The organism is Desulfonatronospira thiodismutans ASO3-1, from assembly GCF_000174435.1.
Lineage (GTDB): Bacteria > Desulfobacterota > Desulfovibrionia > Desulfovibrionales > Desulfonatronovibrionaceae > Desulfonatronospira > Desulfonatronospira thiodismutans.
Map to the genome: position 1 here is coordinate 411,086 of NZ_ACJN02000001.1, position 57,671 is coordinate 468,756.

The following is a 57,671-nucleotide window of genomic DNA, read 5'->3' on the forward strand; positions in this document are numbered from 1 at the left end:
GGGATTCCCCCTTTAACGGTCATCTTGTTTCCGGCCATATCCATTGTACCAGTAAAACCATGCCCTACATTCCTGATTTTCAGATCATCATGCAGTGTCCACCCCCTTAAAACAGAATCGAAATGGACATGATCATTTGAGATCTCCAAAAGAGCAAATCCGGAATTGCCTGGACTTTCGAATGATACATCCTGTTTCTCCTTTCCGGAAAGAATTACTTTATGAGAACCTGATGCATTGAAATTATGATTGCTGCCCGCTTTCTGCTGGAAATTTCCCCGGACTTCCAGGATTCCACTGGTCAGCCTGTTGGAGTGACTGTGACTGCTCTGAGTGACGAAATCACCTTGAACCAATACGGAATCGTTTTCTCCGGTCATAACCAGGTACCCGCTGCTGTCTTTCTTTTTACCCTCATCATCTTTTTCCATGCTTTGCAGGCGGTAGTCATGAGCGACAATCAGTTTACCTTCATTAACATTAATGGTTCCACCCACATGATATATAGATCCGGAAGAAGTAAAGGTATGTCCATTCAGATTAACATTACCACTCAGTATTAAAATATCTTTTTCATAGTTTACACTCTGAGTTAAAGACATATTAGTATCTATTATCTTAAATTCAGAATGTTCATTGGATGCTATTGATCTTGTAAAAAAAGACCCTGACAGAATTAAGATCATCATGCAGGAAAAAATATACACTATCTGGTATATTCTATGTTTGATTTTCATTTTTATTGTCTCCTTAATATAGATACATATCCCTATAAATCATCACGATACACCTGCAGCCTGCATAACTTTATTCATTTGTTCGTGCAGTTTTTTTAAGGTCTTTTGATGTTCTGCTGACATACGCAGGCTGTCAGCGCTGTTGATCCATTTTTCTAATTGATCTATATCTGCGCCCAGCAGATCTTTGCCCTGCCCCCTAAGATGCATGGCCAGGGAGTTAAATCCCGGGGGCACATCTTCAAAAGCCCTGAAGGCCCGTACTGTAAGCCCTTCCTGGCTGACCAGGGCCAAAAGTTCCCGGCTGAATCCTTCCTGAACTTCCACCTCTTCAGCAGTGTCGTCACCCATGACTGTTTCGCTGCTTTCCACTTCTTCAGGCTCCTGAGGTGCAGGTGCCGGCATTTCAATTGCCCTGACTTCAGCAGGCTCTATGTTTTTATACATGAACACTGCAGGACCGGAAGTCATAGGTCCCGGCCTCCTGCCGGTATTTACCAGCATAACATGGCCTTCCGGTCCCACAGCCATTTCGTTGCGGTTGCCCGCCTGATTGCTGGTGGGTACTACCTGGAGTAAACGCCCGCTTCGGTCATAAATCCATATGGAATATCTTTCCTGGGCATAGATATTGCCGGCATTATCAACTTCCAGGTGCTCAAAATCCGGCATATTGAACTCATCTACATATACAGGCGGTGTACCTGAACCATACAGGCCCCAGGCCTCCATACGCCGGCCTTCATGGTCCAAATTTACAAAAAATCCTTCTGCATCATCTTCATAAACTGCAAATATGCTCCCGTCAGGAAAAATAGCAAAAGGATATGTACCGTCCATATTCAACTTTGTCTGAACTTGCATATCCCTTGAAAATTTGACTAAAAAAGGGCCATTTGCATCACCCGATCTGGATTCTGCACCCATTAAAAGACCTTTCTGATTTGAGCTGATTATGTAACGAGCATATAAACGTTCATCTTTACCAGACACCGATAGATCCAGGGAAAAGCTGTCATCAAGCTCTCCTGCGGGACTGAATCTCAAAAGCTCATCCGGGTTCTCATTATTTCTGCCTATCAGGATCAGCAGGTGACCATCGCTTTCCGCCCTTGCATCTATGCGTCTTACGGCAAGATTATCTCTTGTGGCCTCTTCTTCAAAGCTCCATTCATGCTGGACCTCTCCCCCATGGTCATAGATGCGCACCACGTACCGGGAACGGTCCACCAGAGCTGCATACCTGCCCGGCAGCATCACCGGCTGGAAATCGTTGAACTCCCGTTCTCCAATTTCCTTGTATGTAAAATAGGAATCCAGCTCCAGTGGAGGCGGGCTGTCAGCATCTGCGGATTTCAGGATACTTTCAATTAAACCCGGATGCTGGTTCAAAAGATGGTCATTGGCCATAAGAAATAACATCCGGTAGTTGCCCTCTGCATCAGGTATCTTATTCACCGCCACAGCCCATGTTTGATGTGAGTCAAAAGTTCCATCCGGAGCATTTTCCTGCATTGTGAACATGGCTTTGACCAGGAATGCCTCCTCTCCGGCCAGGGTAATGTACGATGTTTCAAATTCTGGTTCATCAGTACTCATCTCAGGCAGCATTTCCTGAAAATCCTTATAAAAACCCCGGTAACCGGCTTCGGCATGACCGCGCGGAGGAGGTTCGTGTCCCAGCCCAACACCTCCCCTGGCCATTTTCTTGAGCTCTTCAACTGAAATATCCTGCGGAATTCCCATGGGGCCAATACCCAGAATATACAGCAACTCATCTCTTTCCATCAGAGGCAGGGCATTTGCAGGAAGATCAAGATAAAATCCACCCATCCAGCGCGTAACAGTTTCGTTCTTTTCTGCTGCAGCATTTACTGAAAAAAGCAATAACATTAAGGACATCATAAAAATCACAGGGACAAAGCTGTTTTTTAGCTCTTTAATCATTTTGGACTCCTTTTATCCCCCGGCCTTTACCGGAAGAATCTCTTTACTTGATGCACCTGCAAAAAGTCGGGAAATGAATAATTCAGAAACCAACAATCTACATAAGTCTTTGATTTTACTGAACTCTGACGTCTGATCTCTGACGTCTGTGACTGCAAAAATGACTTTTTGCAGTCACATCTTACTTGCACCCAGATAACTTCAAAGCAGATACCTCTGCAGTATTCATTACGCTTTTCTCAAAAAAACACGCCTGCATTTACTGCTGCAGCTCGATATAAGAGCGAAGCCGCCTGATTCTGTCTGCCAGTTCAGGAGTGGGCTCCATTTCCTGGCTTTGTTCAAAATACTCCAGTGCACGGGAATATTCTCCCCGGCCCATGAAATCCATACCCTTACTGAACATCCCGGCAGCAGCGGAATCTTCAGTCTGGCCCAGCTGTTCATGTACTTTGCCCGCAGGATCTTCGCCCGGGTGAACAGTCGAGACTCGAAGAAGTTCTTCCAGTTCCTGCGTAAGGGCTTCTTCATCAAAAACAGAATCCACGGATACAACTGACTCAAGTTCCTGAGCCTGAAGACCAAAGTCCTGCATTCGCACCCTGTTCAGGGTCCAGCTCTGATCAGCCAGGCCCCGGTCCAGAGAAATATAAATGTTTTCTCCCGGGTGAACCCTGATCAGCCTCCGGGTTCCCAGTTTGTTCCCCTGGGGTACAAACTGGACGAAAAAGGCCTGGTCCTCAGCGTGATCCGGGTCCTGAAAAACCTGGAAAAAGACAACCGGGGAACTGGACTCATCACCTGCCACCGGTCTTTTTGCCGAATCCAGAAGCTGCAGATGTCCTGAAGCACTTGTTCTGACCCAGATTTGGGTGACCACCGCTTCCTGCTCTTCATCCGGGTCAGGCAGATAAGCCCCGAACTCCATCACCTGTGGCAGACCCTGCAACGGATCATTCCAGTCCCCGTGGATTTTCTGCGGGAAGACAAGGCAGGAGAATACAAGCACCAAGAGCACTACATTACTCTTGCCCGGCCATATCTTGTTGTAAAACAATAAATAATCGTGCATGATGAACTACTTCCCCAAAAAGGTTGGAGCCTGGAAATGCTGGCGTTGCCTGCACTGCCTGCTCTTATCAGCCCGGGGTACAGACTTCTCTTGGATTGCGGAAAGTCCGGGCCTGAACCATTTTGCTAATCAGTCTCCAGCGTCCCGGGGGGTTCTTTTAACGGCAAAAAGAAAAATCCCAGGGTAAAATATGTGGTCATGGGGTCATATCTCAAGGGTATACCGTCCTCCACCAAGGGTTCATCTGTCCCGGCCTTGAAAAAATCAATGCTGTAATTGGTAATAAGCTCCAGTGAAAAGGATTCGGTGTGCTCATCAGGTTCCGGAACCCAGGAAATAGAGGTTGCGGCATTGTTGCCCCTTACCCTGGGGCTGTACATAAACCCTGTGGAAAGCATCCAGTGTTTGACACGCACCTCGGCATCCAGGGACGCTGCTCCTTGCGGAGAAGGAAACATAACCCTGAACCGCGGGGGCATGGGCACGGAAACTGTAAGGTCCAGCTCTACCGGCTCTCCTGGATAAACATATCCGCTGCCCAGAAGGTCCGGCGGCTCAATCCCCTGCTCTCCTGCAAGACCTGTAAGACCGCCGGCCATTTGCAGAGCCTGAGCCATTTGTGCTTCACTCAGTTCCATACCCATTTTTTCCAGTTCCGCCTGCATGTGCTGCTTCATAATATCCTCCACAGACTCCTTGGGGTGAAGCATTTCCTGCAGCCTCTCCCAGTCGGAACTGTATTCGGATATCTCTTCCTGTATTCCTGAAATCCCGGGGGTGGCTATAATTGTGGCTTCTGGAAACCTGACCGTGGGATCGTTGGCAAAAGGTGTTGCAGTGGTCCAGTAGGTACGGTTCTCAAACAGATCCATAGTGATGGTTTCTTCTAGAATTTCCACGGGATGCACATGCACCATGGCCTGGTCTTCATCCAGAAGAAGACCTGTCCTTATGTCTGCAAGGCTGACAGTAGCCGTAAAACTCTGGGGCTCTTCGCTGTCCTCGAGGATGGCGTGCAGCTTCCAGGCGGGGATCTCGGTGATGCCGTCCTGCTCCATAAAGGTCCAGTAATAATAGTAAGTGCTGTCCGGGTTCAGATTCGAGACAACAGCATGCACTGGCTCATAGTCCCCATCGGTGAAACTGTACTGGCTTTCTTGGAACTCGATTTTTTCCTCTGCTGCCAGAAGAAGCAGGACGTCTCCCGTCTGACGCCGAACCGTGCGCTGCATGAAGGAAAAGTGTCCGTCCAGACCGGATATATTCACCTCAATATCCACTAAAAAAGGGTACGCCTCGGGTACTGCAGGGATCTCAGCCAGCCACTGGCCCGGCTCCGTCTCCTGGGCGCCGGGAAGGGATATCTCATAAGTCACGCTGACATCAGGGTCCTGCCCTGCGGCGTCACGGATTCCATGCCGGATGCGATTGACTGTGTTCTGAAAACCTCCCCCCAGGCTTATTTCCACCTCAAAAACCATATCCTCATCTGCATCCGGATCATAAGGAATGTTCATGGGGGATGGAGGTGTGGTGTGCACGGTAATATCCATCCAGCGCAGCCTGTTGATTTCCGAAAGGATTCGGTTTATGCGCTGCTCCAGATCAAGGATTTCAGCTTCCAGCCTCTCCTGCTCCAGCCGGGCCTGCTCCTGCAGCTCTCTGGCCTCCTGAAAAACACTTCTCATGAAGCTGCCGCCTTCATTAACCGCCTGCAGGGCCTTATCTCTTTCAATGCCGGCATTACGCAGAGCTCTGAACATCTGTACGCGCATATCCGCTTCAGCGGTGCGGCTGTCGTATTCCAGGACCGCCTCGGCCAGTTCCCCTTCTGCCCAGGATTCCACGATCCGCCCGGGGGCTCTGATGGTATAAGCAGCTCCGCTGTAGACAGACTCCCCCATCCCGTACACTACATCCCCGAGGTTATAGAGCATGTACAGCTTGCCGCCGTCAGGTCCTATCCCGTCCTCTATCACCAGTTCCGGCGATTCTATCTCTGCACCGGCGGCACGCAGGGCCTCGGCCCTGGCTTCCAGGACGTCCAGGTTTCCCGCCTCTACCGAAGCAGCTACGTATGCCCTGGCCTCTCCCGGGTCCATGCCCGCCCTCCTGAAACGGATTTCCCACTGGGTCAGGTAGGCAGCCAGATTGTTCTCATTGGCCTGCCTGATTGTCAGGTGGGCGTCCCTGGCATCCACTATGCTCTGTCCCATTCTCTTGCTTGTTCCAACTATGGTTTCCGCTCCACCTGCGACCATGCCCACAGGGGTAGCAGACAAGGGCGGTACCCTCAGGCCCTGACGGGCCACATCAAAAAGGCTGGCATCCCCCTCCATATAGTCTTCCAGGGTCTGTCCCAGATGACCTATATCCGTAAAATCAGTAACAGTACCGTAAACCTGGGCTGCTCTGCGTGCCCCACTGCCCAGCTGCTGCATCCTTGTGGGCCCGGCCGGGGTCTCCGGGCCTGTCAGTTCAATTACCGGTTTTCTGCCGTTGGCAGCGGCAGTGGCCTGCATTCTGGCCCTGGAATCTGTTATTTCCTGACGCAGTGCACTCTGTCGCTGCTGGTAGGATTGCTGCAGCCTTTCCTTTCTGAGCCTTGTGGCCTCTGTGTCACTTACGTTATCGAGTCGGCGCATGTTTTCATCTATACGGCGCAGGGCATCTTCCCTGGCCCTGAGTTCCTGATTGGCCCGCTGCAGTGTTCTGGATTCAGCAGAGTCAAAAATTTCTGCTGCAGCCTGACGCATACGTCCGGCCTCAGAGGGATCACTGACCACGGTACGGGCTTCCTTTATATTGTTCAGTTTCCTGCGAAACTCTTGCGGACTCTCTCGTATACCGTGACGTTCTAAGATTGAACCCAGTTCTTCATCAGGCAGTTCACTGACTCTCAAGGTTTTATCCACACTTTTAGCCATGGGCTGCATGAGTTCAGGGTTTCCTGCCAGATCTCCTGAACTGGAATTAAGTCCTCCGGAAGCCTTTTTCAGGTGATCCTGGACCTCAACGTATCCTGCCCCGGCCCGGGTTTTGCCGGTAACCGGATCACGCATGGAGGCGGAGACAAAAACTTCATGGTTCCGGGCATGGTTTTCAATCTGGATCCGGTGGTATTCGCTGCCTACCTGGGCCGGCAGGCCTTGTTTATGCACTGTAAGATCAAAAGGGTCGTCCCCCCAGGGAGTCGGAGCACCGACTTCTAATGTTGCCGGACTGTCGGTAACCGTTAAATGGTCCAGCCCCATATCCTGCAGAACGGATTCCACATTATCCACTGCAACGGCTCCTCCTGCTGCATCCAGATCCCCCATCAGTCCGCGATGGGCCCGGTCGTCTATACTTGTTCCCAGGGAGGCGTCTATGCGCTGTCGAAGAATGCTCCGGGAATTACCGGCCCTGGCACTGGATTCGTTTAACACTGCCTGATGCACCTGATGCCTCTTGCGACCAAGCTCCTGAGACACTGCTCTGTGCCGGCTGACTTCGCGCTGCATAAAATACTTCTTCCGGGTCTCGGACATGGGTGAATTTTCAATCTGTGCAAGGTTATCCCGGTAGGCCTGCATCTCGGCATCCCAGGCCACTTCAGTCTGTTTCCAGAGGTTGCCGATGGCCCAGAGTTCTTTGTCGGTGTAAAGAACAGGGTCCACCGCACTCATTGCCCGGCAAGGCGAAAGCAGCGCTAAAAAGACTATCAATCCTATACAGATCAAGTGCTGCAAAAAAAATTTCAGGCATAAATCATTATTCACACTGTTCACTCCTTAAACAGGGTAAGCATACCCAACCGGGTTTACCTCCAGGAACTTTTTTCCATATATTCCGCCAGGGACTCGAGTTCTCCTGCATGCCGGGCCAGGTCCGGATCATCCGAATTCCGGGCTTTATCTGACCAGATCCGTACCTGAACCTGGTTGGCCCCCAGAAGGTCCATATCGTGCTCAACAAGATTCAGCACCAGACTTACATAACCCGACGGCAGCCTGTCCCAGGCCCGCAGCGCCCGCACCGTGAGCAGGTCTTCTTCAGCCAGCTGTTGCAGTGTATACTGCTGCCTGGTTTCCGGCAGGGCGTCCTGGGCTTCTAAAGCGGCCAGACCCTCCCGGACCAGATAAGCTGTGTCGTAAAGCCTGCTGCCGGCTACTTTAATGTCCGGCTGCAGTCCCTCAGGAGAACAGGGGGTTTCTTCAGGGCCCAGGACATATCCGTTGGTCATCTGCAGAACTGAACCATCGGACAGAGAAATCCGGGTCTGGGTGCTGCACTTGCCATAGGACGGCTCTCCTGCCAGGAGTGCTTTGCCGTGAAATTTAAGTGCTGCGGCGAAAGCCTCTGCCGCGCTGGCTGTATCCGGCCCTGTAAAAACAACTATCCGCCCTGAGAGCTTCTCCCCGGGAGGCGAGTTGACCAGTGTCTTGCCGGATTTTTTCGTCCAAAGGCCCCCCAGGGACTTGCCGGGCTCAATAAACAAAGCGGCGCAGTCCAGGGCCTCGAAAAGGTCTCCTCCCGTGGATTCGCGCAGGTCAATAAAAACCGGGCTGCTGCCTGCCCCCAGATAATCGATACTCACCCTGAGAGAGGCCCTGGTTCTCCCGGCTGCAAAATCCCGGATTCTCAGCACGGCCTGATCCTGGGGCTGCAAAAGCTCCACATGCAGAGGCCGGACAGCCTCTCTTTTCACCCGGAGCTCTACCATGTCCTCCCCGGATAAAGGCCTGAGCTTCAGGTCAACCATCTTTCCCGGAGGCCCCTGAAGCATGGCTGCTGCTTTTTCAAGCTCTTCTCCGGCTACCCTGATTCCGTTAACTTCAAGAAGTACCGATCTCTCTGTCACTCCTGCTCTGGCCAGAGGACCATCCTGATAGGGTGAAACCAGGATCTCTTCGTCCCTGGAAAAAATCTCGGCCCCTATGCCTGTATATTGCGCTTCCAGGGCAGTCTGATGTACTGACTCGCCTTTTGCAAAATACCTGGCGTAGGCATCCAGAGACTGGAGATCATCCTGCAGAGTGTCTTTGCTCAGACTCTGCAGCAAAGCCTCATCCGGCGGGTCCGGCAGGTGCTGACGCAAAACCTGGCGTATTTCCTCCAGCAAAGGCTTCGCAGCAAGATCTGCCGGAAAAAAAAACAGCAGCAGAAAAAGCCAGGGTAGATGTTTTTTCATATAAGCACTTCCAGTTTCCAGGCAGTTAACACAAACTTCCAACAAACATGTTGATAACTTTTTCTGACATCCTGCCCCTCTGGATTAGATTACGAGCACGGCGTAAACTCCCCTCCTTAGCCAAGGAGGGGCCGGGGGTGGTTGTAACCGATCCCTTCATTGTCTCTCCCCTACTTTAAGAAGAAAGTATGGCTGTAGATGGGTATCCATGTGCGGGTGTAAAGATATTTTGACTCCCATACCCCCATACGCCCTTACTCCCATACTTCTTAAGGCCGGAGGGTGGTTGTAACCGATCCCTTCCTTATTTCGGATGTTGCCCCGAAGAGGCCTCTTTTTCCGCGCAGGGTCGAGGAAAAAGCCTATAAATTTACCAGACTATTGCTGAACATTTGATAAAGCCCACCCAGGAGCAGACGGACAACAGGATCATTTGACCTGTCGCCTCCTTGCAACCTAACCGCTTAGTTCCAAGGCCAGCTCCAGCAAAAGCTCGTATTCCTCCTGCAGGTAGCGCCTCTGCTCTTCCAGCTGCCTGCGGCGCAGGTCCACCTCTTCCCCGGCATCGCCGTGGCCATGTGTGCCTTCCAACTGATCCAGGGCGCTTAGCTCCTGCTCCTGTTTTTGCAGGCCACTTTGCAGGTCATTCAGCCTGGATCTGAGTTCATTGACCTTTTTTTCCCCTGCAGCATCGCCGGCACTCATCCGGGACACCTCCTGTTCCAGGCGGGCGGTGGAATTTTGCATCTCCTCCAGGTGTGCCCTTTCAAGCTCAATCTGTTCGCGCAAATCGGTCTTCTGGGCGTCGATTTCCCGGCTTTCAGCATCCAAATCCTTTTGTATCTGCTGTAAACGACTGAGCCTTTGTTCGCGCTCCTCCACCCTTTCTTCATAAGCCCCCGAGCCCAGGCCGCTTATGCCTCCGAAAAATCCTCCCTCGCGCGGATCCTGGGAAGCGCCGCACCCGGCAAAAAGCAAAACGCAGATTAAAACCGGTAAGTATAAGTATCTCATATGGACAGCCTCTCATCTATGCTGGCCAGCTGGGCGCTGCCCTCGCCAAGGGCGGCGATATTGGCCTGCAGTTCCTGCACTTCCTTTTCCAGGGCGGCAATGCGGGGGTCATCCTCGGGCAGGCTCTGCCTTTCCTCTTCTATGATGGCCGTCTGGATGGCCAGCTCGCTTTTCAGTTCTTCTTCGAGTTCTTCATTTTCCTGGATACGTTTTTGAACCTCTGCCTGTCTGGCCAGCAGAGTGTCTTTCTCCTCTGCACCTTCTTCATAGGCCTGTCGCAGGGATTCCACCTCTTCTTCCAGGGCCGCCAGTTCCTGCCTGCTTCTATCGTTGTACTCGCGCATGGTTTCATTGTATTCCGCTGTCCGGGCGGCTTCAGCCTCCAGAAACTCTTCCTGAGTGGCGTACTCAGCCTTACGCTTGGCCACCTCCCGGCCCACAAGATACCCCAGGCCTGCTCCGGCCGCGGCCCCGATCAATGCCCCCCTGCCGTCTCCGATTAGATATCCGGCCAGACCTCCGGCTGCAGCACCCACGGCTGTACCCTCGGCCTTGGTCCGCCTTTGATCAGAACCGGTTATACATCCGGACAGAATCACGGCCATAAAAACCAGCAATATAATCGCCCTGGACCCTTTCATGCTTTCCTCCTTTGGTAAAATCCCTGAAGTAAAAATTATTGATCAAATTCCTTAAAGACCTCTTCATACTCTTTAAACCAGCCTTCTCTGTCTGCACGGCGGTGCTGGCTGAAATCCTCGACATGAGTGGTCAAAAGCTGCAGCACGGCCTTCTCCCGGGGCAGAGGTTCCTGCTCGCGCATGCTTTCCAGGGCCTGGTCTATGTAGTCCTGTTCGTAGTCCCCAAGCTCGCCCACCTTGTCCGTATAAGCCTGAAACTGCTCTTTTTGGGCTGAACTCAGTTCTTTTATCCTCTGCTCCACAGCACTGACCTGCTCCAGGTATCTGCTGGACATTTCCGCCAGCCGCCTGGCGGCCTCAAGGCTGTTTTCCAGGCTTACCAGGCGGGAAATGTAGACACTCAGATTAACCCCGTTGCGGGCCGCATCCTGGGCCAGGCTGCGTGCACTTTCCCGCTGGGCCATGTCCAGGCGCTGCCTGGCCTGGTCCATGAACTCCTGCACTGTATGCAGATCATCGCTCAAATGGGGGTGCTCCTCCATGAGCCTGCCCAGGATGGGCTCCACGTCCCCCAGCTGCCCCGCGGCCTGGGCCACCAGGTTGTCCATGGTCCGGCCAACGGGCATGGCCTTGCGCACCATGTCCTTGTATTCCTGGTATTCGTCTTCCATGGCCGCTCTGACCCTGGTATTGACCACCACATTGGAACCAATGGCCAGGCGCGCCCCGGTGTTAAAGGAACGCCTTTCCTGAACCCGCTCCTGGTCCTGGTTCCAGGCGTAGACATCCAGCTCCTGACGCAGGGAGGAGCGCATATCCGACACCGGCGTGGACACGCTGCCGCCGCGAACGCTCACCCCGCCGGGCTTGCCCTGCCACACCTCGGGCCTGAAGAAACCGGCGGTCATTTCCTGGACATTGCCCAGCATGTCAAAAAAACCCAGGCGGCATGGCTGGCGCAGGCCTATGGGCCGCACCCTGTGGCTGGCATTGCCCAGATGCCAGGCATACTCATTGATCCTCTGCATGGCGAAAGGCAGGCGATCATTGAAGGTACCGTCCTCAATGGCCGGCAGCCCCCCGCGCACAGTGAACTCCCACTCCTCCTCGGAGGGAAGCCGGATAAATCCTGGTATACCGTCTATCTCCGGTATATTTTCCAGGCGCTCGGGGTGCTCTGCATCAAAAAGCCACTGGTTGTAGCTGCGGATAAACTCCTGGATATCCTGGTAGCTGACAAAAGACAGCGGCACCATCATGGCCTCCTGCAGGGCGCGGCCTTCCAGTTCAGCCAGCTGGGACGCATCCGGATCGGCACTGGCCTCAATCAAGGTATCCAGGCCCATGACCGAAGCAAACTGCCCCCTGGTCAATTCATATTTGGCCAGATAAATTGCCTGTCCCCGGCCATCATCAGCAGGAAATGATCCGCTGATCTGGGTGCGCTGCAGGCCTTCGAAAATCCCGCCGGATGCATCGCCCATCTGGATGATCTGCTCCTCATCCCCCCAGTAGCCCTGACCAGGCACCTGAACCTTGCGAAAAACCATTACAGAATCGCCGGGCATGGGCAGGACTATATCCGCCTCATCCGGTCTGGGGTTGTCCGGTCCGGCCGGGGGTGCGGCCATGCCGGCCTCGGCCCGGAATAAAAGCAGGATGAAAAAAACAGACACAAACAGGCAAAAGTGCATTGCCCTTAGTCTTTTTGTCCAACAGCGAAGGCATGTGATTATTTGCGGGTATTGAACATCCACGGTTGTATCCTTACAAGTAACTATAATTTCATTTTTTTATGCTTTCAGCATACCGCTGTCACACAGGTGTTTCATTTTGTACGTAAAGCACGATCTACTCCCCTCCTTGGTTAAGGAGGGGCAGGGGTGGTTCGTTATGTAATGAACACTTCCTTATTCATATCCATTTACTCACAGATTTGATTCCCGGCGTGCCCGGGTGAGACGCTTATCTGCATCAGTTATCCCGGATTACTTCGGCCGGATCTATGCGCGTTGCCCTCCAGGCAGCCACCAGCGAGCCGGCCAGGGCCAGGCAGGTGGTCAGAAAAACTATTCCGCCCTTATAACTCAGGGGCAGGGAGCAGAACCTCTCCCCCGGGGCCAGCTCCGAGGCAAAGGTATGATTGATCATTGCCGCCAGGGTGTAGTAGCAGGCAAAACCAAGCATCAGCCCGGCAGCAGCTATCATCAGTCCCTGGACCATGGGCAGAAAAAACACATGCCTGCGTCCCAGGCCCACTAAGCGCAGTACCCCCAGGTCCCTGCGCAGCCGTTCCACCGCAGCATAAAGGCTGGAAAGCAAAACCGCTGTTCCACCGCTTATTCCCAGCAGGGCCAACAGGGAATAAAGCCTGGTAAGACCGGCATCCAGCACCTGAATGCGCTGAATGGTTTCCACCTGGGCCAGAACCTCCATGTCCTCTTCCTGCAGCTTCCTGTACACGCCGGGAACATCGTCAATACTTTCGGTATACAGGCGAAAACCCCTGAAGCCGCCCCTGACCATGGCAAACTCCCCTGACTCGGATTCCAGCTTCACTCCGCGCTGGCTGGCTGTTCTAAGCACACCCATGAGCTCCGCCGGGACCAGGAGCCTTTGAAGATCTGTGGTTCCAGCCTTTTGAAGCTCTATATCCAGCTGCAGCACTCCATGAAAAACCATCTCCAGCCCGGAATCAAAATCTTCAGGCAAAAGAACCCGGGTCAGTCTGTCCGCCGGTGCTGCACTGCCGGTAAAACCTCCCCAGGGAGGATAATCCACTCCCAGCAGAAGAGCCTCCCTGCGGCTTATGGACAGCCCTGCCGGAGATATTTCCCTGCCTGCAGCATCCTGGAGCACAACTCCGCTGACATAGGGCAGCAGGATATGTTCCTTGCCCCGCAGCTTTTGGCGCAGAGCCCGGATCCAGGACATGGTGGCCGGACTGCCTGGAGTGCTCAGGCTGTAAGCAGTCCATTCCTCAGGCAGTGGCACAGCGGTTTTTTCTGTTACTTGAGAATGTTCAGCCTTGTTTATGCCGGCGAAACCGGTGTTTATAATCAGCCCGGTGCGCTCAATGGGGTCCATGGGATCAGGCATCAATAGCAGCACCCCGTCATAGCTGAGGTAAGGCTCTGGAGTATCACCTTCCCAACCCCTCGTTGGTACACCGTAACCCTCTTTATAGGCTTCGATATCCACTACAAAGGATAATGGAGCATAAATCCGGGGCAGGGATCCGGCCCTGGGAGGCAATACTCCAGCCACCTCCAGGCCCGTTGCCGCCATCTCCCTGCGGCCTCCCCGGCTCCGGGTGACCCTGGCCTCCAGGACATCTCCCTGCTCAAGACCGAGAACCCGGGCGGCCTCATGGGTAATCACGCACTGCCCGTCTTCTGGTGCCGGGGCACCGTTTTCCAGGAGCAGAGGATCTCCCGGACCGCTGGATATAAGATCAAACATTTCCAGCCTGCCGGTGTGTGGATGTTCCACATGCACTATGGAAGACAGGGGCAGCACCGAGGGAACGATGAACTCCACCCCGGGCCAGCTGCCCACCTGCTCAAACCATTCCGGGGAAAACTCATATATCTGGGCCGGCCGGACTTCCCGGTACACAGGGTCTTCCACCAGTCTGTCCCGCAGGGTTTCAATGGTGCCGTGCTTTAGCCCCAGAAGAATAAGCAGCGGTGCAATGACCGCGGCCAGGGCTATAATCAGGCACAGGGTCAGAATACGGTCGTGCACCAGGCTGGATGCGGCCAGCCGTGGTACGACCTTGAGAGGGTAATTTTTGTCAGACGACATCATTTGCTCCGCCTGCACTCAGCCCGGACCAGGCCTTCACTGCTCTGGCCCAGGACAAAGCTGTAAGTGACGTCCGCATCCGTCACCAGTTCGGTATCGTGGGTGACCACCACCACAGCCGTGCCCGACTCCCGGGTGACGCTTTGCAGATCCTGCATGATGATCCTGGCCCTGGCCTTGTCCACTGCTGCTGTGGGCTCGTCAGCCAGGACCAGAGCCGGACCGTGGGCCATGGCCCGCAAGATGGCCGCACGCTGGCGCTGGCCTATGGACAGGTAATCCGGTTTGCGTTTCAGGCAGTGCTCAATGCCCAGTCTTGCAGCCAGAGCTGTCACCTGCGTCAGATAATCCTTGCTGCCCTTTATTCTGGCCGGCAGGCACACGTTGTCCATAACGCTTAAAAAGGACAGCAGACCGCCTGTCTGCAGAATATAGCCCATGAAGTTGCGTCGGAGCCGGGCCAGGTGGGACTCCAGACCGTTTTCCCACAGGGACTGCACATCAATGGCAGCATCCTGCTCCCGGCCGGGATTGAGGATGAACCTCCCTACCCGGGTGGGCTGCATGACCAGGGCCAGCATGTCCAGAAGCGTACTCTTGCCGCAGCCGCTGTCTCCCACCAGAGCCACCATCCGCCCCGGGGCGATTTTCAGCTCCGGCACAAACAGCTCAAATACGCTGCCGGCCTGCTCCCGCCGCTTATACAGGTTATCCAGATGTATCACTGACAAAGTCCCCGGTTATCACTCCCATAAATTCTTCCCCATGCCTGCCCCGTGAAACAGCCCAAAGGGCTCCCTGTCGTAGACATGGGTTTCACCGGGGCCCTATGCCCCATGCCCAGTGCCCTATGCTCCATGCCCCATGCGCTTTGCCCCATGCCGTCCGTCCTCTTCTTCTTTCTTACACTTCCATACACCCACACTTACATACACGCATACGTCCCTGATCATGGCAGATAATCCAGATGCAGGGGATAAACCATTTCCCGGTCCGGATCGGTTTCATTAAGCCTGAACCATACATCCACCTGCTCATTAATGGCCCTGTACTGCTCCAGCTTGGCCAGGATATTCCACTCCAGCTGGGATCTCTGCTCAGCGGTCATGCTGGCGAACATCTCGTCATTTAAAGACAGGATATCGCTTTTATACGGCAGGGCCTGGATAAAGGACGGCAGCAGGCCGGTATCAGCCAGCCTGCCGGCACCGGATATATCCTCAGGACTCTGCATGGTCTGACTGGAAACGCTCTGCAGGGCCTCGAAAAACTGCATCTGGGTCACTTCTGCGCGCATGAGGGCCTGAATGACATTGTCCAGGGCCTGGGCCAGGGAGCTCAGCTGATCCCTGTTCACAAGCACCCGCACCTCCAGGGAACGGTCCGCAGTGTAGACCAGATCCCGGTCCATGGCCCAGGCCACAATATCCTTGGGAGGGCTTGCGGACTGTCCGATGTACTCCACTAGGGCCGCTTCCCAGAGCTTGCCCACAGCCTCCTGTCCCTGGCCCACCTCCTGGGGTTCGTCCTGGACCTGGGCTGTGGCAGCTGCGGCATCATCGTCTGTGCCCAGCGCCTTTTGCAGCAGATCGTTAATCTCCATGACTATATCATCCACCAGTGCCTGATATTCTTCCTGCTCAAAAGCATCCACGGAGGTGTAGGCCGATTCGCTGCTGCCCCTTACCTGGGAGAGCTTCATATACTGCGGGGTGGCTATGGGATGATCCTCCGTTGCCCTGGGGTCCAGAAGGTGAATGGCCAGAATATGTACCTGGGCATCGTCTGCTTCCCGGCGCAGGTCATGCTCATCCTTGCCGGTGGTGTTCTGTGGGTCACCTTTGGGGTTGGAGCTGGCGTCGGTGATGAAAACCATGAAACGAAGAGAATTATCCCTCCAGTCGGAGCGCAGGGCCTCGTCCACGCCGGCGAAGCCTTCCTCTGCATAGTCCCCACTGCCTACTTCGGTCTCTTCAAGCTCATGTTCCAGCAGGTGGATGAGCCTATCACCGTCCACCAGTTCCGGAGTGAAGTTTAGCACATCGTATTCCAGCCAGGGGACGGTGTCGATGCAGTCCCTGAAACCCACCAGCCCGAAACGGAAACGTGCTGCTGTATCATCTGTAAAGTCCTGGACCATTTTCACCACAGCTTCCCTGGTCATATCGATAAAGGGCTGCATGCTCCGGGTGGTGTCAATGGTAAAGACTATGTCTACATTCAGATCCTCCATGGCGGCCCCGGCCTGATCACCGCGCTGAATCCGTGCCTGGGAGCTGTATTCCTCGTCATCCAGGGTGTCGGCCCCGCGCTGCTCGGGCACGGCTGCTGCCAACTGCAGAAGGCGCACGTCATCGCCCATGATGCTGGTCTCTTCCCAGTCCAGGATGGGCAGGATGTAGAACTGCTTGGTGATATCCACGAAACGCTGGGGCTCCATGCTCACTATTTCCCCGGGCACATCGCCCGTCTCAATGCCCTGGTAGATCTCGCGGGCCCTGTCCTGACGCCCGAAATCGTCAACAAGTTCTTTCAGACTGTCCAGGTCCCGGAACATGAGCACAGGATTTCGCCCCTCAATCTGTCCTCCCGGGTGGGTATAGGAAACCAGCAGGGCCTGACGCCATTCCATAACGTCTGCGGCCTGCATCCATCCCTGGTGATCATCTCTGGACTGCCCCACCCGGTACCAGCCGCCGGGACTGGCCGGATCACTCATGTCGATGTCTCTTCGTTCAAATACAAACAAAGGATGAAAGGCCGGAATATTGGCAATGACAATATTATCCGAATCCGCTGCAGGTTCACTGTATACATGGGAAAAAGGACGCGGCAGCAGCCTCAGGGGGAGCTGGGTTTCAGCTTCCAGGCAGACCGAGTCTTCCGGGCAGATTACACCGTCATCCTGGACAGCCATCTCATCGTGGCCGTGTGTGCCCTCCAGGGCATCAAGCCCGGATGGGCCGTGACCATGATCTCCCTCCAGGTCATCCAGGCTGGATGGTCCGTGGCCGTGTGTTCCCTCCAGCTCTGAAAGACCTGCCAGCATCAGTCCATGGTTATCTGAGGACGGATCCTCGGAGCCTGCCGCAGGCGAGGACAGACAAAAAAACACAAAAATCGCAGTCAGGGCCGCAAGAAAGCACCTCGACTGGTTTAAAAAACTGACTTCCGGTTTCAAGATACACCTCCTTTCTGTTGTGGGCGTAAGTCTGAAAAATTAGTAAACACAAAAATAAATAACTCTAAATACCCTGCCCTTGCTCTGGCAGTCGAAGGGCCGAAGCAGCATGGAAATCCAAATCATGCCAGGTGATGCCCGATATTTTCGATGCCGAGATATAAGGATCTCTGTCGCCAGAAAGAGATTTCCATTTTTTTCGAACAATCCCTTTTTCTATAGTTGTACGACTATGCTAACCAGTTCACCCCGTAAAGTCGTCCTGCATGTCAACCCTGGCTTTTTTTGTAGTCTTTCATGTAGACTTTGATTTTTTTTCTGACTAATATTAAAACAACAGACAGGACATGACCCCATGAATATTCCAGCCTTTATTATGTTTGCCGGATTCATTTTCTGGCTCCTGGCCTTCCCCATGGACGGAATCCTCCTGACGGAAGAAGGGGGAAGACCGCTGATTCTTTATTTTCTCTTCCCTCACATAGCTGCACTTTACCTTCTGTCCTTTTTTTTAAGAAAAAGACTGAGATTTCTGGCTGATGCCGGGGTGATTCTGGCTGGGATCACAACTCTTGCCTTTCCCTTCCATCCGGAATATGCGCACGTCCTGCTCTTTCTTTGCGGGCCTGCTGCAGCCCCGGTCATGATAAGGATGGGGGTTCTGCTTAAGGCAGAGCCCAATTTTCTGAAACACATCTTCCTGGGTCTGATACTTGGCAATCTGCTGACCATAGGAGTCACCATAGCCCCTGCTGGATACTGGGCCTATGTGCTGACAGCCATCTGCCTGGGGCTTTCCCTGGGCAGACCTACCATCATCCTGGATGCCCCCCTGAAAAAGATATTGTTGCATCAGCCCCTGATCTTTGTCCTGTATACCCTGGCCGGGCTCATGTACGGATTTCTGGCTCCCGGGTATTTTGCGGGGGATCCCCTGCCGGGCATGGAAATCTTTTTTTATATGGCTGCGATCTTTCTGGCCTGGTATTTTTTTTCCAGGGAGCTAAACAGTCTTATCTATATCGCCGTGGCCCTGGCCATCCTTTCCCAGCCCGCCCTGTATGATCTTAATCCTTTGTTTTTCACCTCAGGTATATTCTCCATGCAGGCATCCATGGGTTTTGCGGATTTCTTTGTTTTGGCCCTGGCCATCAGCCACTGCGATCCTGCCAGAGGAATAGGCATCAACTCTGCAACGTTATGTCTGGGAATAGCTGCCGGAGTAATGGTCAGCATGACCCACCTGGAAATGGTCACCATGGTGGCGGTCATGGGCAATGTGGCCCTGGCTCTTAGCATTGTCCTGCTTATGGTGATCAGAAGGAAAAAATCTGCCCAGGAGCATGAAACCAGCTCAGTACAGGTATTTCAGGATCCCCTCTACACGCCGGAATCAACTGAAACGGCCGAGGAAATTCCTGAGTTAGAGACAAGGAAAGAGGTTCAGCTTCCGGCAAAGGTCACGGGCATGCTTTCCCAGCGGGAAAAAGAGGTTCTGGAGAAAGTACTGGTCAATGGCAGGCTTTACAGGGATGCCGCCCAGGAGATGGGTATCTCGGAATCAACAGTGAAGACGTACATGAAAAGAATATACATAAAGACCGGGGTCAAATCCAGAAAAGACCTGGACGAGTTGTGCGGGGGGCGGTAAATGTCAGCATTCCAACACCCTGGCATACTTTCGCCTCTTTTTCCGATTTAATTCACACACTTGACTATCCGCTTTCCATCCTTTTGCACAAAAAACCTTGCCCTGAATCCGCATATAATCCCGGTAGTTATCAATCAAGCCTTCCTTGAGAAGCAGCTCACTGCTGCTGAGTCTACAAGAAGTTTACAATTTTTTTGAAAGTTGACAGTCAAGACGACTTGTTTTTTAAAATATTTTGTTTAAAGTTTAAATCAAAACTTCATAAGTGCTGAGGACAACCTTTTTGCTATTTCTAAGGAGGGTGAATTATGTTTAACAAAACCTTATTTCAATGGGTTACAATTATTTTTTTGGTAGTTGCTCTTGCTATTCCTACACAGGTCTTGGCTTGTGGAGGAGGAGGTGGTGGAGGTGGTGGAGGAAACGGTGGGAATGGTATTAGTGAATCAGAACTAAGAGATGCATTAAGTGATTTTCCACCAGAAGAAATTGAAGAAATTATTAGAAGTGTAAATGAGTGGAATGAAAAATATGATTTTGGAGATATGCAAACAATGCAGGAAAATGAAGCAAGGCAACGTGAATTTGAACAGATGATGCGTGATCAAGAACAAGCTCAAAGAGATTTGCGTATTGCTGAAGGACATTATACTTTAATCAATATTGGTAACGGAATTAGAACTGTTGGAGGTTGGGTTGTTGGTGGATTAGTTACTTACAAAACTGCTGGCGCACCCCTTTGGGCTCCAGTATTAATTGGTGCAACTACTGGAGCAGCAGGTGAGCTTGGAAATCAAATGGCAGGATATGAAACTGAATATATTAATTCAACACTTACTGGTGCTGGGAGAGGATTACTTACAGGATCATTGCCAGATGGTGTTGGCGATGCTACTGGTATTGCTATGGATGTGTATGACATGGTTCCTGAGGTTGAAAATAATTCACTTTCAAATACTGCACCTGTAAGCCGTGGTTATTCAGTGGAACATTTTAACCCTATACATCATTAATACAAAAATGCGTATATATAAAATTTTAATTTTTCACCATTATACCACTTAAAGGAAGATAATGATGCGTTATTTTAAAATAATTTCTATTTACTTACTTGTGTTTTTTATTTGTGGATGTGCGGTACAAGACAGAGTCCAACAACAAAGAGCACAATATACAGAACCACCATTTCAAATAGAAACTTTTGACACACAAATAATACATCATGAAGAAGTTTCTGGTGATATACGATTAGTTGTGGCGGCTATAGTAGAGCAAATGAGAAATGAAGATAATACCTCACAATATGTCAGCTTTAATAATAGAGGAAGTCATAGATTAACATATCCGGCATTTCATTTTAATGGATTTTCACTCACATCCACATTGATTCAAAATTATAACTGTGAGACAGTCAACAATGTTAATGAATGTTATTTAGATGGATTTTTTACATTTGCTGATGATTTTCAAAGAACAAGCATAGATTATTTTAATGTTGAATATGCAGTACACGACAACAGTATAGTAATACATGATTCATTTGCTGTAAATGCACCACCTACTATTCCGAGGCTACAAGCATACATTGTGCCCAGAGAAGATTTTTCCAAAGTAGTTGATAGAGCAGACAGTTATTATTCTTTTTATGCTGGGATAGTATCATCTGCACATAATATAGTTCCAACAGATGAAGAGCAAAGACAACATGAAAAATTAGAGCAAATGAGTTTTTTTGAACGGTTAAGAAGTGGCGTTACCAGAGAGAGAGAGGATAATGTTGTTATTATATTCGCTATGGATCGTCTTACTCCCAACGCAGAATTTGAAGTCCAAGTTACTGAAAGTTTGTATAGTAGCAATTCACTTGTAACACCCGAATATATAAATTATCAAGGTTGGAGAGCAGCTATATTTGGAGGAAATTTTGCTATTGATAGAGATAACTTTTATATCAAAGCATATTACGAACCTGCCATAGACATTTATCCTGATGGTACTGAAAGAATTTTAGCAGGGCTATTTACACCGGAAAAAGATTATGAGGGGCAAAAGAAGGTTCAAAGGGAAAGGATGTCTCAACAAAGAGAGCATACTCCAAGAGAAGGTCCGTTAAGTAGAGGTGAAAGTGTTTTAGATACTTCAGATCGTAGTGATGCAAGAATAATCCAGACCAGACTGGCTGAACTGGGATACTACAATATGATCATTGACGGTTTGTGGGGGCCAGGTTCAAGAGGTGCACTTGAGCAGTTTCAGAGATCCAGCGGACTCGAAGCAAGCGGCTGGAATCTGCAGACCCAGAGGAGTCTTTTTGAGGGAACAGGCAGGTAAAACACATAACTCTGCACTGGACAAACTGGGGAGAAGAGATTTTCTAAGCCTGGCAGCTGCATCAGGTCTGGTTGTCTTAGCCGGGTGTGCTACCCGGCAGAAAGACATTGAAACCGTAAATAATGCAGACTCTTCTCCCCTGTGGCAACAGGACAAAAAAACAATTGTCCTGAGCAGCAACGAAAACCCCTTTGGTGCTTCACCTGCAGCAATGGAAGCTGGCATGAAAGCCCTGCGTGACAATGCCAGCCTGTATGCCAGAGAAAATAAAGACCGATTTCTGAATGATCTGGCTGACTTTTATGGTCTTGACCCCGGTCAGATACTTCTTGGCTGCGGAGCTATTGAACTTTTAAAAATAGCCACCGATGTTTTTTGTTCCTCAAAAAGTCCCCCGGTTATCAGTGATCCTGTTTACGAGGCCATAAGTTATTATGCTCCTCTCAGGCGTATCTGGCCAAAAAGGGTACCGGTAAAGACCCGGGATGCCGGCCATGATTTAGGGACCATGCTAGAGGCAGCTAAAAGCTACAAGGGGATGCTTTATGTATGCAATCCCTGCAACCCCACAGGGACATTGATTGGCGAGAAAGACCTGTCACAGCTCATTAAGGAGGTTCCAAGAGAAACCGTGGTGGTTGTGGACGAGGCCTATGCTGAATACGTGGGCTCCGGCTTTTTCAGCTGCATGGACCTGGTCCGGGCTGGAACGCCCAACCTGCTGGTGATTAGAACTTTTTCCAAAATATACGGTCTGGCTGGTTTAAGGGTTGGTTATTGTGCTGGAGCAAAAAATATCATCCAGGCCATGTCCGGACACGCCTTATGGAACAATATAAACCAGGCCGGGCTGGCTGCTGCACACGCAGCTCTCTATGAACAGTCCTGGGTAGATAAAATGTGCAGAGAAAATAAGCGTACCAGAAGAAACTTCTGCGCCGGGCTGGAGGATCTGGGCATCGAGTATATTCCGTCCAGAACAAGTTTTGTCCTCTTGTCCACCGGACGTTCCTGGGAAGAAACACATAACTACCTGCTTCTGAAGGGAGGGGTTGTAGCCGGCAGGAAAATCCCCTCCCTGCCCCGATACATCAGAGTCAGCCTGGGCTCAGACAAGGACATGGAACATGTCCTATCCCTGCTCAAAAACCTTCAATCTTCCCCGCCAACTCAAAAAAAGACAACACTATGAACAAAGCAAGCTCCCTTCTGTTTATAATCACCTTGTTGTTTTACTGCGTCATGCAGACAGATTGTCACGCTTCTTTTCACCTGGAAAAGGATGAATCTTTCAGGCTCACCAGCACCGCACAATGGTACTTGCTGGATTGCTCAGAAAAATTGTCCTGTTGGCCAGCCCTGATTGACAAAGAGCAAGTTTCTTCGGCTAAGCTTTTTTATCAACAAGACAGAAGTGACAGACTGCAGAAAGCTAAAAGAGAGCTAAAAGAAAAAGTTGAGGATAAGTCTATGCCCAATAAGGCAGAACAACCAATATTCCAGGCTTACTGAACCAGCGAAGTGGTTTACATGGGGAAAGCCGTGACTTTTTTTAACCGACAGCCCTGAATGACTCAGATGGAACATGCCCTGTACCAGCTTCTTAAGAGGTTTACCGGCTGAAGAACTCTCGGCCTGGGTCAAACGGACGCGGCTGACTCTTACAAGCTCGCCTTGTAATTTTTTGAGGATATCTTTCACTGGAGTCCCCAATAATGCATAAATTTGTTTTTGTATTTATTTCTTTGCTCATTGCATTATGTATTTTTAGCGGTTGCAGAGATAACAAACCAGCCATATACTTCTCAGATGTTCCTTCCCGGGACTTTTCAACTGCTCCTGAAATCAATATTCCTCCCAAGGATGCTGTAAATCCAAACAAACTGCCTCTTCATGTCACAAGCGCTGCAGAAGCCCTGGCAAGAAAGATTATTGGATGCACCAGTTCTTTTTCACAAGCTGAATTTTCCACTGATGGAGCTCATTCATGGCTTTTTGAATCTCTGAACGAGCAAGATTTTCAAGTAAGCAGCATCAAAATAATGCGGTACTCTAAAGACAGCAAAGACATGACAGTTAGCCTGGAGATGTATATGCATTTTCAGGATAGGATGGGCAGGACAGCTTCTTTTCTGGTACAGGCTGACTATAAAAGGCTTGCTGACAAGATAGTAATCGAGCGCTCAGATATTCAGGAAAAATCTCCCTTGTTCCCCAGAGTACAGGCTTTTATATTATACGAGGAAGAACTCCGTAGTAAGGATTTATCTGATATGACCTTCAAGCAGTTTTATTACTGGACACTCGACCGGGCACTATCACTTACACCGGATGACGAGCATAGAAGAACAAAGCTGAACATAGACAGAATGTCGGTTTACCAACGCATGAGCATGATGCCGGAAGCCCAGACTGAAAAATACTCCATTGTCGTTCTCACCATGGATAGACTGGCCAGTAATTCAGGCTTTAAAATCGAAGTGTCCGGAACTCCGCATGGTACTAACTGGATTGAAGAAGTTACATACCATGATTTCCAGGGCTGGCGCGCAGGCATATTTTCGCTATCCTTTATCCTGGACTGGGAAATATATTATGTTCGGGCACTTTACGGTGCTAAACAAGAGAATTGGACTGCAAAAAATAAGTTAAAGCTGGTGGGACTGTTCTCCACAGAAAGAGATTATACACACTGGCCGGCTTTTGACGGCAGGACTGCACTGCAGGGTCCTATAGCCAGGCTTGGAATAATGCTGGAGCCAGAAAATGCAGATGATGCCGGCATGATTGCATCCAGGCTGCATGAACTGGGTTTTTTAAAAAACGCGGATAATAAGTGCGAAGAAAAGCTTGAAGAAGCTTTAAAAATATTTCAGCATACCAGGGGGCTGAATCCAAGCGGCCAATGGTCCGCTGAGACCCAGAAAAAACTTTTCCATGATACAGGCCTCTGAGGCTTGTGAGGAAGTGACCTCAATACATTTTCAATGAATGACACCTCCCTGACCTGTTGCTTGCAGAAATGGTCCCTGGTGTGCCCGGATGCAGCGCTTACAATGTGCTTACAAACAAAAAAGGGGTTACGGCTTTTTACCGTAACCCATTGAAATCTTTGGTGGGCCACCAAGGAATCGAACCTTGAACCTCCGGATTAAGAGTCCGCTGCTCTGCCAATTGAGCTAGTGGCCCATAAAAAATACTTATTAAATTTAATATCCGGGAATGTCAAGATTAAAAAAAGCCTGGACAGCCCTGACAGCAAAGATGTATCAGAGCGCAGCAATGAGCTGAACCGTAACGACCATGAAAAGATTTTACACACAAACAGCACTGGCCTTTCTTGTAGTCCTGCTTTTTTTAAGCTCGGGCTTCAGCCAGGATGACCGCGACTTTCCCATGCAGTCAAAGTGGGAAGTCTTCGCGGTGGACCAGGAGAAAACGCCTGGCTATCAGGCCATGCTCCTGTTGTGGATTATTCCCGACGAAGGCCTGTACACTTACGCCCACGATCCCGGACCGGCAGGTTTTCCCACGGTACTGACCATCACAGACGACCCCACCGAAAGCCTGGAAGTCTTTTACCCCCCCGGAGAGGAGCAGCCGGACCCCTTTGATCCATCCCAGACATCTGAAGTCTTTCCGGAAGAGCGCACCCCCATTTTCATTCCCCTGCCTGCGGATATCCCCCTGGAAGGCATCCTGACCGCTGAGCTGAGCCTCCTGCTCTGCTCTGACCGCAACTGCTGGCCCGTGCACAAGGAAATCGAGTTCGACCTGGACAGAGTAGACCCGGCCGCACTGGACACGGCACAAGAGCAGGACTGGTGGTCCATGTGGCAGAATGCCGGCCCGGCCACGCAGGAGCCCATGATGGAAATGGCTCCTCCGGCCCCTGCGGACCCGGACGCTGACGAAACCAGGTGGGACTTTGAGGTGCGCTCCCAGACCCCGGGCCTTGAAGTGGACACCCTGGCCAAGGCCGCTCTGCTGGCTATGATCGCCGGATTTATTCTCAATTTTACCCCGTGCGTTCTGCCCGTCATCAGCCTGAAGCTAAGAGGCATGCTCACCCTGGAGGAGGATTCCGGCATTGATGCCCAGAAAAGGGCTTTTCGCAAGCACAATATATTCTTCGCCCTGGGCATGCTTATTTTCTTTTCCGTACTGGCCGTGGTCTTATCCCTTACCGGCATGGCCTGGGGCCAGCTCTTTCAAAGCCCCGGGGCCATACTTGTCCTGGGCTGCATAATCTTTGCCCTTAGCCTGAGCCTCTTCGGCCTGTACGACCTGCCGGTGATAGATCTCAAGTCCAGGACCCGGGACCCCTGGAAGAACCCCAATGCCGAGGCCCTGAGCACCGGCATGCTGGCCACCTTCCTGGCCACCCCGTGCAGCGGACCGTTTTTGGGGGGTGTACTGGCCTGGACCCTGACTCAGCCGCCTGCAATCATCGGCATAGTCCTCTGGAGCATGGGCCTGGGCATGGCCCTTCCCTACCTGCTCATGGCCGTATTTCCGTTCATGCTTCGCTTTCTGCCCAGGCCCGGTCCCTGGACCATGTACCTGGAAAAAATCCTGGGCTTTTTCCTGCTGGCCACCTGCGTCTATCTCATGTCCCTTATACCTGAGGACATGTTCGTAAAGGCTCTGATCATGTTTCTGGTCATCGCCTTTGCCGCCTGGATGTGGGGGCACTGGACCGACCTTAAACAATCCAACCTGAGAAGACGCTCCATTCGCCTCTCGGCCCTGGTGCTTGTCGCCCTGGCCGCCTTTTTGCTGTTTCGCCCCGCCCCGGAACATCCAGTTGCCTGGACACCTTTTGAAGAACAGCAGTTTGAGGAAATGCTGGGCCGGGAAAACATCCTTCTGGAATTCACAGCGGACTGGTGCCCCAACTGCAAATTCCTTGAACAGACCGTACTCACCCCGGGCTTCATGGCTGAAAACGCCGAGAGATACGGCCTGCAGTTTGTCCGCATAGACCTGACCCAGCCCAATCCTCCCGGCGAAGAAATGCTCCGGGCTCTGGACAGCCAAAGCATCCCCCTGGTGGCCATCTTCTCCAGAGACAACCCGGACAGCCCCCTGATCCTGCGGGACATGTTCACCAGAAGCCAGATAGACCAGGCCCTGGAGCAGGAACTGGATTGACCAGAAACTACTGCCCTGGAAATAATTTGACCATGTAGGATGCATCCGCAAAAAGTCGAGAAATCAATCACGCGTCCTGCCACGCGTCCTGCCACGCGCTTCGCGTGGTTCGCGTGGTTCGCGTGGTTCGCGTAACAAAAATGACTTTTTGCAGTCACATCTATTCAGGGCTGGTGCAATATTCAAAATTCAAACAGCATACTTGATGCGCCATGTCAGATCATGGCTGTCCTTCAATTTGCCCTTCTTTGTGTGGCCAGCTTCAGGACCCGAAGCCGAATCCGGCTTCGGGCTTGTCTCTGATTATGCCTTCCTCAGATCCTCGATAATCTTTTGCAGTTCGCCGGCCTGTTTTGCCAGGTCAGACACCGCCTGGGCCGACTGGTTCATGGCATCAGCCGTTTCCCTGGCAATGCGGTTCACATCCTCCATGCTCTTGTTCACTTCCTCGCTGGCAGAGGACTGCTCCTCGCTGGCCGTGGCTATGGAGCGAACCTGATCCGCCGCCTCCTGGGCCAGGCTTACGATTTCCTGCAGGGCCTGACCGGAGCTGTTGGCCAGCTGTGTAGCTTTTTCCACGGCTTGAACAGACTGATCCATACTGTCCATATTGGACTTTGTGCTCTCCTGAATGGATGTTACTGTTTTCTCCACTTCCTTGGTGGCGTTCATGGTTTTTTCCGCCAGCTTGCGCACTTCGTCGGCCACCACGGCAAAGCCCCGACCGGCATCCCCGGCCCTGGCCGCCTCAATGGCAGCGTTGAGGGCCAGGAGGTTGGTCTGGTCGGCTATATCGTCAATCACGGTCATTACTTTGCCGATTTCTTCGGACTGTTTGCCTAAGGAGGCCAGGTTGTCCTTCATGGCCTTAGACTGTTCCTGCACCTCATTGATGGCCTCTACGGACTGTTTGACCACCCCTGCCCCTTCTTGAGCCTTGGCCCTGGCCATGTCCGTCTGCTCCGCCGCCCCGGAAGCGTTCCTGGCCACTTCGAGCACCGTGGCGTTCATTTCTTCCATGGAGGTAGCAGTCTCCCCGATCCTGTTTGTCTGTTCCTCGGTTCCCCGGCTGGCCTGCTCCACCTGGGCGGAGAGTTCATCACTGGCCGAAGATACAGAGTCCGAAACAGACGCCGCTCTTTGGGCGACCTCCTGCATCTTGCGCTGGGAAGCCTTGACCTGTGTAAGGTCGGTTACAAATTCTATGGCTCCGACAACCCTTCCCTGATTGTCTTTTATCGGCCTGCCGGTATAAGATATGTCCAGTTGCATGTCCCCGGGGTAAGCACGAGTTTCATTGGTACGCTCGCTGCCTGTTTTCATGGCCTGAGTACAGGCGCATGCTTCTGTCTGGCAGTCCTGCGTCCGGAACATATCATAGCACTTTTCACCCTCGACATCTGATCTGTTGCCACCGAACAGATCAACTCCGGTCTTGTTCATCCACAGGATATTGAAATCCTTGTCCATGGTGACAATGGGGGAAGGAACCACCTCAAGATATCCAGCAACAATTTCAGAGGCATTATTTATATCTTTAGCAAGCTTGGAATAAGCCCCCTCGTATTGTTCAACCGGAAGAACCGCTCTTATATCCCCGTGTCGTATACTTTCCGCCATATGTTCCGTATCTTTTATCAACCTGGTTACGTTATCGCGTACTTCATTGAGCGATTCAGCAAGCTGTCCAGTCTCATCCCGGCTTTTGATCTCCAAGGGCTTGTCCATATCGCCCCTGGCAATCATGGAGGCAAAACCGGCGGCACGGCTTACTGACCCACCAAGCCTGCGTGCAAAGAAGGCTCCTACAGCAAGCATCAAGGCACCGACAACAGCCGTTACAGCAAGAATAGAGTTCAAAACACTGGCCTGTATGCCCTCAATAACGTCCCTTGGCTGCCCCAGGAAATACATGCCCACGATTTCTCCCTGCACATCCTCAATAGGCCAGTAGATGGTATCGTACATGACCCCCTGAACCGGGTTGGTGGCCCAGAAGATTTCATTATCCTGGATTACTGTCCGGATCACTTCCGGGTCTTCCATCTGCGTGCCCACCAGCCTGTCGCCGGCTTCATCGCGTATGGAGGTAGAAATGCGGGTGTCGTCCTCAAAAATGGTGGCATCCACTCCCAGCTTCTGTTCAATCCGGTCAACAAAGGCATGAGTCTCAAAGCTTTCCCCCATAACAACAGCTCCAACAACCTCTCCGTCTTTTTTCACGGGCTCCCCGGACCTGATGCTCAGGGAGATGTGCTCGCCATGCTCAATTCCGGTTATAGAGTCGCCACGCAAAACCTGCTGGACAATATAATGATGTTGAATATTGTCGCCTTTCTCCTCTATATGACCCCTTGCCACAACATCACCCTCGGCATTTGTAAAGGCAATGAATCCGATATGCTGCGCCTGGGTCAGCTCATTGCCATAATCATGCAGAAATTCCGAATCACCCTGTTTTATTGCCTCCGCAACATCCGGGTTTTCAACGACTACAGAATTGACAAAAGCTGCATTGGACGAAATTTCTTCAATTTCCATGTCCACTGCCTGCCTGTAATTGTCCAGGGTATCTAAGGCCTGTTCGTCCAGGCTCTGAGTGACAAAGTGGTTGGTAGTGAGAAAAATGGCAGCACTTACGAGAACTATTGTACTACCAAGAATTGCAAGTATCTTCCAGAAAATCGTGAAACGCATATTAACCTCTTTGAGTATCTGTTTAGCGCCTTGGATGTGGCATGGGGATTGGCTCTTCAGTCACGCCTGAGATGTAACTGTCCCAAAAAAACAGTCATGTTGAGCCGATAGCAATCATCAGAACAGAGCGAAGCTTCATATTTTCAGCTTGTTCGGGTGTATCTTCAATGGCATCCCAAACACTTTCAAAATGATTATTGTTCATTGTTTCCTCTCCTGCAGCAATTCACGGTAGCGGTTTATCGCCAACTCAAGGTCCTTTGGTAATGTTCAAAGCAGGCCTACTGAGGCTTTCCACTGCTCATTCTTCTCTTCAGCTAGCATCTTAAGCCTTGCCTACAGAGTTAAGGGCATCGACATGATCACTTGAGCAGTTGACATCCAAAATGCTCACAGAAATGCTTTTTAACCCGCTCATACACTTCTGAATGTAACGCTCCGAAGCGACCAGCGAAAAGACCTGCATTTAAGGAAAAGGCACCAGCAAAACTTCACCTGGATGGTACATTGTTCCAGGCCTCGTCTTCTTCATTGCTCCATATTTGTTCCATACTGATCAACTGGGCTTTCAACAAACTGTCCTGCTCCGCCTTGTGCTTCAAAAAGCGAGCATAGTTCAGGACTTCCCTTTGAAGCGGCTCAGGAAGCTGCTTTATCTCATTAATTACAACTTCTGTCGTGTTCATAGCTGACCTCCTTTTCTACACTTAATAACTAAGCCCCTGATTTGCAACCCTTTCCCACCTCATAGTCAGGATCAGTCCAGGGAGTTTTGCCGGTAAGCGCATTCCAGAGCATCCGCAAGGCTCCGGTTTTCTCATGGTAATGCACATAGCAGGCCTGCAGCTCATGGATAAGAGCACCTTTGGCGACACCGGGCCGCTCCGCCAAAATCAGATCAGGGCATACCCTGTCTGTGAACATGCTGGGAGCAGTAAATTCAAGTCTGGCCCAGTCGCTTCATAGAATACAAACCCTCCACACCGCCAACGGGGGTTCACCCGGTTAAACCCTGCTACGCAGGAGGCCTTACGGCCTGTTTAACCGGGTAAACTCGCAACATAATGTCCCCTTCTTCCCTACGCCACTACGCCAGCTGCCGTGAAATTTTTTCTGCTTACGCACGTCTGCCGAAAGCACACCCAAGCTTTACCTGTTTCAGCTGCCCTGTATTATCTCTGTAGCGCAGATAATACGTGGCCTTTCCGCTGGATCTTACCTCCAGCAGAAAACCTGATACCTGTGTGTCGAAATAATCTGTCTTGGGTTTATCGTTGGTGGGAAGTGGTGGGTTCTCAACGAAAGATTGTTTTAGATGTACCTTTTGTTAGCGCCGGCTTGAAGATGCCATAAAACGCCGGTTTAAAAATGTTGTTTTGGAGCAACCGCCAGCTCCAGACATAAAGGTTGATGCCGGCGGTTGCCTATGCGGAGCTATTGTTCCTGAACCTGGTCTTTCATCCGATAGCTTTTGCCTTCAATGAGGACGGTTTCGGCATGGTGCAGAAGTCTGTCCAACATGGCTGAGGTCAGGGTGCTGTCGTTGTTGAACACCTCGGGCCATTTCTTGAAGGCTCTGTTGGTGGTCAGGATGGTTGATTTTTGTTCGTAGCGCTGGCTTATAACCTGGAAGAGCAGGTCTGCACCTTGCTTGTCTATGGGCAGGTAGCCAAGCTCATCCAGAATGAGCAGTTCAGGACTTACATATTTCTTGAGCTCTGTTTTGAGCTTGTGTGCAGCCTGTGCGGCCGAGAGGGTGTTTATGACATCTATGGTGGTGGCAAACAGTACAGAATACTTTTCCAGGCATGCACTGTAACCCAGGGCTGTGGCTATGTGTGACTTGCCCAGGCCTACTCCTCCGAGGATTATTATGTTGGCCTTGTCCTTCATAAATCCAAGGCGAAAGAGGTTTTGGATGGCCGGGCGGTTGATCTTGGTCGGCCATGTCCAGTCGAAGTTCTCCATGGTTTTTATGCCTGGGAAACGGGCCATCCTGATACGGCGTTGGATGGAGCGATCATGCCTGGCATCTGCTTCTGCCTGGACCAGCCTGGCCAGATAGCCCAGATGATCCCAGTTCTGCCTGGCAGCCTTGTCAGCCGCCGGCCTGTACTGCTCTTTTATACAGGTCAGCTTGAGCAGCTGGAGATTTTCTTCCAGCCTGTGCACCTCGCTTTGGTGTTTGTTGGTCATGGGTTTTTCTCCTTGGGTTTGTCGTAAATACTTAGATCAGGGTCTTTGACTTCAATATCCAGCAGATCCTCTCGCCTGGTCAGATGCAGGGCTCCTGGTGCGGGCATGGTCCTGGCTCTTTGCTCCAGGATGTTGGCTACATACTCACAGGAGAAGGCACTGTAGGTGAATGCGTCGTCCATGGCCCTGGACACGGCTTCAGAGCCATAGATTTCGCTTAAGGCTACAATCTTCTGGACATGGTGTTTGATGTTCAAGTGCTTTTTCTCCAACTCAAAGTAATAATCCTTTGCTCTTGGGGACAAAGCCAGGAACCGGGAAAACAATTGCTGATCCCTGGCTGCCCGGCGCTGGGCAATAAGCTCCTGGACATGATCGGGGTCTTCAATGTCCCTTTTTTTGTCAAAGCTGCGGATATGCCTGGCCACAAGATTGTTGCCGTCATAGATGCATAAGCGATCAGGATAAGTCTTCAAGGTCAGGCGTTTGCCTGCGTACCTGGCTGGCACGGAATAGCGGTTGGACTCCAGGGTGATCCGGAACTGCGACGAGGCCCGGACCTGGGTTACGACTCCGATATCATAGGTGTTAACAGGCAGGGGCAAAAGGTGCTCTCTTTCTTCTTCAAGCATGTCCACCGGCTTCTTGCCGGTCTGGGCATGGATACGTACATTGGCTGTTGCCCTGCACCAGTGGCGGGCATAATGGTTGATGGCCCGGTAATCCGGCAGTTCAAGTCCGGCCAGCAAGTTCTTTTTGACATAACCTATGGCATTCTCCACCCGGCCTTTTTCATGGGGCTTTCTGACTCCGCAGGCACTGATCTCAAAACCCCAGTGCTTTGCAAAGTCAAGATATTTGGGATTTAGAACCGGTTTTTGGCCATAGGGGTGCTTGAGCACTGCACATTTCAGGTTGTCCACCATGATTTTTTTGGGAACAGCCCCGAATGCGTCAAAGGCGTTTTGATGACAGGACAGGAAGTGCTCCATGCTTTGGGAGACAGTGAACTCAAGATACATCATCCTGCTGTAGCAAAGGACCATGACAAAGAAGCTGAGATTGCGCCTGCTGTCTCCCACCTGGATGGAGCCGTGATTTCCCCAGTCAACCTGGGCGCACTCTCCTGGGGCAAAGGCCAGACTTAAAAAGGCCCTGGACCTTTTGGGCCTGACTTTGCTTATGTATTCCTTGAGAATGGAGGAGCCTCCTGTATAGCCCTGCTCCTTGATGCTGCGCAAAACCTGGACGGCTGTGTAGGGGTGCTCCTCCAGCATCCTGACGATGGTATCCTTGAAGGGATCAAGCTTGCTTGGTCTTGTTACTGACTTTCTTTGATGAAACTGCTTTGCTTCGAGCCATTTGCCCACTGTACGCGGATCCAGCTGCAGTTCTTTTGCTATCTGGGCCGGGGTAAGTCCTTTTTGTTCATGGTAGTGCTTTATTCTGGCATAAAGCTCATAATCAATCATGTGTTACCCCCGGCAAGTTTTTTGAGAACGTCTGAGAAGTGCACAGGCCCGGCCTGTGCTGTCCTGGCCTGATTTACGGGTGGGACCTGGATGGATAGAACCTGATAAAGCGGTTTCTTCCAGGCAATGAGATCAGCCTGGATCAGATTGAAGCGCGCCTGCTGCAAAGTGACTTCATCCATTCCCAGGCGCTGCATGACAATGGGGTCGGAGTAGTAGCTAAGCCCCTGCTGATCGCCCACGGTCACCAGGAACAGGTACAAGGCTGCTGCAGCATGGCTTAACCTCTCAATATGACCGTCACGAACCAGCCTGTGGTCCACCCAGCTGAACTGTCTGGGAACCTTGCGCAGTCTCTGGGGATGAATCGGATACTTTTGGTACATGAAATCCTCCTTTGGGGTTGTTGATGACGTCACAGCCCAGGGTGTACATCTGTCGGGCGGCCCTGACGATGTCATCTTGTAACGCACTCCCGCATAAGGAGGAGATTAGTCCTATAATAACAGATGGTTGCGTGATCCAGTGATCTTGTAACGTTTCCTCAACACGTTGATTTTCAACACTTTTTGGGAGGCAGTGATCTTGTAACGTTTGCTTGGGAGCAGTGGTCTTGCGCCTGGCATATCCGGGATTTTGCTTTCTCCAGTTCCGGACCCTGTCCACATGGGCCGGTCCCCGGAAATAATCCCTGTTTTCAGGCTTATCCAGCCAGGCCTTTTGACTGGCTTTCTTACTGGCTGCCCGACAAGGCACTTTGGAGCAGTATTTTTGCTTGCCCCTGTTTCGATAGTCAGGACAAAAGGCTTCGCCACAGTGCAGGCAGACAACTTGTTGGCTTTGTTTGCGACCCAAGAACTTACCCTCCTTTGCCTCAGACAGGCAAAGAAGGCAGTAACGGCAAGACAGAAGAAGAGGAAGAAAAAGAAGGACAGAAAAGAAGACAAAATAAAAAATATTTTTTCTTTTCTCTTTCAGAAGAAGATACAAGAATAAGATATAAACAATTTCAAACCGGCATAATTAAGACATATTCAGGTTGGCGCTCACAGTTTTGCAGCGATTCTCGGGGCTGCCGGAGTGGCTATGGTGGATTTAATCCTTAGCTGGAACTGATATGTTTCGAGTACTTCCAGAAATTCCCTGGGAGCAAATTTATTGGGCATAAGTCTGGGGAGAAACGATTTGTACCCTTCAACAGCGGGTCTGCCTCGGACCAGTTTTTTGTATTCGGCTTCGGTAAGATCTGAAATCTGCGAGGCATGATCCAGATAGTAAATATGAGTGTTCTGCGTAGGCGCTCCTTGGTTATTATTGCCTCTGTAGGCCATGGTTCTCAAGAATTTGTCTTTGCCTTTCTGCGGAGCTGGGTCTATGCCGTAGAAACGTTCGCTGTCTTTAACCATCACCAGGAAAGCGTTCGTATACTGATGTGGTATTACCCAGGGCCAGCTGAACCTGAAGCCTTTTCCGGTTAGACCTACAGTCAGATCCTGAGTTAACCCCAGCTCATTAAATCTATAGAACAGGCCTTTGGCTACATTGATATTGTACCAGGGAGACTCATGATGGTTTTCGGGGTGCTCCACGTCCAAAATCGGCATGTAAAGCAGTGCCCCGAAGTAATCGATGTACGGCTGCATCCATAAACCATAAACTCCGTTAGTAACCTGATTTTCAATGGAGCCAAAAAAACCATAGATATCATCTATGTTTGTTTTGACCCACTCTGCTTTTGACTCCCACTGAGTTTTCTTGACTGTAATCTGTCCATCTTTTTTGATCTCATCAAAGCTTAAATTGTTCAAATCTGAATTCACCGCAAACACTCCTAAACATAGTTTAGGAAGCGGCATCTTTATTATGCCATCTTCCAATAAAGTATAGGGCGGTGAATCTCAATTTTTAAGTAAATAAATTAAATTTGTTCAAAAAACATTTTTTACTTAAATTTTCTGCAAAACGACATTATACTTTAATATCAACATTTAAACTGAAGGAGTATTTATTATGAAGAAAAGAAGTAGATTTACCTTGAACATTGATGCCCAAACTATAGCTATGTTGGACTCTATTGCCTGCAAGAATCATCTAAGCCGTAGTGCAGTGCTTAGGATGCTACTGCATATGCTAAAGGACTTGCCGAAAGACTATCTGGATGAGATATCTCCACTGGGTAAGTTCCTGAAGGACGGTGCTTATGAGCGGTAATCCAGCAGAACTTATGGGGACGAAGAACCAGGACCTGGGAGTAACCCTACTGCAGCAGGCAGTTAAGGCCTGGGATGTGGATGCAGAAGTAGCCGTAAGTTTTTTTGAGGAGGCTGAGCCTCGTGGGCCGCTAGAAACGATGATGGTTGGCCACATGGCAGCAGCGCACAGCTATGCCATGAAGCTCATGGCTGAGGCCCGGCACTCAATGAACTCGGATGTGGAAAAGGAAAGACTGGAGATGGCCCAGAAACTGATCCGGACCTACACCAGCGCTTACGAAAAGCTGATTAAATCCAGGAAAGGCGGCAACCAGAATGTTCGTGTTGAGCATGTATATGTTGGCGAGGGCGGACAGGCAGTTGTCGGGGGGTATCAAAATGAAAAGTAGGAACAAAACGAATAAACGCCGGGGTGCTCAACCTGGAAACTCCAATGCCAAGAAGCACGGCTGGTACAGTGAAGAGAAATCCCAGGAAAGGGAGAGGATTCTACAGGCAAGAAGAGTCCTCGAGGACCTGATCAGGCAGATGTAAAAAATAAGGCGGGGAATCCCCGCCTTATTTTTTTTAAGCGCACTCACCGTAATTTGGCCCCTTACCTACATCATACTTCCACTCCACCGGCAGCCAGGGAAACTTATTCTTGGTGTTTTCTGTGATTACCTGGTCCAGAAGCTCTGTCACACCGGCAGTATCTTTGGGTAATTGAAAAAGTATGGAGTCGTGAACAGTCAAGAGGACCCTGCCACCCAGAGGTTTAATGGCATCATCTAAGTCTACCAGGTTGGTGTTTACAATATCAGCCGAAGTAGTCTGAATTCTGCAGTTGATGGCCTGCCTGAATGCTTTGAATTTCTGGTGGTTATCAACCCCTAACATTGGAAATCGTCTTCTGCGCCCAGTGTATGTATATACGAACCTGTGTGCCCGGGCGAAAGCCCTGGTCTTTTCCATGTACTCTTTTACTTTGGGGTATTCTTCAAAGAATTTATTCAGGTACTGCTTGGCTTCGTCTTCGCTTACTTTTATTCGGGATTCAGCCCAGAGCTGTTTGCTTAAGCTCGTGGCTCCCATGGAATAAACAGTTCCAAAGTTAATCTTTTTCCCCAGCTGGCGCAGCTTATGCTGCTCTGACGTCTTATCTTCCTTGGCTGCCTTTATTTCCTCATAGGTAAAATCAGATATCTTGGCAGCAGTCAGACTGTGAATATCCAGGCCTTGATTAAAGGCCTCAATCAAGGTTTCATCCTTGCTGTAACCACAAAGAACCCTTAGCTCGGCATTGGCAATATCCAGATCAAAAATGTCATATTCCTCTGAGTCGGGCAGAAACAGTGACTTGACGTTCAAGTCAATTTCTTTCAGGTAGGCCGGAGCGTTTTGCAGTCCCTTGTTTGCGCTGAGCCTATATGTGGCTGTTCCATGCTGATTCAAGGAGAAATGAAGCCTTCCGTCATATTCAATTTCACCCCGCCAGTTGATGAAGTAGGTTTCCCTTACTTTTTCCACCCTGCGAAGTATCAGCAGATCTCTTATAAACTCGTCCTCGTTTTTTTCATATAGCACTTCCATGGAGTTTTTGTCGGTACTAAAGTCACCTGTTTTCGTGTATTTTACTGGCTCATATCTTTTTTCCTTAAAGAGCACTCTCTTTAGATCCCCGGAACTTGAGCTCAAATTTATTTTCCTGCCTATGCTGGAAAATATCCGGTCTTTTAATTCCGGGATCTTCGCATCAACCCGGGCTATGAAGTCTTCGAGCTTTTCCCTGTCTATGCGTATGCCCTGGTACTCCATCTCAGATATTTTGGGAGCCAGGGGCATAGTCATAAAGCGAAGTGTTTTTGCCAAATCTGTTGTTTTTTCAGCAATTTCAAGTCTCTTTATCTGCGTATAATCTTCTTCCATTTTTCTATACTGCTCAGTAAAGATCACCCTGGTTACCATGGCATCCATTGCTGCATAGGGCAGAAGGATTTCTCTGGGCAGATCGCCGTAATTTACCTTCCTGGCAACAGAGCCTGGTATATCCAGAATCTCCGGGGGGAGCTTCTTGAGGACCTTAAACAGGCTTTTGGTATATGCTTTTGAGACAGCTTTTTTCCTGCCGTTTTGAACTGTCTTAATCTTTTCCAGACCTTCAATTTCCGGCAGGTCAATATACCTCTGCCTCACCCAGTCTTTTAAAAGCTCTTTTCTTTGCTCGTCAGTCTTTTCCTGCCATTTGGTGAAATAATCCTGCAGTGCCTGTTCATGTTTTTCCTTGGCCTCTTTGTCGAACTTATTCTGGATATCAGCCAGGGCTTTTTCCAGCTCTTCGTCATACCCTGCAAGCTCGGGGATATAATCCCTGGTCAGATTTTTAAGGCCGTATTCATTTTTCTTGTCCTCATCGAGTAAGTGCTCTAACAGCATTACATCAAAGTCAAAGAAGGGAATATCTAACCCATACCTGTAATTCAGCCATTTGTAGTCGAACTTGGCGTTGGCGGCGCAGGTCACTGTGTATTCCGGATCGAGAACTTCCTCCAGCTTACTCAGCACTTGATCCTGCTTTTCCTTGTTCAAACCGTGCTCATGGTGATCGAAGTAAAATGCCAGGCCCTGCCCCTTCTTCCAGGAAAGGGAGATGGCAATCATTTTCTCTTCCAGTCTGTAGGGTTCAAGGGAGGTTGTTTCAGTATCCACGGATACAAGCTTTTTCATCGTTCCAGCCCTGGTAGCTTCCCTGGCTTTCTCCAGAGCAGACATTATCTCCTCAAAGGTTTCCGGGGTCTCAAGCTGATAATCGAGGTTGTTTATTGTACCATCAACTATGGCAGCTGCCTTCTTGACATCTGCCTGGATACAGCTCGCCAAACCCGGCTCCTTGTAGGCTGTCCCTGCACTGTAGGATGCAACCGCTTTTACCGGGTGTCCTTCAACGTTTAGCTCTATTATATTTCCCCTGATCGCTAACTGGTTTTTATTGATGCCAAAAGCTCTTGCAGCATTTACCCCCAGCAGAAGAAGCGCCTTGGGTTTGGTCCTGGATACAATTTCGTGGAGCCTGGGGCTACAGTGGGAAATATCCTGTGCCTTAACACTATCCTCCGGTTTACACCCCAGAGCGAACTCTTGCCCTACAGTGTAGCTTGGTTTAAGCCTGCGAATCTGATCCAGCACAGCCAGGTACTGCGACGCAGTGTAATGCCCCCGCCTGCAATCTACCTTTCCCGGGGCATCCCCTACCACGAGAATATCCAGCTCGCCTCTGTCCTTGCCGTTATACCTGGTCTGGCCCTTATGCCTGCATTCGTCACAGATTGTCATAGTCAATCCTCCATTATGATGTTTTACTTAGAGTATAACGTCAGGATTTTGATTTTTTAAGTAATTCGTAGAAAAAAGTTGGCACCGAACACAGAAAAGCATGTTATTTCGGATGGATATCTTAGGGTGTTAGGGTGTTCGGCTGTTTTCCGGGGAGAATGTGTATGTGTATATATCCGGCTATGGCACCGAACACCCTAACAGGTTGCCACAAACAACTGTTATTTCAGGAGATATGGATATCTGACGTGTGCAGAGCGGGAGCTAAACACCCGAACAGGTAGAGATAAAGTGCTGAAATGATTAAGGGCACCCCTATTCAGGGTGCCCTCGAGGAAATGTGTGCTTATGCAGCAGATCTGAAGGGATCAATAGCGTGTGCCGGTTCAGGGCGGGCAGTAGTGTCTTCCAGTTCCAGGTCGTAAAATTTGTAGAACTCCCCGCCTACATCCCACCGGGAATCGAGGGTGAGTTCATATGGGGTTGGCAGTGCTGGCCCCTGCTCAACCTTGAGGTAGGCTTTGCCCCTCTTCTGAGCTTTTTTCAGCAACAGATCATTGCTGAACCGCTGCTCCTGCTCATCTACCCAGTATATGTACCCCGACTCGATGTTGCGCTTGATCCAGTCGGATAAAGTAGACTTTTTTCCTCCCATTTTCTGGATCAGCTCTTTTGGAGTCCTGGGGCCTTGTTGCTCCAGGATGATCAGTATTTCGTCTGTCAGCCTCTCGAACTCGCCAACGTCCTCCAGGAATGTGTTCTTGAACAGTTGATAAACGATGGCGTAATCCCCAATCTCAGCTACCAGCATTTTGTCATCGCAGAGCTGTCTTTGCTCCTGGTGCACGATGGTCACTGTCTTTATCGCATGTAGAATTCTGGAGAATGCTCTTCTGGCTGTTGTCGGCATGCTGTCAGTGTTCATGCAGTTAAAAATCTGCTCAGCATACGGTATTTTTACATCGTACGATTCCAACATTTCATGAAACAGCTTCCAGGCCTGCGTATCCAAATCCTGCTTATCACCGGCTGCAGCCAGGACTTTCTGTCTTAGAATCTCCTGGGTCTGCTCTTCGGAAGTGTTTGGATGCAGGGCAAACATCCGGTCGGCTATCTGTTTTTCCAGCTTGTCTTTGACCGTAGTGGTAATCAAAGACATGGGGCCTTTCACAGTGTAGGTTACCGTTGTCAGTTTCCCGGCTACCCGCTCCTGTTTAGTGTATGTAATGAACCCTTCTGACTGCAGAGTTCTGATGGCCTGGGTTACCTCGCTCTCGCGCTCCAAGATGTGGGCTTCAGTGACTATCAGTGCCTTGTACTGCAGGAAATCACCCATTCCTGCGAAAGCCTTGCTGCTGGCGCTGGTGATTAAGAAGTAAGTGCTTTTTGGGTAAAGTTCCAGGGCCTTGAACACAATCTCGGACTTACCGCATCCCTGATGCCCGGCAATCATGGAGAACAGGGTTTCTTTCACCGGGTTCAGCCGGCTATCCAAGGTAACCAGGGCCATGCCGATATTCCTGGTTTCCCCAACCAGGCCCAGCTCTTCCACGGCCTTAATCCGTTTCCTGAACAGTGCCGGGTCCCTGGCAAGCTCCTGGGAGGCTGCCGCAATTTCCGGGTCCACCACCAAGAGTTCATCTTCTTCCTCTTGCTCCAGCAAGGTCACGCTGTCGTGATAAAGCTCGTTCACAGCTTTCTTGGTGGATTTGGTCCGCTTCTTGATCTTCTTCAGGTAATGCTCCTGCATATGCCTTTCCTGCTGTGCAATCAAAGGCATAATCTTGTCTTTAAGCATTCCTTGAGCCTGAGCCAGGTTTTCAGGTAAAAGGTCAATCATTTCGTCGATTTTCTGGTGGTTTTTCATTCATTCTCCTTTGTTTAAGTTTGTTGATGCCCACCATCAGGTAGGAATCAAAGCTGAGTTGCTGCCACAGGTTATTCACTGAAATTCCCTGGGCGTTAGCGATGCCAAACAGCATACCCACAAGCCCTGCTGCTGCGGATATGCCACCGTCCGATTCGATTGTTTCCTTTATCACCTCCTTTAATTCCTGATGTTCGCCGACCTGCAGAAGGAACTCCACTTTCTTCTTGTGGGCACCGCCTGGGACCTCTTCTCGCTGCTCCCATTTAGATTCGGTGTTGTGATCCACCAGGACCAGTTTGCCGAATTCCTTCTGATTCAGACCGAGTTCCTCTCGCAGTGCGCGAATCTTGGGGCCTACTTTTTTCATGTCTTACCTCCTTAGGCTTTCATAGATAGATGAAGGCAATGTAAAGGCGAACACATCTAATGTCAAGTAGGTGATCGTCTATTTTTTCACCTTTTTTTGCTGATACAATTATTTCAATGTGTTACAGGATAATTTTTTTTGAGGGCTGGATCAGACATACCTTCCCTGATTTTTCTCCCAACTCTCCCAAATCCTGCACTGGCGTGTGTTTAATCCGGGAATAAGGTCTCCCAGGTTAACCCACCGTTTTCCCACTACCAGGCACCGCTTTGGGAGAAATGGGCAGGAATTATATAAAAGATGTCTGGGTATTTTTTGGGAGGCGGTAAAGACATCCCACTGCATGTATAGTATACACTTTGGTAGAACTGGCGGGGCTTTGCCTATCTAAAAGAAAGGAAGCCCCGTGGCACTTCCCTTCTTCAGTAAAACGCGTTTCACACTTTGTGCTTTACCATAATATTCCTCAAAGTAGTCCGGCACCACCCTGTCTTCCCACTTAATGTCGGCACTTGGGCCTCATCCAAAACCTTGGCAAGGTGTCCATAACTAACCTGGGGATCTCTTTCCTTCTCGGATAGAATCCACTGAATCACTGCATCCCGGTCCGGCTTTCCGTTCTGGATGCTGGCCTTAACGAATTCCAGGGAGGCGTGTTCGTACCTGGTAGGTGCTGGTGGGTTATCTTGCTGAATCTGCAACTCTTCCAGATCCAGCTCGGTAAGCTTGGGTTCCGACCCTGCCTCGCCGTTTAGCTCATTTTCAAGTCGGCTGATTCGCCGGTTTAAATCTGCAGCCGCCTGCTGGAGTTCTGTGGTAACCTGGTAAAGTTTGGTGATTGTGGAGTTTAGTTGGGTTCTGTGGTCGGACAGTTTATTTTCCATCCTTGAGGTGGCTTCTGATACAATAACCTCCCAATCTGGTTCAGTACATTCGTTCGTTCGTTCATTCATCAGATCATCAGTTCGTTCATTCGTTGGTTCATTGGTTAATTCATTCGTTGGTTCAATCATTAGTTCATTCGTTAAATCATCCGTTCGTTCAATCACTGGTTCGTTCATTCGTTCATTAAATAGTTCATAATGCCATTTCGCCACCCACTCAGCCAGAGAGGGTTCAAACTTATCCCTTTGATTCTCTTGAATTATTTCTACTATCTGCGGCATCACGTACCCTTCATCCTTCAGTGCAAAAACCAGCCTGAAGAAATCTGCATATTCAGCTTGATACTTCGGCGTTCTGCCGATATTTCTGACCTGCAAATTTTCTTCAAAATAATTCTTACAGGAAATCAGCGTGTTATAATTTATTTTTAACTCATTTGCTATCTCTCTGAGCGATAACAGTCCTTTTGTAGTCATTTTGATGATACCTCCTTGTTTTGTGATGAAACTTCGGCTTATAACTGTAGTTAGACTGGGCATATCTACGCTATTCCCTGTAGTTTCTACACCCAACCCCAGACTTCAGCTGTAGTCACACCCCACCCACCAACTCCACCCACCCAACCAACACCCCACTTTCACTCACTTCCTCCAAGCTACTGATTTTCTTCACTCAGCAGAGCCCAAAACCCACCAGCACCCCGACCACCTTCCGTATACCCACCAGGCATCAACGAACTTTTGAAATAAAACCCGCGCCAGCTCTGCAATCACTCCCCATTTTCCACCTTCCGTATACCCACCAGAGAGCCGGCAATTTCGGTGGCTTCTTTAAGCGTATCTTCAGTTAAATGGGCATACCTCTGGGTAGTGGAAAGCTGACTGTGACCCAGTAATTTTTGCACCTCGTAGAGGCTCCTGCCGCTGTTTACCAGGAAACTGGCAAAACTATGACGAAGATCGTGCAAACGAGCACTGGGTATCCCGGCCTGCTTCCTGATTCTGTCCCAGGTATTGTGGAAATGCCTTAGGGGCTTACCTGTCTCAGGGTTGGGAAATACCCACCGGGAACCGTTATCCGCCCTTCTTTTAAGCACCTTGATCGCTGCTTCGGAGAGCGGAACTGTTTTGGGCTTACCGGCCTTGTTGCGCTGTGCTGGCAGTTCCCAGATGCCTCGTTCCATGTCCACTTCCTGCCAGGTGAGCTCCGCTGCCTCGGTCTTGCGGGCTCCGGTAAGCAGCAAAAATTCGATTAAGTCAGGCACAACCTGGCTTTTACAACTGTTCAGGGCCTCTAAAAGTCGGTATACTTCCTCCTGGTTCAGGTAGCGTTCCCTGGCTCCGTTATCTTCCAGCTTACGGGCATTCCTGGTAGGTGCCTTGTCGATAATTTCCCAACGCTCGGCAAGGTTGAAAATGTATTTAACCAGGGCCATATAACGATTCACGGACCCTGCCTTAAGACCGCCTTTTACCAGGTTGTTCTGGAATTCGATTAGATCGTGGGTGTTAATGCTGTTTAATTTCCTGCGGCCCCAGACCCTGAGCATACGCTGCTCAATCATTGTCTGGTCCTGCTCCCAGCTCTTCTTGTAGGTCTTGGCGTATGGCAGGTAACTGTCATACACAAAGTCCTTAAACGTAGGTATGGCCTTGATCTTTTCCTGTTCAGCCTTGGGATCAAAGCCTATCAGAGTCTGGCTTTTCGTAGCCCTGGCCCTGGTTCTGGCTTCATCAAGGCTTAGCGTCTCAGGCGTTCCAAGCTTTACCTGCTTAAGCTGCCCTGTATTATCCCTGTAGCGCAGATAATACGTGGCCTTTCCGCTGGATCTTACCTCCAGCAGAAAACCGGATACCTGTGTGTCGAAATAATCGGTCTTGGGTTTGTCGGTGGGTTTAGGTGGGTTGGTTACGAATTTCGGGGTCAAGTTTTGTCTTGGCATGATTTACCTCCTTGCTTTTAGTTCCTTTAAAACTTTTAACAAGAAGGCTGCCGAATTTTGAATCCACACAAGGCCGAATAACGGCCTTAAAGACTAAAAGATGAGGTAAGGGTCGGATTAAAGGCTGGAAGCCACACACGAAAGCGTGAGGGCTATTCTTGAGGGCGTGAGGGTAAAAAGCCAGCAGAGATATCCCCTACTGGCCTTAATCAATTACTGCTGAGTCTGCTCCCTGGCCTCTTTCAATCTGCTTTCCAACTCCTTCAGACTATTCGCCAGACCGTTCAGGAAGTTACTGGCTTGAGAAGCTGGAATAATCATTGTTCCTGCCTCAACTGTGGAATCGTCTGCTCCACGCTGAGTCAGCATAATCCTCAGGTTGCCATTGGACAAAGTCACTTTCGAAATACCATCAGCAAATACGTGCATCTTAACTCTCCTTATTTCCAAGATTAGTACTTATAAAATCCGCCTGCTCCGAAAGCTCTGAGGAGACAGGGGCATGCATATTATCCAGACATATCTGCACCCCTTCCTGGCGGACCATCTCCATAGCCGGAACCAGGTCTGATCTGTCAGTAATCAGAACAAACATATCCCCGGCTTTTCTGGCTGCAAGGGTGGTCATATCCAGGGCCATCTTAACGCTTATCTGGGTGGTTTCGCTTCCCGGTCGGATATCGCTATCTGACAGGTCATCCACGGTTATCTCCTTTTTCAAAAGGGGAGACACTTTTGAACCTACAATATTCCAGTCCCTGCCGTTCCATTCCATGTTTCCAAGCCTCAGACAGAAATTTGGAGCGTGGCGCAGGCCCTCAAACAGCTGGTGTCTTAACCTTGCACTCTCCAGCCTGGAGAAGTCTATCTCCTTACCGTTCAGGGGAGATGTTCCCCTGGCCTGCAAGGGCCTACAGTCATAATAATAGATACGCACCAGGTAGTCTTTTTGTCTCAGGTGCTTCTGGCAGTATTCCCGGATCTCTCTTGGCTTGTACAGAAAGTGATTTCTTTCCAGCACCCTGCGGCGCATGAACATTCCGTCTGTGAAAATGATTACTTTACGCATATCCCCTACTGATAAAAAGTTACCGGTTTCTCCAATGCATCCAGGTCCTCTTTGGTATTAATACTTACGTAGTCGTTTCCCAGGTTAAAAGACTTCACCGGATGACCGTTATCCACTGCGGTTTGAATCAGGTCCGGCAGAGTCCTTTCCCTGGCTACTGGATGCACCGGTACTGATGCACTATACTCAAGAGCTGAACTCTGAAATACACAGCTGCCGGTTCCCATCCATTTGTTTACAAGCCTTGCCGGTTTCTCCACAAGCCTGTATATAAAACCCTTTTCATCCTGAATAACCGAATAGGGAACCTTCTCGCTGGCCGGCACCACCCCGCAGGAGACACTCAGCTTATGGTGATAGAAGTCCTTTATCATCTCCTGGTATCTGCCTTGCACTACCAGTTCGCTTCCAAACAGCAAAAGAAAATCCTCACTTTCCAGGTCCAACAAAGCTGCCTCAATAGCCCCTACAGGTCCCTTCAGAGGGCTTTGTATCCGGTATTTTACTGTCTTGTCTTGATACTTGGTGCCATAAGCATTGATTATCTGTTCTGCCATATGCCCCACCACAATAATTATCTCATCAATTTCCTTTAGCGATGCAGCAGTGATCAGGCTGTGTTCAATAAGCGGTTTCCCGAACACGGAAAACATGCACTTGTTGTGCTCTTTGGTCTGGGCTTTAAGTCTTTTACCGGGTCCGGCTGCGAGTATCAGGGCTTTCATATCTTTATTTTATCCCAATCAATTTCAAGTTCCTCCATGTTCTCCAGATCCGGCTCCGCCTGTTCTTCCGCAAGTTTCTTAAGCCTCGCCATCTGGGTAAGCGAGTATAACTGACCATACATCACTTTCAAACCGCCGGTATCCCTTAGTTGCACAAAGGCTTCTCCGCTAAGGTCTTTCAGCTTAGCTTCGCTAACTCTATACAAACCGCCGTATCCTTCCCAGGGCTCTATCATGCCAAGCTCATTCAATACAGCACAGGCTCTGTCAGTAACAGCCCTCTCCCTGGCAATCTTTTCCATAAAGTCGATAATCTGCTGCATCTTGGGAGTGGGTTTGCCGTCTTCACCGAACATCGGCTCTGCGCCTACATCCGTGATTAACCCGGAGTTCTCGTCTACACAGACTACCTGCTTTCCTTCCTGAGATTCCGCCAGGTAGAAGGGATGCCCTCTCAGGTATGCAGGAATATAGCTGGTTCTCCACTTGCCTTCCTGAGTTACAAACAGATTCTGCTCTGGTTTTAAGCCCATCAGAGCTGAAAGGATGTACTTGTTCCTGGATATGGTGAAACAGACAGGGAAAGCCGGTACTGCTCTGGGAAGTTCAGAGATAACCAGGGGAACAGTGGTGCGGTTTTTGGCGTGTTGGTAGTTCTTGGGTTGATGGAAATATTTGCCAGCGTGTTTGGTTGTGGATAATGGTTGCATCTGGGTTTTGTAAATGAAAAACCCCGCCCTGGCAAGGTGCCGGAGGGCGGGGTTTTGTTTATCAATTAGCTGACAAAGTTATCGGCAAAGGAAAGATCATCCGAGTTCACTCCGACCAGCGTAATATCGCCATCGAATGTATCACTGCTCGCAACAACATTGCCTCCGTCATCTTTGAACGCGACCAGCACATTGTCCTCATCATCAAGCAAAGCACCATCGATTTCCTCATCCTGGTCGTAATCCTCTGTATAGCTTTCGATGGCATCGAAATACCCGGTAAAATCAAGCTGATCGCTATCCGGATCAAAGCCGTGTTGATCTCGAAAAGCATCGCCGCCACTCATTTGCGTCCCTCCTCGGCCATAGCTTGAAAATGCACGACCATGCGGATCAATTATGTACAGGGTTTCATCCACCAAATCCACACGTAGATCGGTATAATCCCCATCTGCAGCTGATATTGCATCCCTGATATCGTCGGCGAACTGTGCGGATGTACCATCAGTAGCCGTGGCCTCAATGGTTGTATCATTCACATCAAAATACACCGTGGTTTCGTCTTCACTCACCTCGCTGTCGCTAAAATTATCAAGGGTCATCATAGACATGGAGACAGGCACCCAATTGGTACTGGCTTCGCCTATTGTGTTCTCACCTATATCACCTCCGGAAAATTCAAACGTAAACACTCCGGAATCAGAGCTGTTTGCAATATATAAGTTATTCACAGCACCTGATGAGCCTAAAACAATTTCAGCATCTCCTGAATTGGTCAGATAAGCGTCAAGGTTGTCTGAAATCCCCGTTTCAAGCCTTGATCCTGCTGAAAGCTCCAGACTGCCCCCGTAGCTACCTAAAGTCATTTCTTCAGAACCGGCAAGTTTCAAGGTATGCCCATTAAGACTCAAGTTACTTACATCGCTTATCTCAGTTTTAGTTTCAACATCAATAACGAATTCATCAGACAGACTACCTGTGAAGGAATCAATCTTGAACCTGCCTTCGGAGATCTCTCCTTTATCAGGCGTAATAAGCTCTAATCGATTAGCATCTTCCACCCCAAGTCTGTCGCCCAGTTCCAGCTTGTTAATCTTATTGGTGTCAAAGTAATGGCCAGCTAAACGATATGTACCATTAAACCCCTCGATGCCGGTAATATCTATTGGATCATCAGAGCCGCTATAGTCAAACTCGATCTCAATAGTGGCCTGGCTTCCTCTCGTGACGTGGTTCAACTGCTCATGCTGCTCCACGGTCATGGTTAGAGTGTATTCACCATCGTTGAAGTCTACACCAGGGGAAGCGTTACCAAACCCGGTTTCATCAGAAAAAGTCAGGAATTGATCCTCATCATCCTCATCTTCTATCAATACGGTTACTGTTCCACTGCCTTCAAAACCAGTTATACCTTCAAGCTGGCTGCCGGTCAGGATTATCTCGGAATTTACCACCACATTTTCTATATTTTCAAAGTCCTGAGCCTCATCGATCTCGGATACATCCAGGGTACCATTGGTAACCGTGAGTGTACCAATATTCTGAAGGCTGCTGTCTGAGGTCAGCTCGACTGTACCTGCATCAAACTCATAAATCAGATCACCTCCGCCCATGTCTGCATTGAAGGTAATGGTCTTGGTCTCGCCTTCTCCCACATCTGAGGCGTCAACCTTTAGTAGCGACTCTGAGAAAGCGTTAACAGTCACACCGTTCGACTGATCAACTGTCATAGTCGCGGTGTCATCGATATTTCTTAAATCCAGGGTGTGGATGTTGGCGAACTCATCCAGGTCGGTCAGGTCGTAGGAGTCTTTGTCTCCAAATTGCAGGGTGTTCTGGCCGCCGTTGCCATCCAGCACCGCATCTTCCGTAATATGCCCGGGCTTTGCAATCCTGATGGTATCATCATAATCGCCTGCCTGGCCCCCGCCTTCCATGCCGGTCCCTTGCAGGGTATCAACTCAAAGAACCTGTCCCCACTTTCTTCTTACCTTGATCCCGGTGATTATGACGTATCCGCAGAAACAACATGGTATACTGTGGGACGATCATTGCAGATAAAGCCGGCTATTCGGGACATGGAACACCTCCTTCAAGGCTTACGGTTAAGCTGTTGAAACAACATACATCGAAAACCAGCTAAGTTGTCAACTAGCCTGTCCCCGTCCCCACTAATAAATAGCCTGTCTGGCAATGCTTTATCTTCTGGATACTTGTGTGAGGCACATGATTGACAGGTTATCCCTCGTTCCAGAAAATCCGCCTTGCCTGCCAAAGACATTGCCAGCAGAATGAGGTGGACCCATTGTCAAGACCACTTTTTGCCAATTTTAAGCTACAACTGACACAAAAATGGGCAATATGAATGCTTACTTGCCCACGTCAGGCAATGCGTGCAACGGGCAATAAAAAGCCCCACCCTTGGGAATGCGGGTGGGGCTTTTTGGCGGAACATTATATTGCACTCACTTAAGGAACATTGTAGCCGCAAACGCCGTGCTCATTTGAGCGTGGAGAAGGAAAGCAACGAGAGTCGTAAGCGTGCTCGAGAGACCTGGGTGACCGGCGTCTACCGAAGTCTGCATCGCCAAACGCCCAAAGCACCGCTGTCTTATCGAATCGTCCGCGACCTCATACATCAGCCCGAAGCGCCTCGGCATGTCCGCGGCAAGGTCTTCTTCGCACATTTTTGGTGTTATCGACTCCCTTTACCAGCTCCTCTACGGCGGTAACCGTCTGGTCGCTGGTTGGCCCCCAGGCACCGGCTGGTTATTTTTGCTTAAACCTTTGCTGCAGATCGCGCCAGCTTCCGGCGATCGGCGTCACGCAGGTGCTAAACACAGGCCTCTGAGTCAACCGACTGGTGCCTGTGCAGATGGAGGTCGAGCCGGGGATCATGGTCTTGGGGATGGTGCTGGATACGCTATCAGGACGATCCCCCTGTATCACCTGGAGCAGGCGTTCTCCGAAGCGGATCGAGCCGTGCTCCTTGGGCAGACCCTCCCAGCGGGCTACTTCAGTGATGACAACGCCGGCCGGGTGCTTGATCACCTCTTCGCCCGGCAGCAGATCTGGGGTGAACTGCACGCGCTGGAAATCGCCCTCGATGCGCCGCGCCAGCTCCTTGATCGCGGTGGTCTTAGCCAATCCCGGCGCGCCCTCGACCAGCAGATGGCCATCGGCGAGCAGCGCGATCAGCAGGCGCTCGAAAGGTTCTGCCGCACAGGAGGGGAAGGAGAGTGCGCGCTTAGAGCGCAGGCGGCGGTGGCGAGGAACAGGAAAAGCGAACACAGCCACCATGAAAAAAGCCCCCTGCGGTAGCAGAGGGCTCAGATTTTGCATCAGGCTTAATTTGGTCTATGGCAACATTACATGGCCATGACCAATCCATCGTCATAGTGGACGCCAGTCACGTCAACCGTAACCTCATCGTAGTCATCTTGAATTGTGACTCCATCCTCTTGATCCGGGCGATGATCATCGTCTCGCGTGATCATGAACAGTGCATTCAGGTCGCTCTGATTGTCGATCCGAATACCCTCTGGAATATTCGTGTTGTCTTCAGTATAAAGAACAACATCCTGGTCGAAATCAAGGGTCAATCTTGCCTCATAGTCATCTCTGCTTAAGTAATAGTTAACATCCTCTCGGTCAAGTTTAACAAGGTTATCACTATCATAATGATCACCTCGCGTAACGGGATCTGTTACTTCACCCTGTTGGAAATTGACATCCTCGCTCACAACAAAGCCCCCGTCTCTCCATTCATAAACGTCGAGGCCGCCATCATCAACAATCATAGCGGTTTCTAGCTGCAGCGAAACATCTACAGATTCAGTATCGCCGTCACTGTTATTGAGGCTTAGGGATAAAAAGTCACTCCATCCTTCGAGGTCTAGCTCCGGATCACGAATGGTGATTCCCAGAGTGGATAATTGATCTGTTGTCAGTGTCAGCTCACTGATCGTATATGAATCGATGCTGAGGTCGCGCTCAAGCTCGCCATTCTCGTTGATAAAAAAGTTGGCGGTGTCGTACCAGGCTTGGAGGGGGCTCTGATTGAAAGATATAGTGTCTGAAATATATGAGCTACTTTGCCCACCCTCATATCTGAATCCATTACTTTCAAGCGCTCCTTCTGGCATTTTATTTTTTAAAAATACGCTAAGATGGAGATGAGGAGTCATGGTTCCATCGTGTCCAGAAATAGTGCCCAAGGGGTCACCTACTGAAACATTCTCACTAACACTAAGATCTTCATCCCAATTAATATGCATAAACTGCCATACTTTACCATCCTCTTCTTCTATCAATATATAAGATATATTATTATTAGAAATAGTCCAGTCTCTTGTATGAATTACATCTCCATTAACAGGAGAAAATATTTCATCACCTGCAGCGCCCCTAAAATCGTTGGCAATATGGTATCTGCCCTCATATCCCCTACTTACGTACCAATCGTAATATCCTTGATCATGAAAATATCCTGAAGTAATTTTGTGAACCAATGCAGAATGGGTTATGCCGTTTTGGTATATGGCTGATGCCAGGGTTAAACCTACATCTAGCAATATCTCTTCAAAAGAGTCCCTGTCTTCTAATCCAAAATTGCTCCAAAAGTCTTCAGGGATATTGCTATATAAAGTGTTAGCCGGCGATGCAAGATTATAGTTTAATCCCGCGTTTTGACCCTCTAAATCTCCATCTCCACTACTCGCAATATCCCAAACCAACTCCGGCAAGCCCCAGAATTCGCCTTCCTTCACCCTAGTTGCTCCGCCATGTCCTGCTGAGTTTTCAACCTCTAGATGGTACTGGTAACGACCGAGGTCGACGTGGGTGCCAAGCGCATCGCTCAGTTCCTCGGCCGAGACGGTCAGGTAGTTCCCTGCCGTGTCACGCTCCCAGTCAAACGTGGCCAGAACGCTATCGCCATCATCCGGATCCAGTGCTTCTTCGTCCTTGTCGAAGATGGTTACAGTTGCGGTCTCGTAGGGTTTTTCATCATGGCCTGCATCAGCAAATTCACCAAAAATCGAAGTATAGAAAGCCAGGACTTTCGGCTCGTTAACGTTCACATAAGCCCTGTCTCCGCCGCCTTCATCCAGTTCTAAACCATCTTCATCCGTTCGGTTGACAAGTTCATACGAATCGTCTGAATTATCTTTTGCTACTGAAAATACGAGGTTATCTTCATCTTCGAAGGAGAGTTGCAACCGTACCTCATAGGCACCGTGCAATGAATGCGGATCGCTCCACTCACCATCTTCGTCATAAAATCCTAAGTCATCATCATGTACCGAGAAACTCCCGTCTCTAATCAAATCTTCCAAAGACTCGTCTTCGCTTACACGGCTAACAAGGCTTACTTCTATGACCTGTTCCCCGTCGTACGTCCACAGCTCAAGATTTACGTTTTCGACATCATCAATGATGCTGTCGTCGATATCGTAGACCACCTCCAGTCGGTCCCAGACATTGTGGTTCAGGCTAACGAGCTCGATGGGCTGCGTATCCAAACCCTCTACTATCGCCTCAGCCAACCCTTCAGTATCCTCAACGAGATCCGTCAAGGTCCACTCATCGTCATCCTCGAAACTGATGTTTTCGATTAGGGTGGCACTGGCACTCAGGGCATCAATAATATTATCAGCAGATAAATCCGACACGTCGAAACCGGCCAGGTCGCCAATCGGCAGCAGGCTCACAGGATCAGACTCAATCTTTAGCCATCCCAGATTTTCCTTCTCTGCGTCCAGTATCGGCGGCAAATCGACTTCCCAGTTGTCGGGATCAAACTGAGGGATATCAATGGGCGCGTCCTCAACAGAAACCCAGGAGATCTCATGATCTTCGCGTGTGCCAGGCAGTTCCAAAGTGTCCGCGTTACCGGAGCCAATGATGATGTTGGTGCCACCTCCACCATCAATGGTGTTCTCGCCCCCGTAACCCCAAATGACATTGTTGAGGCGATTGCCTGTGATCTGGTCATCACCCTGCGTGCCCACCACCGTCTGGATGGCCGGCTGGTCTATGGTACCAATGGCTTCCAGGATTGCAGCGGTCACATCGTCTGTCCTGCCGGCCAGAGGTACTATGCTGCCCCGGCCTATATAATCCAGGAGCTCTTCATAGTCGTCTCGATACCAGTCATAATTCTGGAGCAGGATCACGGGGTAGATGTCAGCCCCATCCAGAGCCTCCTTGACCTGCGTCCGGGTGGGGAAGTCCTCACCTGTCCCTGGAGGGCCAATGACGTCCGGAGGATTGTCTTCATCGCCTTTCCAGCGCCTAAGAGTCGTGGTGCCGTCATTGGGCGGAATCTCCTGTTCGAGTGTCTCATTCATGATTGGGCCTTCATGGAAATCAACATCTGTTGCGATGATAGCAACCTTGGTCGCACCTGCCCTGAACCCGATACTGTTTTCATAGGTATCATCATACGGATTACCCCGAAGGCCGATCTGCTGCAGGGCGGAGAGCTGTGATTCGGGGGCATCACCCCCCCACCGCACTTCCATAAGTTCGTCGTCAAAGACTGCTTCCACAAAACGGTCTGCATTGCTGGTCATGTCCAGCTTTTCTTCAAAGGGGTATTCGGGGGTGTCGCCCCCGCCGCCCCCCAGTGTGGTATCAAATACATCCTGCAGGGGCTTATCAATGAAGCCACTCAGGCCGAAGTTTGTGTTGGGCTGTACTTCTCGAAGCTGCTCCATGAGACTTGGATCATCGCCATCAGGGTCCACATGACTGCGCAGAGTGGCGACATCCGTTCCAAATGAGCCGGACAGGTCCTGGGACAGATGCACATCCAACGCACCCCGCCCAGCAGCTTCGCCGCCCACCACTACAGTGATGCCAACAGCTTCGTCTTCTCCAGTGCCTCCCTCTCTCAGGTCCAGGGCGACTCCCTCGGAAATAAGGCTCAAATCCAGTATATCATCTGATGGAGATGCATGGATGGTATTATCGCTGCCCTCTTCAAGGCGGTATATATTCTGGCCGCCACCGCCCTCGATTACGTTGCTTCCGCCGCCGGGAAGAAAAAGCTGGTCGCTTGTATTACCCACAAGGTAATCATCCCCAGGACCACCTTCTATAACGTCAGCATCCCTGTCGCTATCCCTGACTTCATCAACTTCTCGAACTCCGCTTCTATCCGAGTCCGCACCGTCTGCATCCTTAAGGCCCAGACCTCGCTCCACCACCATACCTTCACGAAGATCAAGGGCTCCCTCCCGGGCCGCAATGGTCCCTGTACCTGAAAGCGACCGAACTCCGCCCAGACTGGATATGGATGCACTCACACCCTCTGCTACATGCAGGCGGGAAACCCCAGAAAATTCACTGAGATCAATTTCAACTGCTTCACCGGAAACCACGCGCAAAGTACTGCCACCGTCACCTTTTATGAAATCCATGCCCTCTATATCTGAGGCATCCGCAGTAACATCGGAGTTAATCTCAAGAAAATTGACATTTTCCAGCTCAAAGTTGCTGATATCAGCCACACCATAAACATGCAGGGTATTGGTGCCGCCTGCTCCGTTTATGACCTGAGCGGAACCACCTGCGTCTTCATCAAAATTATAACCAACCAGGTCAGTCAACTGTGTCCCTAAAAGAGCAGTATGCTCAGGCTCGTTGGTTTTGCTGGCGCCTCGAAGGTCTCCCACAACCACAAAATGATCATCCCCGTCTGTACCCATGAAGGTATTTACTTCATCGTTGCCGCGCACGGCAATATTGCCTGTGTTGTCCACAAAAACAGATTCCTCCACATCCAGACTCGAGACATGAGCCCATATAGCGCCGCCGGGTAACCCGTCCTCATGGTTGCCCCCGGACAGGGTCAAGTCATCAATGGTTATATTGTGATCAGGGGCATCCAGTTCGAATATGCGGGAGTGATCCTCCGCATCCAGGGTAACATCCCCGGTAATGGTCAAATCATGGTCCAGATCATAGCTCAGGGGACCATGCGACTCAAAACCCTCTCCTCCAATATCTGCCTGAACATGAATGATCAGCTCTCCTTCCGGTCCCAATAAATCATCGCTGTCTTCCAAGGCTTTTTGCAATTCCTCATAAGTACTTACTTCGTATCCATCCGGGCTCACCTCAAAATCCAGTTCATACTCGGCGTCTTCCTGCCACCACCATTCACCGGTTTCATTGCTTACCCGGACGTAATATTCCCCGGGGTCCAACTCGGTCTGGATGGAGTCTTTATCTTCTTTCACGGTTTCCAGGGAATCCCCTTCATCACCCTCGCGCAAAAGATCCAGGGAAACATTTCCCGTGGCTTCGAGTCCTACTTCGGCATCCACGTCCAGCTCAAATTTATAGAAATGGTCTTCACCTGCAGGGACTTCTTCCTGGAAAGACTTGCCTTCTTCACTGACAGCCTCCCAGATATCTATAACCCTGGCTGCATCAGGGTCTTGGCCCGGCTCATCCGGGCGTCCCGCTTCAGCAGTGTTCAGGCCCAGGCTGTATTCGGTCTTATCCTGCCACCACCACCTGCTATCCTGGTGCTCCACTACTACCTTGTACTCGCCGGCATCAAGTGAATCTTTTTGAAGAAAATCTTCACCTTCCTGCAACTTTTCGCCCTGGCTATCTTTGAGCGTTAAAGAGACACTGCCGGTTGCTTCAATATCAATTGCCCGGGCTTCATCCAGTTCAAACTGGTAATAATGACTGCCATCCCCGGGTTGAAGGGTAGCCTCCCTGTCTTCTTCAAGGACAAGCTCAACTGCTTCATCAGGATCATCGGCAGGCAAGAAATCCAAAGGGGTAATATCCAGGTGGTATTCGGTCTTATCCTGCCACCACCAACTGCCGGCTTCATTTTCCACCTGGATGTAGTAACTCCTGCCTTCTTCAAGACCCCCGTAACGTATCCCCTGATCTCCACTTGCCAGAGTATTACCATCTTCATCCTGAAGCTCTACAGAGACATCGCCCTTGGTTACATGGATCTCCATAGCGGATTGATCGGCATCAAACTGGTAGTAATGGTACTCTTGAGGCGAGAGATGAAAAGCAAAGGACTTTTCCTGGGTTAATTCAATCAATCTGGCCTCATCTCGAGTGCCACCAGGATAATTCGTACCATCAGAACTCATGCTTACCTCCTTTAAGTTAGTGAATAGAATTGTGGCTTCAAAAATAAAAAAAGCCCGTCTCCGCCATCAAAGGCAGAAACGGGCTTACAAGTCTGTGTATGTCACAGGCTGATTGACAGATCCAGGGCCTGGTGCAGGGACCAGCTCTGCTCTATATGGCGGATTAGAAACATGAAAATCATATAGTTCCCCTTTTGCTTAAAGCCTCCCGTACTTTAACTGCACGTAAAGTGCAATATTTTTTTACGATAAATCGGCTGACTGGAAATTCCCAGTTGTCTGGCTGCCTCTGCAAGGAAGGGATCTCATATAACCACCCCCGGGCCTTAAGAAGTATGGGAGTATGGGCGTCAAGATATCTTCACGCCCACGCAAAATGACCGCAGGAGCGGTCGAAAAAAGTTCCCACGCAGAGCGTGGGAACGTAACCATTCAGGGGAAGCCTCAATCGGCCTGGGGACAGTCCCCGCGACACTTTTCTGCACCAAATTCAAAAATTGCAAACGCAAAGTTTTGTGAACCTGCACATTTAGTACTTAGCGAGGGACAGTCCCCAGGCTTAGTGCCAGTAATCGACACCGAGGACCCCCTGAATGGTTACGTGGGAACGATAATATACCCCCATACACCCAAACTTTCTTCCTGAAGGAAGGGATTTCATACAACCTCCCCCGGCCCCTCCTTGGCTAAGGAGGGGAGTTTACTAAGACCAGAGGTCAGAGTTCAAAGGTCCCCTGTGAAACACCCCAGAGGCTTGCCCGGTTAACCTTCTTCCAGTTAACTGGGGGACCCCGGTTTCACCCCAGTGTACTGGAAGAGAGTACACAGGGCAAGCAGAGGTCAGTAAAAACAAAAAGTGCGTGGCATGGCGCGTGATTGATCCCTTGGTTAAGGAGGGGAGTTTACCGCGGAAAAAGAGGCCCCTACGGGACAACATCAGAAAGTGGTGTATTGGAGTATTGTGTCAGCTTAGACAAACTCACTCACTCCAAAGGTGTCATCTTCCTTTTCTACTCCCATAAACTGTATTTCCTGGATGGAGGGTTCAGAAGATTCAGTCCGGTTTTGTAAATCATCAGGCTCCAGTACCAGATCCACCAGGACATTTTCATCGGGCATGGTAAAATCCATTTCCACTTTTTCTTCAAATTTATCATGGTTAAAGGTAAGCAGATAATCTCCAGGTTCAAGCTGCATGGCATAACCACCGGAATCCCAGGTAGTAGTACCCTGTCCTCCAACCTGAATCTGGACATCTCCCAGACCTTCTCCCGGCTTGTATGCCCCTGAATCATCAAGATCCTGAAACACAGTACCGGTTAGAAAAGGCGTATCACTGGTATGAGCAAATTTGACAGTTGACATGTATACAGTATTGTTAGCATAGTCTCCAAGCAGAGAGCCCACGCCGACTTCCATAAATGACTCGCTCATGGTGTTTTCACGATGACCAGATGAAAGAAACAGGTTTTCATGCTTTTGAGCGATGAGTTCATCCATACCCTCTGTGTAGCCCGTTAAAGCCAGATTTTCACCCCAGCCCCAGGGCGGATCGGTATTGTAGTCCGTATCCTTTATGCGATCCTCCACGGAGCTGCCTCCTTCACCGGTGTGATCAAAAGTATCGTTATCCAGCATCCACTGTGAATGTTCTCTGGCTGCCTGCGTCAAATCCGGGTTGAAGGCCAGGGGCTGCTTCATGTCTGGAGATATTTCATCTTCAGGAGAAATGTCCTGATTGAGATCTATACCAAACAGATCGGCCTCGGCTTCCGGATCCAGTCTGGCCCGGTTTATAAGAGTTATCATGTACTGTTCGTAGTCTGTCGGAAAATGACTTTCGACTTCTTGCGTTGAAACCGACAGGGGTTGCGTTTCTGCAGTCTTCTCTGTCGGAGTATGTTCCACTTTTATGGTCTGATCGTCATTACCAAGAGTAAGCTCTGTTCCCTGCGCCAAATCAACCACCAGGCCGTAGTCTGCAAAATCTGAGAAGGAAACTACCTGATCCTCTGCCACCTGGTAGCTCTTGGTTACCTCCAGATCACTCAGATCCAGTTCCTGGCCTTCTATGTACTCCAGGTCCGGCTGGGTGGTTATTTCTATTCCAACGACAAAGTCCTCAATGGAAACATTTAGCGTGCTCTGCGATGAAACAATATCCGCATTGTCCGCATCAGCTGTCACGTCTATGGTGTATTCTCCGGCATCCTCTATCACCAGGTCTTCAAATGTAACCGTGGTCTCTGTTCCTTGGAGAGAGTCTACATCTATGGTCTCTTCTATCTCAGTACCAGCTATCGTCAGGTCCACAGTCAGGTTTTCAGTCTCAACATCTGCCAGTTCCTCTATATTCACATCTACTGAGAAT

43 protein-coding genes and 1 tRNA gene (2 of these 44 running past the window's edge) are annotated in these 57,671 nt (G+C 50.1%); 11 read left to right on the forward strand and 33 right to left on the reverse strand.

The features are described from left to right. From DTHIO_RS21930 to DTHIO_RS01945, 11 genes are all read right to left on the reverse strand, one after another. On the reverse strand, positions 1-431 hold the beginning of the coding sequence (locus DTHIO_RS21930) for an Ig-like domain-containing protein (RefSeq protein WP_208596360.1). Its footprint begins 2,155 nt before the window's first position; only the first 431 of its 2,586 coding nucleotides appear in the window; the start codon lies at positions 429-431; its stop codon lies off the left edge, out of view. A 348-nt stretch (positions 432-779) separates the two neighbouring features. After that, entirely contained in the window at positions 780-2,570 is a 1,791-nt protein-coding gene (locus DTHIO_RS01900; RefSeq protein WP_161598615.1) for a hypothetical protein, read from the reverse strand. A 373-nt stretch (positions 2,571-2,943) separates the two neighbouring features. Next, entirely contained in the window at positions 2,944-3,756 is an 813-nt protein-coding gene (locus DTHIO_RS01905) for a hypothetical protein (RefSeq protein ID WP_008868665.1), read from the reverse strand. Positions 3,757-3,881: 125 nt separating this feature from the next. Then, positions 3,882-7,424 carry a hypothetical protein gene (locus DTHIO_RS01910; protein WP_161598616.1) on the reverse strand — a complete coding sequence of 1,181 codons (3,543 nt, stop codon included), beginning with the start codon at positions 7,422-7,424 and terminating at the stop codon, positions 3,882-3,884. A 134-nt stretch (positions 7,425-7,558) separates the two neighbouring features. After that, positions 7,559-8,929 carry a S41 family peptidase gene (locus tag DTHIO_RS01915; protein ID WP_008868667.1) on the reverse strand — a complete coding sequence of 457 codons (1,371 nt, stop codon included), beginning with the start codon at positions 8,927-8,929 and terminating at the stop codon, positions 7,559-7,561. A gap of 456 nt (positions 8,930-9,385) precedes the next feature. Then, entirely contained in the window at positions 9,386-9,943 is a 558-nt protein-coding gene (locus DTHIO_RS01920) for a hypothetical protein (RefSeq protein ID WP_008868668.1), read from the reverse strand. Continuing rightward, complete coding sequence (locus DTHIO_RS01925; RefSeq protein WP_008868669.1) at positions 9,940-10,584, reverse strand: YMGG-like glycine zipper-containing protein; 645 nt, start codon at positions 10,582-10,584, stop codon at positions 9,940-9,942. Before DTHIO_RS01925 ends, DTHIO_RS01920 begins: the two co-directional genes overlap by 4 nt. 35 nt (positions 10,585-10,619) lie before the next feature. Then, positions 10,620-12,260: an SUMF1/EgtB/PvdO family nonheme iron enzyme gene (locus DTHIO_RS01930; RefSeq protein WP_208596361.1), complete on the reverse strand. Its 1,641-nt coding sequence runs from the start codon at positions 12,258-12,260 to the stop codon at positions 10,620-10,622. A gap of 298 nt (positions 12,261-12,558) precedes the next feature. Continuing rightward, positions 12,559-14,391: an ABC transporter permease gene (locus tag DTHIO_RS01935; protein WP_008868671.1), complete on the reverse strand. Its 1,833-nt coding sequence runs from the start codon at positions 14,389-14,391 to the stop codon at positions 12,559-12,561. Next, positions 14,391-15,116: an ABC transporter ATP-binding protein gene (locus DTHIO_RS01940; RefSeq protein WP_008868672.1), complete on the reverse strand. Its 726-nt coding sequence runs from the start codon at positions 15,114-15,116 to the stop codon at positions 14,391-14,393. Before DTHIO_RS01940 ends, DTHIO_RS01935 begins: the two co-directional genes overlap by 1 nt. Positions 15,117-15,340: 224 nt before the next feature. Continuing rightward, positions 15,341-17,572: a vWA domain-containing protein gene (locus DTHIO_RS01945; RefSeq protein WP_008868674.1), complete on the reverse strand. Its 2,232-nt coding sequence runs from the start codon at positions 17,570-17,572 to the stop codon at positions 15,341-15,343. Between the two features lie 355 nt (positions 17,573-17,927). Between DTHIO_RS01945 and DTHIO_RS01950 the strand changes: the two genes are divergently transcribed. The 5 genes from DTHIO_RS01950 to DTHIO_RS01970 all read left to right on the forward strand — a co-directional run bounded on the left by DTHIO_RS01950 (position 17,928) and on the right by DTHIO_RS01970 (position 23,066). Then, positions 17,928-19,223 (forward strand): LuxR C-terminal-related transcriptional regulator, encoded by a 1,296-nt coding sequence (locus DTHIO_RS01950; RefSeq protein WP_008868675.1) that lies wholly within the window; start codon positions 17,928-17,930, stop codon positions 19,221-19,223. A gap of 308 nt (positions 19,224-19,531) precedes the next feature. Beyond that, on the forward strand, positions 19,532-20,236 hold the full coding sequence (locus DTHIO_RS01955) for a hypothetical protein (protein ID WP_008868676.1): 705 nt from the start codon (positions 19,532-19,534) through the stop codon (positions 20,234-20,236). Between the two features lie 64 nt (positions 20,237-20,300). Beyond that, on the forward strand, positions 20,301-21,554 hold the full coding sequence (locus tag DTHIO_RS01960; protein WP_040417397.1) for a peptidoglycan-binding domain-containing protein: 1,254 nt from the start codon (positions 20,301-20,303) through the stop codon (positions 21,552-21,554). Continuing rightward, positions 21,535-22,746, forward strand: a complete 1,212-nt coding sequence (locus DTHIO_RS01965) for a pyridoxal phosphate-dependent aminotransferase (protein WP_008868678.1) — start codon at positions 21,535-21,537, stop codon at positions 22,744-22,746. The genes DTHIO_RS01960 and DTHIO_RS01965 overlap by 20 nt, the downstream gene beginning before the upstream one ends. Then, positions 22,743-23,066, forward strand: coding sequence for a hypothetical protein (locus DTHIO_RS01970; RefSeq protein ID WP_008868679.1), 324 nt, complete (start codon positions 22,743-22,745; stop codon positions 23,064-23,066). Before DTHIO_RS01965 ends, DTHIO_RS01970 begins: the two co-directional genes overlap by 4 nt. Positions 23,067-23,166: 100 nt before the next feature. Here DTHIO_RS01970 and DTHIO_RS21560 read toward each other — a convergent pair whose 3' ends face one another. Then, entirely contained in the window at positions 23,167-23,436 is a 270-nt protein-coding gene (locus DTHIO_RS21560; protein WP_161598617.1) for a hypothetical protein, read from the reverse strand. Between the two features lie 211 nt (positions 23,437-23,647). On the opposite strand from DTHIO_RS21560, the gene DTHIO_RS01975 reads away from it, so the two are divergent. After that, on the forward strand, positions 23,648-24,508 hold the full coding sequence (locus DTHIO_RS01975; protein ID WP_161598618.1) for a peptidoglycan-binding protein: 861 nt from the start codon (positions 23,648-23,650) through the stop codon (positions 24,506-24,508). 159 nt (positions 24,509-24,667) lie between these two features. Here the strand turns inward: DTHIO_RS01975 and DTHIO_RS01980 are convergent. After that, positions 24,668-24,743: transfer RNA gene (locus tag DTHIO_RS01980), tRNA-Lys, on the reverse strand. Between the two features lie 114 nt (positions 24,744-24,857). Between DTHIO_RS01980 and DTHIO_RS01985 the strand changes: the two genes are divergently transcribed. Further along, positions 24,858-26,708, forward strand: a complete 1,851-nt coding sequence (locus DTHIO_RS01985) for a protein-disulfide reductase DsbD family protein (protein ID WP_008868681.1) — start codon at positions 24,858-24,860, stop codon at positions 26,706-26,708. Between the two features lie 303 nt (positions 26,709-27,011). On the opposite strand, the gene DTHIO_RS19425 is transcribed toward DTHIO_RS01985, so the two are convergent. From DTHIO_RS19425 to DTHIO_RS02020, 6 genes are all read right to left on the reverse strand, one after another. After that, on the reverse strand, positions 27,012-29,405 hold the full coding sequence (locus DTHIO_RS19425; RefSeq protein WP_008868682.1) for a methyl-accepting chemotaxis protein: 2,394 nt from the start codon (positions 29,403-29,405) through the stop codon (positions 27,012-27,014). Positions 29,406-29,896: 491 nt separating this feature from the next. Next, entirely contained in the window at positions 29,897-30,091 is a 195-nt protein-coding gene (locus DTHIO_RS02000) for a DUF2281 domain-containing protein (protein ID WP_008868683.1), read from the reverse strand. A gap of 28 nt (positions 30,092-30,119) precedes the next feature. Then, positions 30,120-30,329: a hypothetical protein gene (locus tag DTHIO_RS02005; protein WP_040417398.1), complete on the reverse strand. Its 210-nt coding sequence runs from the start codon at positions 30,327-30,329 to the stop codon at positions 30,120-30,122. 510 nt (positions 30,330-30,839) lie between these two features. Further along, positions 30,840-31,601: an IS21-like element helper ATPase IstB gene (gene istB, locus DTHIO_RS02010; RefSeq protein ID WP_008868684.1), complete on the reverse strand. Its 762-nt coding sequence runs from the start codon at positions 31,599-31,601 to the stop codon at positions 30,840-30,842. Next, on the reverse strand, positions 31,598-33,073 hold the full coding sequence (gene istA / locus DTHIO_RS02015) for an IS21 family transposase (protein ID WP_008868685.1): 1,476 nt from the start codon (positions 33,071-33,073) through the stop codon (positions 31,598-31,600). The genes istB and istA overlap by 4 nt, the downstream gene beginning before the upstream one ends. Continuing rightward, positions 33,070-33,459: a helix-turn-helix domain-containing protein gene (locus tag DTHIO_RS02020; RefSeq protein ID WP_008868686.1), complete on the reverse strand. Its 390-nt coding sequence runs from the start codon at positions 33,457-33,459 to the stop codon at positions 33,070-33,072. The genes istA and DTHIO_RS02020 overlap by 4 nt, the downstream gene beginning before the upstream one ends. Positions 33,460-33,709: 250 nt before the next feature. On the opposite strand from DTHIO_RS02020, the gene DTHIO_RS21305 reads away from it, so the two are divergent. After that, positions 33,710-34,069: a hypothetical protein gene (locus tag DTHIO_RS21305; protein ID WP_153305077.1), complete on the forward strand. Its 360-nt coding sequence runs from the start codon at positions 33,710-33,712 to the stop codon at positions 34,067-34,069. Positions 34,070-34,119: 50 nt separating this feature from the next. Here DTHIO_RS21305 and DTHIO_RS02030 read toward each other — a convergent pair whose 3' ends face one another. Then, positions 34,120-34,950 carry a hypothetical protein gene (locus DTHIO_RS02030; RefSeq protein ID WP_161598619.1) on the reverse strand — a complete coding sequence of 277 codons (831 nt, stop codon included), beginning with the start codon at positions 34,948-34,950 and terminating at the stop codon, positions 34,120-34,122. A 133-nt stretch (positions 34,951-35,083) separates the two neighbouring features. Here DTHIO_RS02030 and DTHIO_RS22865 point away from each other — a divergent pair, with 133 nt between their 5' ends. Genes DTHIO_RS22865 through DTHIO_RS21310 form a run of 3 tightly spaced genes read left to right on the forward strand, consistent with a single transcriptional unit; the run spans position 35,084 to position 35,820 of the window. Next, positions 35,084-35,284, forward strand: coding sequence for a ribbon-helix-helix protein, CopG family (locus DTHIO_RS22865; protein WP_008868689.1), 201 nt, complete (start codon positions 35,084-35,086; stop codon positions 35,282-35,284). After that, positions 35,274-35,675 (forward strand): hypothetical protein, encoded by a 402-nt coding sequence (locus DTHIO_RS19430; RefSeq protein ID WP_008868690.1) that lies wholly within the window; start codon positions 35,274-35,276, stop codon positions 35,673-35,675. Before DTHIO_RS22865 ends, DTHIO_RS19430 begins: the two co-directional genes overlap by 11 nt. Next, a complete protein-coding gene (locus DTHIO_RS21310; RefSeq protein ID WP_153305057.1) occupies positions 35,665-35,820 on the forward strand; it encodes a hypothetical protein in 156 nt (51 codons plus the stop codon). Before DTHIO_RS19430 ends, DTHIO_RS21310 begins: the two co-directional genes overlap by 11 nt. A gap of 33 nt (positions 35,821-35,853) precedes the next feature. On the opposite strand, the gene DTHIO_RS02045 is transcribed toward DTHIO_RS21310, so the two are convergent. The 13 genes from DTHIO_RS02045 to DTHIO_RS19435 all read right to left on the reverse strand — a co-directional run. Then, positions 35,854-38,598, reverse strand: a complete 2,745-nt coding sequence (locus tag DTHIO_RS02045; RefSeq protein ID WP_008868691.1) for a DNA polymerase — start codon at positions 38,596-38,598, stop codon at positions 35,854-35,856. Between the two features lie 346 nt (positions 38,599-38,944). Beyond that, positions 38,945-40,465, reverse strand: a complete 1,521-nt coding sequence (locus tag DTHIO_RS02050) for a helix-turn-helix domain-containing protein (RefSeq protein WP_008868692.1) — start codon at positions 40,463-40,465, stop codon at positions 38,945-38,947. Continuing rightward, complete coding sequence (locus DTHIO_RS02055) at positions 40,431-40,835, reverse strand: helix-turn-helix domain-containing protein (protein WP_008868693.1); 405 nt, start codon at positions 40,833-40,835, stop codon at positions 40,431-40,433. The genes DTHIO_RS02050 and DTHIO_RS02055 overlap by 35 nt, the downstream gene beginning before the upstream one ends. A 437-nt stretch (positions 40,836-41,272) precedes the next feature. Beyond that, a complete protein-coding gene (locus DTHIO_RS02060) occupies positions 41,273-42,196 on the reverse strand; it encodes a hypothetical protein (protein ID WP_008868694.1) in 924 nt (307 codons plus the stop codon). A gap of 293 nt (positions 42,197-42,489) precedes the next feature. Beyond that, positions 42,490-43,662 carry a site-specific integrase gene (locus tag DTHIO_RS02065; RefSeq protein ID WP_008868695.1) on the reverse strand — a complete coding sequence of 391 codons (1,173 nt, stop codon included), beginning with the start codon at positions 43,660-43,662 and terminating at the stop codon, positions 42,490-42,492. A gap of 213 nt (positions 43,663-43,875) precedes the next feature. After that, entirely contained in the window at positions 43,876-44,091 is a 216-nt protein-coding gene (locus DTHIO_RS02070) for a hypothetical protein (RefSeq protein ID WP_008868696.1), read from the reverse strand. Between the two features lies 1 nt (position 44,092). Then, positions 44,093-44,731, reverse strand: coding sequence for an NYN domain-containing protein (locus DTHIO_RS02075; RefSeq protein WP_008868697.1), 639 nt, complete (start codon positions 44,729-44,731; stop codon positions 44,093-44,095). A 5-nt stretch (positions 44,732-44,736) separates the two neighbouring features. Continuing rightward, positions 44,737-45,456 carry a sugar phosphate nucleotidyltransferase gene (locus tag DTHIO_RS02080; RefSeq protein ID WP_008868698.1) on the reverse strand — a complete coding sequence of 240 codons (720 nt, stop codon included), beginning with the start codon at positions 45,454-45,456 and terminating at the stop codon, positions 44,737-44,739. After that, on the reverse strand, positions 45,453-46,166 hold the full coding sequence (locus DTHIO_RS02085; RefSeq protein WP_008868699.1) for a SapC family protein: 714 nt from the start codon (positions 46,164-46,166) through the stop codon (positions 45,453-45,455). Before DTHIO_RS02085 ends, DTHIO_RS02080 begins: the two co-directional genes overlap by 4 nt. Before the next feature lie 65 nt (positions 46,167-46,231). Next, complete coding sequence (locus tag DTHIO_RS02090) at positions 46,232-48,103, reverse strand: hypothetical protein (RefSeq protein WP_008868700.1); 1,872 nt, start codon at positions 48,101-48,103, stop codon at positions 46,232-46,234. A gap of 832 nt (positions 48,104-48,935) precedes the next feature. Continuing rightward, positions 48,936-49,508: an AAA family ATPase gene (locus DTHIO_RS23080; protein WP_244156288.1), complete on the reverse strand. Its 573-nt coding sequence runs from the start codon at positions 49,506-49,508 to the stop codon at positions 48,936-48,938. A gap of 26 nt (positions 49,509-49,534) precedes the next feature. Next, complete coding sequence (locus tag DTHIO_RS02105; protein ID WP_008868702.1) at positions 49,535-55,300, reverse strand: peptidoglycan DD-metalloendopeptidase family protein; 5,766 nt, start codon at positions 55,298-55,300, stop codon at positions 49,535-49,537. 969 nt (positions 55,301-56,269) lie between these two features. Continuing rightward, a protein-coding gene (locus DTHIO_RS19435; RefSeq protein ID WP_008868703.1) for a CAP domain-containing protein crosses the window boundary here: on the reverse strand, positions 56,270-57,671 show its 3' portion. 311 nt of this gene lie beyond the right edge of the window; 1,402 of the gene's 1,713 nt are visible here — the last part of the coding sequence; the start codon falls outside the window, past its right edge; it ends in the stop codon at positions 56,270-56,272.

Excerpts from the sequence above, each read along its gene's own strand:
- DTHIO_RS01955 (WP_008868676.1), top strand. The coding sequence starts at position 19,532 with ATGTTTAACAAAACCTTATTTCAATGGGTTACAATTATTTTTTTGGTA.
- istA (WP_008868685.1), bottom strand. The coding sequence starts at position 33,073 with ATGATTGATTATGAGCTTTATGCCAGAATAAAGCACTACCATGAACAA.
- DTHIO_RS01985 (WP_008868681.1), top strand. The coding sequence starts at position 24,858 with ATGAAAAGATTTTACACACAAACAGCACTGGCCTTTCTTGTAGTCCTG.
- DTHIO_RS02085 (WP_008868699.1), bottom strand. The coding sequence starts at position 46,166 with ATGCAACCATTATCCACAACCAAACACGCTGGCAAATATTTCCATCAA.
- DTHIO_RS02065 (WP_008868695.1), bottom strand. The coding sequence starts at position 43,662 with ATGCCAAGACAAAACTTGACCCCGAAATTCGTAACCAACCCACCTAAA.
- DTHIO_RS02080 (WP_008868698.1), bottom strand. The coding sequence starts at position 45,456 with ATGAAAGCCCTGATACTCGCAGCCGGACCCGGTAAAAGACTTAAAGCC.
- istB (WP_008868684.1), bottom strand. The coding sequence starts at position 31,601 with ATGACCAACAAACACCAAAGCGAGGTGCACAGGCTGGAAGAAAATCTC.
- DTHIO_RS21310 (WP_153305057.1), top strand. The coding sequence starts at position 35,665 with ATGAAAAGTAGGAACAAAACGAATAAACGCCGGGGTGCTCAACCTGGA.
- DTHIO_RS01960 (WP_040417397.1), top strand. The coding sequence starts at position 20,301 with ATGCGTTATTTTAAAATAATTTCTATTTACTTACTTGTGTTTTTTATT.
- DTHIO_RS02055 (WP_008868693.1), bottom strand. The coding sequence starts at position 40,835 with ATGAAAAAAGTAGGCCCCAAGATTCGCGCACTGCGAGAGGAACTCGGT.
- DTHIO_RS02020 (WP_008868686.1), bottom strand. The coding sequence starts at position 33,459 with ATGTACCAAAAGTATCCGATTCATCCCCAGAGACTGCGCAAGGTTCCC.
- DTHIO_RS02045 (WP_008868691.1), bottom strand. The coding sequence starts at position 38,598 with ATGACAATCTGTGACGAATGCAGGCATAAGGGCCAGACCAGGTATAAC.
- DTHIO_RS02060 (WP_008868694.1), bottom strand. The coding sequence starts at position 42,196 with ATGACTACAAAAGGACTGTTATCGCTCAGAGAGATAGCAAATGAGTTA.
- DTHIO_RS01935 (WP_008868671.1), bottom strand. The coding sequence starts at position 14,391 with ATGTCGTCTGACAAAAATTACCCTCTCAAGGTCGTACCACGGCTGGCC.
- DTHIO_RS01905 (WP_008868665.1), bottom strand. The coding sequence starts at position 3,756 with ATGCACGATTATTTATTGTTTTACAACAAGATATGGCCGGGCAAGAGT.
- DTHIO_RS22865 (WP_008868689.1), top strand. The coding sequence starts at position 35,084 with ATGAAGAAAAGAAGTAGATTTACCTTGAACATTGATGCCCAAACTATA.
- DTHIO_RS02005 (WP_040417398.1), bottom strand. The coding sequence starts at position 30,329 with ATGTTCACAGACAGGGTATGCCCTGATCTGATTTTGGCGGAGCGGCCC.
- DTHIO_RS01970 (WP_008868679.1), top strand. The coding sequence starts at position 22,743 with ATGAACAAAGCAAGCTCCCTTCTGTTTATAATCACCTTGTTGTTTTAC.
- DTHIO_RS01910 (WP_161598616.1), bottom strand. The coding sequence starts at position 7,424 with ATGAGTGCGGTGGACCCTGTTCTTTACACCGACAAAGAACTCTGGGCC.
- DTHIO_RS23080 (WP_244156288.1), bottom strand. The coding sequence starts at position 49,508 with ATGCAAAATCTGAGCCCTCTGCTACCGCAGGGGGCTTTTTTCATGGTG.
- DTHIO_RS01975 (WP_161598618.1), top strand. The coding sequence starts at position 23,648 with ATGCATTTTCAGGATAGGATGGGCAGGACAGCTTCTTTTCTGGTACAG.
- DTHIO_RS02070 (WP_008868696.1), bottom strand. The coding sequence starts at position 44,091 with ATGCACGTATTTGCTGATGGTATTTCGAAAGTGACTTTGTCCAATGGC.
- DTHIO_RS01900 (WP_161598615.1), bottom strand. The coding sequence starts at position 2,570 with ATGGGTGGATTTTATCTTGATCTTCCTGCAAATGCCCTGCCTCTGATG.
- DTHIO_RS01915 (WP_008868667.1), bottom strand. The coding sequence starts at position 8,929 with ATGAAAAAACATCTACCCTGGCTTTTTCTGCTGCTGTTTTTTTTTCCG.
- DTHIO_RS02050 (WP_008868692.1), bottom strand. The coding sequence starts at position 40,465 with ATGAAAAACCACCAGAAAATCGACGAAATGATTGACCTTTTACCTGAA.
- DTHIO_RS01920 (WP_008868668.1), bottom strand. The coding sequence starts at position 9,943 with ATGAGATACTTATACTTACCGGTTTTAATCTGCGTTTTGCTTTTTGCC.
- DTHIO_RS02075 (WP_008868697.1), bottom strand. The coding sequence starts at position 44,731 with ATGCGTAAAGTAATCATTTTCACAGACGGAATGTTCATGCGCCGCAGG.
- DTHIO_RS02000 (WP_008868683.1), bottom strand. The coding sequence starts at position 30,091 with ATGAACACGACAGAAGTTGTAATTAATGAGATAAAGCAGCTTCCTGAG.
- DTHIO_RS19425 (WP_008868682.1), bottom strand. The coding sequence starts at position 29,405 with ATGCGTTTCACGATTTTCTGGAAGATACTTGCAATTCTTGGTAGTACA.
- DTHIO_RS01925 (WP_008868669.1), bottom strand. The coding sequence starts at position 10,584 with ATGAAAGGGTCCAGGGCGATTATATTGCTGGTTTTTATGGCCGTGATT.
- DTHIO_RS19430 (WP_008868690.1), top strand. The coding sequence starts at position 35,274 with ATGAGCGGTAATCCAGCAGAACTTATGGGGACGAAGAACCAGGACCTG.
- DTHIO_RS02090 (WP_008868700.1), bottom strand. The coding sequence starts at position 48,103 with ATGGAAGGCGGGGGCCAGGCAGGCGATTATGATGATACCATCAGGATT.
- DTHIO_RS02105 (WP_008868702.1), bottom strand. The coding sequence starts at position 55,300 with ATGAGTTCTGATGGTACGAATTATCCTGGTGGCACTCGAGATGAGGCC.
- DTHIO_RS01950 (WP_008868675.1), top strand. The coding sequence starts at position 17,928 with ATGAATATTCCAGCCTTTATTATGTTTGCCGGATTCATTTTCTGGCTC.